Consider the following 56,360-nt stretch of genomic DNA (forward strand, 5'->3'; position numbering starts at 1 on the left):
ATGGCGGACATGATCTTTCCGGTCGTGCAGCTGACGCTGCCGTTCATCCGCGAGGCGAAGCGGCTCGTCGAGGTGTTCGTGTCGCTCGGCTACCCAATGTCGAAGGTCGGGCTGATCGTCAATCGCCACCTCAAGAACAGCGAGATCAGCGTCGCCGACCTCGAGCGCACGGTGCAGGCGAAGCTCTTCAAAACGGTGCCGAACAGCTACGACACGGTCGCGGCGTCGGTGAACCAGGGCGAGCCGATCGCGCGGCTGGCGAAGAACAGTCCGGTGACGAAGGCGCTGCGCGAGATCGCGGACTCGCTCGCGGCCGAGCCCGAGAAGGCGAGCCGCGGCTGGCTGTCGCGGCTGTTCGCGCACTGAGCCGCCCCCTCTTCGAAAGGAATCTGAAATGAGTCTTCGCCAGCGCCTCGAAGCGGTTTCGGTGTCCGCCGACATCGCGCCGCGGCCGCCCGTGGGCGGCGCCGAGCCCGTCGTGAACAAGGCGTACCAGGCGCTGAAGATGCGCATCCATCAGCTGCTGCTGTCGCGCATCGACCTCGAAGCGATGGAGAGCCTGTCGCCCGACCAGTTGCGCGACGAGCTGCGGCTGATGGTCGAGCGCCTGCTCGCCGAGGAGAACGTCGTCGTCAACACGAGCGAGCGGCGCGACCTCGTGCGCGACATCCAGTACGAGATGCTCGGGCTCGGGCCGATCGAACCGCTGCTTGCCGATCCGTCGGTCTCTGACATCCTGATCAACGGCGCACACCAGATCTACGTCGAGCGCCACGGCAAGATCGAGCTGACCGACGTGACGTTCAGCGACGACGCGCACCTGATGAAGATCATCGACAAGATCGTGTCGCGCGTCGGCCGGCGCGTCGACGAGTCGAGCCCGATGGTCGACGCGCGGCTGCCGGACGGCTCGCGCGTGAACGCGATCATCCCGCCGCTCGCGCTCGACGGGCCGGTCGTGTCGATCCGCCGCTTCGCCGCGGTGCCGCTGACGATGGAGAAGCTGATCGGCTTCAAGGCCTTGACGCCGCCGATGGGAGAGCTCCTCGCCGGACTCGTGCGCGCGGAGGTCAACATCCTGATCTCGGGCGGCACCGGCAGCGGCAAGACGACGCTGCTGAACATCCTGTCGAGCAACATCCCGCACGACGAGCGCATCGTCACGATCGAGGACGCGGCCGAGCTGCAGCTGCAGCAGCCGCACGTCGTGCGACTCGAGACGCGACCGCCGAACATCGAGGGCAAGGGTGAAGTCAGCCAGCGGGCGCTGGTGCGCAACGCGCTGCGGATGCGGCCGGACCGCATCATCCTCGGCGAGACGCGCGGCGCCGAAGCGTTCGACGTGTTGCAGGCGATGAACACCGGCCACGAGGGCTCGATGACGACGGTGCACGCGAACACGCCGCGCGACGCGATCGGCCGCATGGAGAACATGATCGGCATGTCGGACGCGAACCTGCCGCCGAAGGTCGCGCGCGCACAGATCGCGAGCGCGATCGGCGTAATCGTGCAGGCGAGCCGACTGACCGACGGCAAGCGCAAGATCGTCAGCATCCAGGAGATCACCGGGATGGAAGGCGAGATGATCACGATGCAGGAGATCTTCGCGTTCCGGCAGACCGGGATCGCCGAGGGCGGCGCGGTGCAGGGCTATTTCAGCGCGACCGGCGTGCGGCCGCACTTCGCCGACCGACTGCGCTCGTACGGCATCCGGCTGCCGGAAGAGATGTTCGACCCGGGCCGGCGTTTCGAGTGAGGTGGCGATGGACATCCTGACGCTCCTCTTCGCGCTCGCGACATTCGTCGCGGTGGTGCTGTTCCTCGAAGGCGGCTACCTGTGGTGGAAGTCGACGCACAGCGCCGAGGTCAAGCGGTTGAACCGGCGCCTCGACGAAGTCGCGAGCGGCATCCGCAGCGCGAAGCCGGCAACGCTGTACAAGGAGCAGAACGAGGCCGGATCGGCGGCCGGCGACCGGCTGCTCGCGGCGGTGCCGCAGCTCTCCGGGCTGAACCGGATGATCGTGCAGTCGCGGCTGCAGCTGACGCTCGCGCAGTTCGCCGGCTGGACGCTCGCGCTCGCGGCCCTCGGCTTCGCGCTGCCGGTGCTGCTGAACCGGCCGCTGTTTCTCGGCGTCGCGTTCGCCGCGATGCTCGGCGCGCTGCCGCTGCTGTACGTCGCACGCGCGAGAAACCGCCACATGCAGGACTTCGAGCGGCAGCTGCCCGAGGCGCTCGACCTCATGGGCCGCGCGCTGCGCGCGGGGCACGCGTTTCCGACCGCGATCAAGATGGTCGCCGAGGAGATGAAGGACCCGATCGGCGGCGAGTTCCGCATCCTGTTCGACGAGATGAACTATGGCGTGCCGCAGCAGACCGCGCTGCTGAATCTCGCATCGCGCACCGACAGCACCGACCTGTCGTACTTCGTCATCGCGGTGCTGATCCAGCGCGACTCCGGCGGCAACCTCGCCGAGCTCCTCGACAACATCAGCAAGATCGTGCGCTCGCGCCTGAAGCTATATGGCGAGATCCGCACGTTGTCGGCCGAAGGCCGGCTGTCGGCGTGGATCCTCGGCTGCCTGCCGTTCGCGACCGCGGCGCTGATCAACATCGTCAATCCGGGCTTCATGAAGGTGCTGTGGGAAGACCCGGCCGGGATCAACTTCATTTACGGCGCGCTCGGCATGATGGTCATGGGCGTGCTGTGGATGCGCAAGATCATCCGCATCCGCGTGTAGCGGCAGGAAAGGGAAGCAAGCATGGACCTCACGCAGATCGCCTTTCTCGGGCTGCTGTTCGTCGCGGTGACGGCGGGCGCGTTCTACGTCATGAGCCTCTTCTCGCGCTCGCCGACGGCCGAGCGGTTGAGCGCGATCGCGGGCGATGGCAAGGCGTCGGCCGGCGCGGGCGCCGACGCGTGGATCGAGCGCACCGTGAAGCTGACGAAGCCGTTCGCAAAACTCTCGACGCCCGAGGACAGCGAGGACACGTCGGCGCTGCGCGCGCGCTTCATGCACGCGGGCATCCGCCACGCGTCGGCGCCGCTCGCGTTCTTCGGCGTCAAGACCGCGCTCGCGCTCGGCCTGCCGCTGGCCACGTATTTCGGCGTGCTGGTGTCGTCGCCAGGGCTGCAGTTCCAGGGGACGCTCTTCGTCGTGCTTCTCGCGGCGACGCTCGGCTACTACGCGCCGAACATCGTGCTGAACCGGCTGATCTTCGTGCGCCAGCGCGAGATCTTCGAGACCTTCCCGGACGCGCTCGACCTGATGACGGTGTGCGTCGAAGCCGGTCTCGGCGTCGAAGCGGCGCTCGTGCGCGTCGCCGACGAGATGCAGCACAAGAGCGAGGCGCTCGCGGAGGAACTGCATCTGGTCACGCTCGAACTGCGCGCCGGCCTCGAACGTGCGCGCGCGCTGCGCAACCTCGCCGCTCGCACCGGCGTCGAGGAAGTCGAAGGCTTCGTCGCGATGATCATCCAGGCCGAGCGCTTCGGCACCAGCATCGCCCAATCGCTGCGCGTGCATTCGGACATGCTGCGCACGCGCCGCCGCCAGCGCGCGGAGGAAGCCGCGGCGAAGATCGCGCTGAAACTGCTGTTCCCGCTGATCTTCTTCATCTTCCCGTCGCTGATGCTGGTGCTGCTCGGGCCGGCGATGATCCAGATCTACCGCATCCTGCTGCCGACAATGGCTGGAACGAGCGGCGGTTGAGCGAGGAGAAGACAATGAGAACAACCGTACTCGCGCTCAAACCCGTGCTCGCCGCGCTCATGCTCGGCGCCTGCAGCACGAATCCGGTGCTGCCCGAGAACGCGTGGAAGATCGCGCCGGTGCAGAAAGTGCGCCACGGCGGATCGAACGCCGCCGGCCACTTCGCGCTCGGTCGCTACCGCGAAGGCCAGGGCGCATACGAACAGGCGATCACCGCGTACCGGAAAGCGCTCGACGCGGATCCGAAATATGCGCCGGCGTGGAACGCGGTCGGCACGCTGCAGGCGCAGCTTGGCCGATTCGACGACGGCCTCGCCGCACTCGAACGCGCGGTGCAGCTTCAACCGTCCGCGAGCCACCTGCACAACAACCTCGGCTATGCGTTGCTGCTGGCGGGACGCGCGGAACCCGCGGTCGGGTCGTTACGGCGGGCGGTCGAACTCGACGCGGGCAATCAACGCGCGTGGCGCAATCTCGCGGAGGCGAGCCGGCAGACCGGCGCAGTCGAAGAGGCCGCATTCGCGGACGCGCGGGCGGAAGGGCGGGCGACGACAGCCGGGTACGACGCGGGCCGGCCGTTCGGCGGCGAACGACGCGACGCGCTTGCCGGCGCCCAAGCCGCTTCCGCGCCAGCAGTCTCCGCCGCCCGGCCCGGGCAGTCCGTGACGTCTGCCGCCTCCGTGCGGCCGGAAGCCGTCATGTCACCTTCTGCCCCTGTTGTGCAGGAAGCCGCTATGTCACCGACCTCCGACAGTCGGCAGGGAACGAAAACCCCACGGCTGTTCGCTGCTTCGGCGCCCGCGTCGGGCGAGACGTCGCGCGTCGAGATCGTGAAGATTGCGGAGAACGTGTTCGAGCTGCGCAACGGACCCGCCACACGCGCTGACACCGCCGCCGCCGCAGCCGCGATCGTCACTTCGACGACACGTCCGACCTCGACCTCGACCTCGACCTCGACCGCCGCGACGGTGACACCGATCCGTTCGTCGAGGCCGGAAACCATCGCTGCGGCGCCCGCGCCGGTTGCGGCCCGCACCACGCCTACTTCGGGGGACGCCGAGCCGGCTTCGTCCGCCGCGCGTGCTTCGTGGAACGCACCTGCTTCGTCGGCCGTGCCCCCTTCCTCGGCCGTGCGTGCCTCCTCGGTCGCACCCGCTTCGTCAGCCGCACCCGCTTCGTCGGGCGCACCCGCTTCCTCGGCCGCACCTGCCTCCGCCGCAGCCTCGTCGCCCACCGCCCGGTCGTCCCGCCCCGCACGCTATGAAATCGCGAACGGCCACGGCGGCGAAGGACTCGCCCGCCGACTCGCCGGCCTCCTTGCCGCGGAAGGCTTCGCCCGCCCGCGCCTGACGAACCACGTGCCCTACAACCAGCCCGCGTCGTACGTCGCCTATCGCGACGGCTACCGCGACGAAGCCGAAGCCTTCGCCGCGCGCCTCCCGTTCCGCCCGCAAGTGCTTCCGAGCCCGTCGAAAGGACTCGCAGTCGACGTCCGGCTGCTGCTCGGCCGCGACCTGACCACGAGCTCGGCGTGCGCAGTCCTCGCGCTATGTCCAGCAGTCGCAACGAAACCGTCCGCTCCACGATTCATCCGGGTCGACGCCGTGTAGTTAAAAGTAGGTCGGTCCGAGCGCAGCAATGTCGGACGATCAAGCAGAAACCAAACGCGTACGGGCCCGAAGCTCCGCATCGGCCTCCGTCTGCGCGCACGCCTCGCTACGCCGCGGGATCCGCCTGTGAGGCAGACCGAACCGCGCGGCGCGCTCGCGTCCTTGCAAAAAAACAACCCCCGCCCGGGATCCCGGAGCGGGGGTTGCGATTGCCGCGCCCGAAGGCGCGGCGAGTTTCAGCTGCTGCCGACTCAGTGCGCCGCGGCGGTGGCGGCGCCGACGCCGGTCTGCGCACGCACGTACTGGTCCTCGAATGCCTCGATTTCCTTTTTCGCGGCAGCGCTCGTGTCGAGCTTCGACACGATGATCGCCAGCAGGAACGCGATCGGCATCGAGAACAGCGCCGGCTGCGTGTAGGGGAAGATCGCCTCCGCGTTGTGCAGCACGTCGACCCACACCGACTTCGACAGGACGACGAACATCACCGCGCTGACGAGACCGGAGTAGCCGCCCCACAGTGCGCCGCGGGTCGTCAGACCTTTCCAGTACATCGACAAAATCAGCACCGGGAAATTGGCCGAGGCGGCGACGCCGAAGGCGAGCGCGACCATGAACGCGATGTTCATCTTCTCGAACGCGATGCCGAGCAGGACCGCGACGATGCCGAGGCCGATGGTGGCGAACTTCGACACCTTCAGCTCGGTCGTCTCCGACGCCTTGCCCTTCATGATCACGCGCGAGTAGATGTCGTGCGAGATCGCGGACGCGCCGGCCAGCGCGAGGCCGGCCACGACCGCGAGGATCGTCGCGAACGCGACCGCCGACAGGAAGCCGAGCAGCAGGTTGCCGCCGACCGCGTTGGCGAGGTGCATCGCGATCATGTTGCCGCCGCCGATGACCTTGCCGCCGATCTCGCCGCCTTCGAAGAACTGCGGGTTGGTGCCGACGATCAGGATCGCGCACAGGCCCATCAGCGCAATGACGTTGAAGAAGTACGCGACGATGCCCGATGCGTAGAGCACCGACTTGCGCGCTTCCTTGGCGTCGGTGACGGTGAAGAAGCGCATCAGGATGTGCGGCAGGCCGGCGGTACCGAACATCAGGCCGAGGCCGAGCGAGATCGCGGTGACCGGGTCGGCGAGCAGGCTGCCCGGCGCGAGCAGCTTGTCGCCGAGCTTGTGCACTTCCATCGCGCGCGTCGTCAGCTCGTCGAAGCTGAAGCCGAACTGGCTGAACGCGAGCAGCATCACGGCGGTGCCGCCAATCAGCAGCATGCACGCCTTGATGATCTGCACCCAGGTCGTCGCGACCATGCCGCCGAACGTCACGTAGACCATCATCAGCGCGCCGACGACGAACAGCGCCACGACGTAGTCGAGGCCGAACAGCAGCTTGATCAGCTGGCCGGCGCCGACCATTTGCGCGACGAGGTAGAAGCAGACGACGGTCAGCGAGCTCACCGCGGCCATCGTGCGCACCTTGCCCTGGTCGAGGCGGTATGCGGTGATGTCGGCGAACGTGAACTTGCCGAGGTTGCGCAGGCGTTCGGCCATCAGGAACAGGATGATCGGCCAGCCGACGAAGAACGCGATCATGTAGATGTACGCGTCGACGCCCTGCGTGTACATCATCGCGGTGAGGCCGAGCAGCGTCGCAGCCGACATGTAGTCACCGGCGATCGCGAGGCCGTTCTGCCAGCCGGTGATGCCTCCGCCAGCGGTGTAGAAATCCGCGGTCGACTTGGTGCGGCTCGCGGCCCAGTAGGTGATGCCGAGCGTCATCAGCACGAACACGAAGAACATGCCGATCGCGTGCAGATTGAGCGATTGCTTCTCAGTCTGCGCAATCGCATCGCCGGCGACCGCGGTGGCGGCGACCGACAACGCGAGGAGGCCCATGGCCAGGCGGGGAAGGACGTTGGCTTTCATTATTTTTCGTCCTTCCACGCGGCACGCACGATTTCGTTGTTGATGTCGTCGAACTCGCCGTTGGCGCGGCGGACATAGACGAGCGTCAGCACCCAGAAGAACACGAACTGGAACAGACCGGCGGCGATGCCGAAGGTCATGTTGCTGCCTTCGGAAAGACGCATCCCGATCAGGCCCGGCGCGAACGCCACCAGCAACACGAAGCCGTAGAAAAGGACGAGCACGACGATCGACAGGATCGTTGCGAACTTCGTCCGCTTTTCCACCAACTCCGCAAAACGCGGATTGCGCCTGATATGCGCATACATTGAACTTGACACTCTCACCCCTCCTAGAAAAGCAACACTCGAGCGTCGCTCCACCTTCCTCCTGAATCTCCGCCCAGCCGTCTGACGCGGCCATTGCGGCGCGGCGGATGATATATCATCTAGCGGACTCCATACCATACGGTATGGAGGCTTTTCCCGGGCGAATAGAATAATTTGATTCGCCAAAGTTTTTTACGAAAAAACAGGTATCTACGGAACGTCTTTTTGAGAAATCCCGGTATGAACGGCGAAATCCTCTTCTCCCGCGAGGGCGCGATCGCGACCCTGCAGCTATCCAATCCGGACAAGCTCAATGCCATCGATTCGGCGATGTGGACGGCGCTGCGCGAAGCGCTCGACCGCGTCGCGGCCGACGCGTCGCTGCGCTGCCTGATCCTGCGCGGCGCCGGCGACAAGGCGTTCGCCGCCGGCGGCGACATCGAGGAATTCCTCACCGTGCGCGCAACCGTCGACGACGCGCTGCACTATCACGACGAGCTCGTCGCCACCGCGCTCGACGCGATCCGGGCGTGTCCGATACCGACCGTTGCCGCGATCCACGGCGCATGCGTCGGCGGCGGACTCGAGATCGCCGGCTGCTGCGACCTGCGCATCGCCGGCGCGTCCTCGCGCTTCGGCGCGCCAATCAACCGGCTCGGTTTTTCGATGTACCCGGGGGAGATGGCGGGTTTGCTCGCGCTCGTCGGCCCCGCGACGCTGCTCGAGATCCTGCTCGAAGGCCGCATCCTGACTGCACAGGAGGCCTTGCAGAAGGGCTTGCTGACCCGGATCGTCGACGACGAAAAGGTCATCGACGAGGCCCTCGCCAGCGCCGAGCGCATCGCCGCGGGCGCGCCGCTCGTCGCGCGCTGGCACAAGCAGTGGGTGCGCCGGCTGATGCAGGGCGAACCGCTGACGGTCGCGGAAAAGCGCGATGCGTTCGCCTTCCTCGACACCGCGGATTACCGCGAAGGACTCGACGCGTTCTTCGCCAAACGCAAGCCGCAGTTCACCGGCCGCTGAGCGGTGCCGGCGGAGTCAAATGGGACGGATGCGCCGTAGGCGTTGTCCGGCGATGAGCGCGCCGTGCGCGGGCGCCGGCCATGCGGCCGAAGGCGCCGCGCTTTTTCCGCCCTATGAATCCTGACCTACCGGTTCCCGCGAGGCGGATTAGCCGAAGGCGTTATCCGCCGGTCGGTACGTCAGGACGTGCGCGAGAGGTCGGCCATGCGGCGGAAGACTTGCGCTTTTCGGCCCTACGGTTGCTACGGCTGCGCGCTGCCGCCGCCCCACTCCGCGGGAAACAGTCGAGCGAGGTCGAGATGCCGTTCGATCGCGTCGGCGAGCCGGTCGAGGTCGGCTTCGCGGCGGGCGGCGAGGTCGACGGTCTCGACGTCGCCGGCGCCGGCCCATGCGAGCAGCGCGGACAGCGCGGCGGGCGTGTCGAAGAGGCCGTGCAGATAAGTGCCGAGGATCTGGCCGTCGTCGGACAGCGCGCCGTCGCCGCGCCCATCGGCGAACCGCAGCGCGGGCCGGTCGAGCGCCGCGCCGCGGCTCACGCCCATGTGGATCTCGTAACCTGCCGCAGCCGGGGCGCCAGGCAAAGCCAGCGTGCCGCGCGTGTTTTCGAGGCACTTTTCCGCTTCGAGCGTCGTTTCCATTTCCAGCAGGCCGAGCCCCGACGTGCTGCCGTCGCCGCCTTCGAGCCCGAGCGGGTCGTGCAGCCGCGTGCCGAGCATCTGGAAGCCGCCGCAGATGCCGACGAGCTTGCCGCCGTAGCGCAGGTGTCGCCGGATCGCCGCATCCCAGCCTTGCGCGCGCAGCCACGCGAGGTCGGCCTGCACGCTCTTCGAGCCGGGCAGCACGATCAGGTCGGCCGGCGGCAGCGCCTGGCCGGGGCCGACCCAGCGGAAATCGACCTGCGGATGCAGCCGCAGCGCGTCGAGGTCGGTGTGGTTCGAGATGCGCGGATAGACCGGTGCAACGACGACGAGCCGCGCATCGCCCTTGTCCGCGCGCGCGTCGGCAAGTCCGTCCTCGGCATCGAGGAAAAGTCCGTGCAGGTAGGGCAGCACGCCGAACACCGGTCGGCCGGTGCGCTCCTCGAGCCAGTCGAGGCCCGGCTGCAGCAGGCCGAGATCGCCGCGGAAGCGATTGATGACGAAGCCTTTCACGCGCGCGCGCTCGGATGGCGACAGCAGCTCGAGCGTGCCGACGAGGTGCGCGAAGACGCCGCCGCGGTCGATGTCGGCGACGAGGATCACGGGCACGTCCGCGGCTTCCGCGAAGCCCATGTTCGCGATGTCGCGATCGCGCAGGTTGATCTCGGCCGGGCTGCCGGCGCCTTCGACGAGCACGCATTCGTACGCGGCGAGCAGCCGGTTCCACGAGGCCATCACCGCGGCCATCGCGGTCGGCTTGTAGGCGTGGTAGTCGCGCGCCGACAGGTTCGCGGCGACCTTGCCGTGGATGACGACTTGCGCGCCGATGTCGGTCGCCGGCTTCAGCAGCACCGGGTTGAAGTCGGTGTGCGGCTCGAGGCCGGCCGCGAGCGCCTGCAGCGCCTGCGCGCGGCCGATCTCGCCGCCGTCGACGGTCACCGCGGAGTTCAGCGCCATGTTCTGCGGCTTGAACGGCGCGACGCGCACGCCGCGCCGCGCGAGCAGCCGCGCGAGCCCCGCGACGAGCGTGCTTTTCCCGGCATCCGAGGTCGTCCCCTGAACCATCAGGGCGGCAGCGTTTGGCATGACGTAAAATCCCGGCTCTTTCAAAGCGGCGGATTATCGCCGATAAGCCTCGCCGATGATTTCGCTGCTGATCAAACTTGCCGCCGGCATTCTCGCCGATCGCCTCCTCGGCGAGCCGCGGCGCTTCCACCCGCTCGTCGGTTTCGGCCGTTGGGCGGCCCGGCTCGAAGCGCCGGCGCGACGCCTGCTGCCGGCGCGTGCGGCGGGCTTGCTCGCGTGGCTGGTCGCGGTCGCGCCCTGGGTCGCGCTCGCGCTCGTCGCACGCGGGCTGCATCCGGCCGCGCAATGGGCGGTCGACATCGGCCTGCTGTATTTCGCGCTCGGCGCGCGCAGCCTCGCGGACCATGCCGAAGCGATCGCGGCACCGCTCGCCGCGGGCGACCTCGCCGCCGCGCGCGAGCATGTCGGCCGCATCGTCAGCCGCGACACCCGCGCGCTCGACGCCACCGGCGTCGCGAAGGCCGGCACCGAGTCGGTGCTCGAGAACGGCAACGACGCCGTGTTCGGCGCGCTGTTCTGGTTCTGCGTCGCCGGCGGGTCCGGAGCGCTGCTGTTCCGGCTCGCGAACACGCTCGACGCGATGTGGGGCTACCGCAACGAGCGCTTCATCCGCTTCGGCTGGGCCGCGGCGCGCCTCGACGACGCGTTGAACTGGGTGCCGGCGCGGCTGACGGCGCTGACCTATGCCGTCCTCGGCCGCACCCGCTCGGCGCTCGCGTGCTGGCGCGAGCAGGCGCCGACCTGGGACAGCCCGAACGCCGGCCCGGTGATGGCGGCGGGCGCCGGCGCGCTCGCCGTGCAGCTCGGCGGCGCGGCGATCTACCACGGCCGGGAAGAGCAGCGTCCGCCGCTCGGCTGCGGCGCGCCGGCCGACGCGCAAAGCGTGCGCCGCGCAGTGACGCTCGTGCGCCACGGGATGCTGCTGTGGCTCGGCGTCGTCGCGGCCGCGGCGCTCGCCGCTTCGCTCGCGGAGCTGGGCTGATGCCTTGTCCCGACGACACGGGCCGCCAAAATCCCGCTTCGGCCGCGCGGCCCGCGCGCGGCATTGCCTTCCCGGAGGACCACGATGCTTGAACACGGCGGACGCCTGCGCCGCGCCGCCGAGCGCTACCGCATTCCGCTCGCGGACTGGCTGGACCTGTCGACCGGCATCAATCCGCGCGGCTACCCGATCCCGGCAATTCCGTCCGAAGCCTGGCAGCGTCTGCCCGAAGACGACGACGGGCTCGAGGTCGCCGCCGCGCGCTATTACGGCAGCGACGAGCTGCTCGCGGTCGCCGGTTCGCAGGCCGCGATCCAGGCCCTGCCGGCGCTGATTGCGGGCGATCGCGTCACCGTGCTCGCGCCGACCTACGCCGAACACCCGCACGCGTGGCGCGGCCGCCCGGTGCGCGCGTGCGCGGAGGACGACATCGACCGCGCGCTCGCCGATACCGACGTCCTCGTGCTCGTGAACCCGAACAACCCATCGGGCGCGCTGTTCGGGCGGAAACTCCTGCTCGACTGGCACGCGCGGCTCGCGGCACGCGGCGGCTGGCTGGTCGTCGACGAAGCCTTCATCGACGCCGCCCCCGACGAAAGCCTCGCCGCCGACGCCGGCCGCGCGAACCTCGTCGTGCTGCGTTCGCTCGGCAAGTTCTTCGGCCTCGCCGGCGCGCGGGTCGGCTTCGTGTTCGCTCCGGCCGAGCTTCGCCGCGAACTCGGCGACCGTCTCGGACCCTGGCCGATTTGCGGGCCCGCTCGCCATGTCGCGACCGCCGCGCTCGCGGACCAGGAATGGCAACACGAGACGCGCGCACAACTCGCTCGCGACGCCGCCCGGCTCGCCGGATTGCTGCGCGAATCGGGACTCGGCGAGCCGTCGGGCCCGGCGCTGTTCCAGTGGTTGCGCCATCCCCACGCGGCCGCGCTGCAGCACCGCTTCGCGCGCAGGGGCATCCTCGTCCGCGGCTTCGACCAGCCGGCGAGCCTGCGTTTCGGCCTGCCGGGGAACGAGGCGGGATGGACTCGACTCGCGCAGGCACTCGACGAAATCGCTCGCGACCCGACCCGGATCAGCGCCGACGTCGGGGTTTGAACGCCACGTCGGGCGCGTCACCCGGAACCTCGCATCACGAACCGCGGCAAACGGAAACCGCCACGAACCGGCCGAAAGCCGGAAACGGAACAGCTTCACCACCGATGCAACTCGATCTTCACGTCAATACGATCGGCCAACATCTGAAGCATCGCTTCGGCGAGCGGGTGCATAAGCTCCCGCTGCACGGCGACTTCACCTGCCCGAACCGCGACGGCACGCTCGGCCGTGGCGGCTGCAGCTTTTGCAACGTGCGCTCGTTCAACCGCACGTCGCCCGAACCGATCGCGCTCCAACTCGCCGCGGGCCGCGCGAAGATGGACCGCGCGCGGCGCTATCTCGCGTACTTCCAGGCTTACACGAGCACCTACGCCGAGGTCGAGACGCTGCAACGGCTGTATGAGCAGGCACTCGCCGGTGCCGACGTCGTCGGGCTGTGCGTCGGCACGCGGCCGGACTGCGTGCCCGACGCGGTGCTCGACCTCCTCGCCGGCTACCGCGAGCGCGGCTTCGAAGTGTGGCTCGAACTCGGGCTGCAGAGCGCGTTCGACGACACGCTCGACCGCATCAATCGCGGACATGGCTTTGCCGCGTACGCGGACGCCGTGCAGCGCGCCCATGCCCGAAACATCCCGGTATGCACGCACCTGATCGTCGGCCTCCCCGGCGAAGCGCCGGCGGCGAGCCTCGTCACGCTCGGGCGCGTGCTCGACCTCGGCGTCGCCGGACTGAAGCTGCACCCGCTGATGATCGTCCGCGGCAGCCGGCTCGCGAGCGCGTGGCGACGCGGGGACGTGAGCCCACCGGACCTCGAAACGTATGCCGAGCTCGCGGCCGCGATGATTCGCCGCACGCCGGCCTCGGTCGTCTATCACCGCGTCTCCGCGACCGCGAACGCTCCGACGCTGCTCGCGCCGGCGTGGTGCGCGGGACGATTCGACGCAATCCACGCGATCGCGCGAAGACTCGCGACGGGCGGCGGACAGGGCTGCGAGACCGCCGAGCCTTACCTCCCACCCGCCGCACCCACGACTGCCGACGTCCCGCTGCCCACCACCGCGACGCCAGGCCCGGACGCGTTGCCCGCCCGCATCCCGCTGGCGCGCTTCGAGCCCGGCGGGATGTCCGCCCGCAGCGCCGATTCCGCCTGACCACCCGACCGAAGGTCCTCCCCGATGCCCTTGCCGAAGCTCTTTCCCTTTGCCGCCGTGCTCGCCACGGCCGTCGTCGCGACGCCGCTGCATGCCGAACTCGCCGTCGTGGACGACGCCGGCCGGAAAGTCCGCCTCGCGCGTCCCGCGCAGCGCATCGTCAGCCTCGCGCCACACGTCACCGAGCTATTGTTCGCGGCCGGCGCCGGCGCGCAGGTCGTCGGCGCGGTCGCCTACAGCGACTACCCGGAAGTAGCCCGCAAGCTGCCGCGCGTCGGCGGCTACGGCAACATCGACATGGAGGCCGTCGCCGCGCTGAAACCCGACCTCGTGATCGCGTGGAAAACCGGCAATCGCGACGCGCACCTCGACAAGCTCGCCGCGCTCGGTATTCCGGTCTATGTGAACGAGCCGCGCAGCTTCGACGACGTCGCGCGCAGCCTGGAAAGCCTGGGGGTGCTCGCCGGCACCGAGCGCGCCGCCCGCAGCGCCGCCGACGCTTTCCGCGCGCGGCGCGACGAGCTCGCGCGGCGTTACGGCGCTCGCCCGCGTGTACGGATGTTCTACCAGATCTGGGACAAGCCGCTGATGACCATCAACGACGAACACCTGATTTCGGACGCGATCCGGCTGTGCGGCGGCGAGAACGTGTTCGGTGCGTTGCCGCAGCTCGCGCCGACGATCGGCGTCGAGGGCGTGCTCGCGGCCGACCCCGAAGTGATCGTCGCCAGCGGCATGGGCGAAGCCCGCCCCGACTGGCTCGACCAGTGGAAACGCTGGCCGAAGCTCGCCGCGGTGGCCAGCGACAATCTCTACTTCATCCCGCCCGAACTCATCCAGCGCCACACACCCCGGCTTCTCGACGGCACCGCGCAACTGTGTGGCTTCCTCGACGAAGCGCGCGCGAAGCGGCGCCCCGGGTCGCGCGACGCGAAATCCGGATAAGCGGCGCGGAAGACGGAGCGCTCGCGCGCCAAGCTGCTCGCGCGAGCGGCCGGACTACCGAACGAGGTGAAACGCTCCGCTCGCGTGCGGTCCGGCGCGGGTCACTCCGGCACTTTCACCGGATGCGTGAAAACGTAATCGCGGTCCTTCACCGGCGTATGGCAGCCGAGGCATTCCTGCACGAAATTCGCGTCCTTGCCGTAAGGCTTCAGCTCCATCCCGACCCAGCGCGCGTAACCCCAGCCACCGGTCGAGGCGTATTTCTCGGCGCCCTTCGTCATGAACTCCACATGCACCAGGTCGCCCGGTATCGCGGCCGTTTCCCAGCGATCGTGCTTGACCGCCTTCCAGACGAGCTTCGCGAAAGTCGTGCCGTCGGGCCACGGATTCGTCTTGCCTTCGCGCGCCGCCTTCTGCGCGACATCGTTGCCGAGCACCGCGCGCAAGGTATCGTTGTCCGATCGGTAATGCACCGCGAGCACCGGCCAGTCACGGTAGCCTTCGGGCATCGTGATGCCGTTCGGCGCCGGCTCGGCGGCGAGCGAGTTTGCGGAAGCGGCGAGCGCGCCGGCGAGGGTCAGGACATATCTGAGCATCGGAACTCCTTGTCGCAGAGTTTGCGTGGCCGGCGTCGCGGACCGCGGGCCGTTATCGCGGTTGGGGATCTTCAGGATCCACGCGCTTGTCTCGTTTTTAAATTCAATTCGTCTCGTTTTATGTCACATCGCGCAACGAATCGCTTGCCGCGGTAGCTGCCGAGGTTATAATCGCCGCCTGCCGAGGAGCGCTGCGAGACTTCCGTCCCAGGCTCGGCCCTACAAAACCGCGCTCACCTTAACCCGTGCCGGGCACGGGGTGACAAGGTGAGCCCACCGCAGCACCCCTTCCCGGCCACACGTTCAAGGAACGCTCATGAACTCTGTGGCTGACAAATTCACCGACTACGTCATCGCCGACCTCGCACTCGCCGACTGGGGCCGCAAGGAAATCCGCATCGCCGAAACCGAGATGCCCGGCCTGATGGCGATCCGCGAGGAATTCGCGGCGGCGCAGCCGTTGCGCGGCGCGCGCATCACGGGCTCGCTGCACATGACGATCCAGACCGCGGTGCTGATCGAGACGTTGACCGCGCTCGGCGCCGAAGTGCGCTGGGCGTCGTGCAATATCTTCTCGACGCAGGACCACGCCGCGGCGGCGATCGCGGCGTCGGGCGTGCCGGTGTTCGCGGTCAAGGGCGAGTCGCTCGCCGACTACTGGGACTACACGCACCGGATCTTCGAATGGCCGGCGTCGAACGGCGCGGCCGTCTACAGCAACATGATCCTCGACGACGGCGGCGACGCGACGCTGCTGCTGCACCTCGGCGCCCGCGCCGAGAAGGACCTCGGCGTGCTGGCGAACCCCGGCTCGGAGGAGGAGCGCATCCTCTTCGCCGCGATCAAGGCGAAGCTCGCGACGGACCCGGCGTGGTACTCGGTGCGGCTCGCCGCGATCAAGGGCGTCACCGAGGAGACGACGACCGGCGTGCATCGCCTGTACCAGATGCACGAGCGTGGCGAGCTGAAGTTCCCGGCGATCAACGTCAACGATTCGGTCACGAAGTCGAAGTTCGACAACCTGTACGGCTGCCGCGAGTCGCTCGTCGACGGCATCAAGCGTGCGACCGACGTGATGGTCGCGGGCAAGGTTGCGCTCGTCTGCGGCTACGGAGACGTCGGCAAGGGCTCGGCGCAGGCGCTGCGCGCGCTGTCGGCGCAGGTGTGGGTCACCGAGATCGACCCGATCTGCGCGCTGCAGGCGGCGATGGAAGGCTACCGCGTCGTGACGATGGACTACGCCGCCGACAAGGCCGACATCTTCGTCACCTGCACCGGCAATTACCACGTGATCACGCACGATCACATGGCGGCGATGAAGGACCAGGCGATCGTCTGCAACATCGGCCACTTCGACAACGAGATCGACGTCGCGTCGATCGAGAAGTATGAGTGGGAAGAGATCAAGCCGCAGGTCGATCACGTGATCTTCCCGAACGGCAAACGCATCATCCTGCTCGCGAAGGGTCGCCTCGTGAACCTCGGCTGCGCGACCGGCCACCCGAGCTACGTGATGAGCTCGTCGTTCGCGAACCAGACAATCGCGCAGATCGAGCTCTACACGCGCACCGCGGACTACCCGGTCGGCGTGTATACGCTGCCGAAGCATCTCGACGAGAAGGTCGCGCGGCTGCAACTGAAGAAGCTCAACGCGCAACTGACCGAGCTGCGCCCGGACCAGGCCGCGTACATCGGCGTGCCGGTCGAAGGGCCGTACAAGTCGGCGCACTACCGCTACTGAGCGAGGGCGCGATGCAGAAACCCGAACTTTCCATCGAGTTCTTCCCGCCGCAGACGCCCGAAGGCGTCGACAAGCTCGCGGCGACGCGCGCGAAGCTCGCGCGGCTCAAACCGTCGTTCTTCTCGGTGACTTACGGCGCCGGCGGCTCGACGCGCGAGCGCACGTTCGCGACGGTCAAGGAGATCGCCGCCGACGGCTTCGAGGCCGCGCCGCACCTGTCGTGCATCGGCTCGACGCGCGCCGGCATCCGCGAAATCCTCGACGACTACGCCGCCGCCGGCATCCGCCGCATCGTCGCTTTGCGCGGCGACCTGCCGTCGGGCGTCGGCGACCCGGGAGAATTCCGCTTCGCCAACGAGCTCGTCGAATTCATCCGCGCCGAAACCGGCGACCGCTTCCGCATCGAGGTCGCCGCCTACCCCGAATGGCACCCGCAGGCGAAGAGCCCGAAGGACGACCTCGCGGCGTTCAAGCGCAAGGCCGACGCCGGCGCCGACTCGGCGATCACGCAGTACTTCTACAACCCCGACGCGTACCTGCATTTCGTCGACGAAGTGCGCGCGCTGGGCGTCGACATCCCGATCGTCCCCGGCATCATGCCGATCGCGAGCTTCTCGAAACTCGCGCGCTTCTCCGACGCCTGCGGTGCGGAGATCCCGCGCTGGATGCGCAGGAAATTCGAGGCCTACGGCGACGACGCGGAGTCGATCCGCGCGTTCGGCCTCGACGTCGTCACCAGCCTGTGCGAGCGCCTGCTCGCCGCCGGCGCGCCCGGACTGCATTTCTACAGCATGAACCAGGCCGGCCTGACGACGTCGATCTGCGAGCGCCTGAAGCTCGGCTGACTCGACCCGCGGCGGACACGACTCACCCGAGCCCGTGCCGCCGCATCCAGGCGCGGAAATCCGCCTGGCCGGCTGCGCTGCGCAAATGGCCCAGGTGGAGGACCATGTTCTCGACCATCGTGTGCGCGGCGATCGCGGCCATGATCTCGAGCCTCGCCTCGGCCGTCAGACCATGTTCGGCGAGCTTGCGGTCGAGTTCGCAGAAGTGATTCGCCATCAGGCTGCGCGCTTCGTTCTCGCCTAGCGCGAGGTCGCCGAAATCGAGCCGGTCCTCGGCTTCGATTTCGGCGATCAGCGATACGACGGATTCTGGCGTCATCGGGCACCTCCTTCGCGGGCAACGTCGTCGGATTGGACCGGCGGTCGCCGCCGCGAGTGCCCGAGCGGTCGTTCAGCGTCGCCGCGCCATCACCAGCACGCCGCCGATCACGAGCGCGGCGCCGGCGATCTGCCCCGGGCCGATCGACTCGTCGAGCAGCAGCCAGCCGAGGAAGATCGTCACGACCGGGCCGAGCGTGCCGGTCAGCGACACCGGTCCGGCGCCGAGGCGGCGGATCGCCTCCGACACCAGCCACACCGGCGCGACCGTCGAGAACAGCGCCATCGCGAGCCCGAGCGCGTAGACCTGCCACGGCAGCACCAGCGCCGACAGCGGCCGCAGCACGAGGAACTGCGCGATCGACAACACGCACGCGATCATCGTCGCGAATGCGGTGACGCGCGTCGCGCCGAGCCGCCCGACGACCTGGCCATTGCCCATCAGGTACAGCGCGTACGACAGCGCGCTCGCGAACACCAGCGCGCTGCCGAGGATGACCTGGCCCGCCTCGCCGGTGACGCGCAGATCGTGCCCGAGCGCGAGCCCGATGCCCGCGTAGCACAGCGCGAGCGCGGTGATGGTGCGGCGGTCGATCGGCTTGCCGAGGAAGATCGCCGACAACAGGATCACGACCGTCGGGTACAGGAACAGGATCAGCCGTTCGAGCGCGGCGGTGATGTAGCGCAGGCCGAGAAAGTCGAGGTAGCTCGCGAGGTAGTAGCCGGAAAAGCCGAGCGCCGCCATCCACAGCCAGTCGCCGCCGGTGAGCCGCGACTTCGCGCGCCGGTCCGCGACGACGCCCATCGCGACGAAGAACGGCAGCGACAGGCCCATCCGCAGCGCGAGCAGCGTCTCGGCGTCGACGCCGTAACGGTACGCGAGCTTCACGAGGATCGCCTTGAACGAGAAGCCGATCGCGCCGAGCACCGCGAACAGCAGCCCGACGCTGTTTGTCGCGTGGATCATCGAAGCGAGCGGACCGGGGAACCTCGCCCGAGGACCGGAACGCGGGGTCCGCGCGACCTCAACGTCGGCGCGCGCCGCCGAACAGCGAGCCGAGCACGCCGCGCACGATCTGCCGGCCGACCGAGCTGCCGATCGTGCGCGCGACCGTCTTTGCCGCGATGTCGACGAGGCCGTCGCGCTTGCCGCCGCGCGGTCCGGTCGAGCCGAAGAGGATGTCTCCCATGCCGCCGAGAGCGCCCCCGGCTTCGCCCGCTCCGGCACCCGGTTTCTCCGCGGCTTCCCGTGCCGCATCGGTCGACGCCGCCGCCTTCGCGCGCAGCATCTCGTAGGCCGATTCGCGATCGAGCTGTTTCTCGTAGTGGCCGAACAGCACCGACCCCTGGATCGCCTGGCGGCGCTCGTCGGGCGTCAGCGGCCCGAGCCGCGAGGCCGGCGCGATGACGAAGGCACGCTCGACAACCGTCGGGCGGCCCTTCTCGTCGAGGAAGGACACGAGCGCCTCGCCGACGCCGAGCTCGGCGATTGCGGCGGCGGCGTCGAACGCCGGGTTCGCCCGCATCGTTTCGGCGGCGGTCCTGACCGCCTTCTGGTCGCGCGGCGTGAAGGCGCGCAGCGCGTGCTGCACGCGGTTGCCGAGCTGGCCGAGCACGGTCTCGGGGACGTCGAGCGGGTTCTGCGTGACGAAATAGACGCCAACGCCCTTCGAGCGGATCAGCCGCACAACCTGCTCGACTTTCTCGAGCAGCGCCTTCGGGGCGTCGGTGAACAAGAGGTGCGCCTCGTCGAAGAAGAACACGAGCTTCGGTTTTTCGAGGTCGCCGACTTCGGGCAGTTGCTCGAAGAGCTCGGCGAGCATCCACAGCAGCACCGTCGAGTACAGCTTCGGCGAGTGATAGAGCTTGTCGGCGGCGAGCACGTTGATGACGCCGCGGCCTTCGGCATCGGTCTGCATCAGGTCGGCGAGATCGAGCATCGGCTCGCCGAAGAACTGGTCGGCGCCCTGCTCCTCGAGCGCCAGCAGGCCGCGCTGGATCGCGCCGATCGACGCGGCGGAAACGTTGCCGTACTGCGTGGTGAACGACTTCGCGTTCTCGCCGACGTGCTGCACCATCGCGCGCAGGTCCTTGAGATCGAGCAGCAGCAGGCCCGAGTCGTCGGCGACGCGGAACACAATCTGCAGCACCCCGGCCTGCGTCTCGTTGAGGTTCATCAGCCGCGCGAGGAGCAGCGGCCCCATGTCCGAGACGGTCGCGCGCACCGGGTGGCCGGACTCGCCGAACACGTCCCAGAACACGGGCGTGTTCGCGCGCGGCGTGAACTCGGTGATGCCGATCGCGGCGAGCCGCTGCATCAGCTTGTCCGACGCGACGCCGGCGGCGCCGATGCCGGCGAGGTCGCCCTTGACGTCGGCGAGGAACACCGGCACGCCGATCGCCGCGAAGGATTCGGCCATCTTCTGCAGCGTGACCGTCTTGCCGGTGCCGGTCGCGCCGGTGATCAGGCCGTGCCGGTTCGCGAGGCGCGGCAGCAGCGTGATGTCCTTATCGTGCGTGCGCGCAATCAACAGCGGCTCGGCCATCGCGAAATCCTCCGGGGGTTGGGATGCGCCGGAGTTTAGCAGGATGCCGGAAGGATCAGACGCCGCCCGATCGCGCGACGGCGATGCGGATCGGCGCCACGGCCCTCAGTGGATCTCAACCGCAGCTGCAGCTGCCGCAGCCGCCGCAACCGCCGCGCTGCTTGCGCGTGACGAGGTAGTTCGCGATCTGCTCGCGGTCGTATTCAAATTGCTCCGGCGTCTCGTAGCCGATGCCGGGGCGGTGCTCCTCGCCGTCGACGCGGATCGTCAGCGCATGCATCGCGGTCTCGGCATCATGCACGACCGAGAGGTCGTAGCGGCCGCCGCGGGGGAGCGTGTCGAGCAGGGAGCGGGTGAGGTCGTCGATCATCGTGGGTCCTTGAAATGATGAGGAAAATCGCGGCACGGAAAGACCGTACCAGGAACGCGGATTCTCCGATATCGACGAGGCTCGGGGCTTGTCCGGCGTCAACTCGAAAGCAGCTTTTGGCAGCCCGAGTGCAGCGCCGCACGCAGCCCGACTTGCGGCCGGGCTGCACCCTTCGACGGCGCTCCTCGGCGCCGTCGAAGGAAGCTGCGGATCGTCAGCCCGGGACGCGTTCGATGACGAGTGCGATCCCTTGACCGACGCCGATGCACAGGCTGACGACCGCGTAGCGCCCGTTGCGCCGTTCGAGTTCGCGCGCCGCCGACAGCGCGATGCGTGCGCCCGAAGCGCCCAGCGGGTGGCCGATCGCGATCGCGCCGCCGTTCGGATTGACGCGTGGATCGTCGAACGCGAGGTCGAGCAGCTTCAGGCAACCCAGGACCTGCGGCGCGAACGCCTCGTTGATCTCGATGACGTCGACGTCCTTCAGCGCGATGCCGGCGCGCGCGAGCGCCTTCGGGATCGCATAGGCCGGGCCGACGCCCATGATCCGCGGCTCGACGCCGGCGACCGCACCGGCGAGGATGCGCGCGGCCGGACGCGCCCCGGCCCGTTCACCCGCGGCACGGCTGCCGACGAGCAGCGCGGCCGCGCCGTCGTTGATGCCGGACGCGTTGCCCGCGGTCACGACGCCGTCGGCGAACAGCGTCTTGAGCTTCGCGAGGGATTCGTAGGTCGACTCCGGGCGCGGATGCTCGTCTTCGGCGACGACGCGCGGCGGCGTCTTGCGCCCGGTCGGCACTTCGATCGGCAGGATTTCGCCGGTGTAGAAACCGGCCTCCTTCGCCGCGGCGTACTTCGCCTGCGACGCGGCGGCGAAGCGGTCCGACGCCTCGCGCGTGATGCCGAACTCGGCGGCGACGTTGTCGCCGGTCTCGGGCATCGATTCGTTGCCGTACTGCTCGATCAGGCGGGGATTCGGGAAGCGGGCGCCGATCGTCGAGTCGAACACCTTGAACTCGCGGCTGTACGGCGACTCCGCCTTCGCGACGACGAAGGGCGCGCGGCTCATGCTCTCGACGCCGCCCGCGACGAAGAGCTCGCCCTCGCCGCAGGTCACCGCGCGCGCGGTGTCGAGCACCGCCGCGAGGCCGCTGCCGCACAGCCGGTTGACCGTCTGCCCGCCAACCGTCGGCGGCAGGCCCGCGACCAGCGCCGCGTGGCGCGCGACGTTGCGCGCGTCCTCGCCGGCCTGCGCGGAGCAGCCGAGGACGACGTCCTCGATGTCGGCAGCCGCGAACGGCGAGCGCGCGACGAGTTCGCGAATCACGGTGGCGGCGAGGTCGTCCGGGCGGACCGCGGCGAGTTGGCCGGCGTGGCGGCCGATCGGCGAGCGCAGACCGGCGTAGATGTAGGCGTCGAGCATCGTTTCTCCTTTGGTGTGGTGGGTGTCTTTATCGAATGCAAGCGTTCGCCGCGAGGCTGTCGAACGGCGTCGGCAGGACTTCGGCAGCCCTGTCCCGGGCGTAATCGAAGGGCTCGATCCGAGCGGTGAGAGGTTGCGGAGTCATTGGTTTCGTTCGTCAGTTTTCGGGGGTCAGCAGCGAGACGCCAAGGCGCGCGCGGCGGACGAGCCACGGGCTCGGCCGGTAGCGCGGGTCGCGGTAAAAGTCGTGCAGCCCGTCGAGGATCGCGAGCACGGTCTTGGCGCCGAGCGCGTCGCCCATCGCAAGCGGTCCGCGCGGGTAGCCGAGACCGAGCTTCACCGCGGCGTCAATGTCCTCGGGCGTCGCGATGCGCTGCTGCGCGATGTCGCAGCCGATGTTCACGATCATCGCGACGACGCGCTGCGCGACGAAACCGGCGCTGTCGCGGATCACCGACACCGGCTTCCCGCCGGCGGCAAACGCCGCCCACGCCACGTCGCGCGCCGCCGCCGCGGTCAGCGGGTTGGTCATCAGCGTCAAATGTCCGCCGAGGAAGAGCGGATCGAGCGCGAGCGTGCGCGCCGGGTCGAGCCCTTCGGCGAGCGCCGCGCCGGTCGCGTCGGAGCCGACCGGCAGCACGATGCAGACCGAGTTGTCGGCCGGCCGCCGGCCGCGGTCGACGATCACGCCGTGCGCATCGAGCAGCGCGACCGCGGTCGCGTGAGCCTCGGCATTGCGCGGGCTGATCCACAGCGGCGTCGTCGGTGCAGTCGGCACTTCGGGCGGCGCGATGACTTCGGCGCGGCCGTCGGAATACGTATAGAAGCCGCGCCCGCTCTTGCGGCCGAGCAGGCCGGCGGCGAGACGCTGGCGCGTGATCGGCGACGGCCGGTAGCGCGGCTCCTGGTAATACTGGTCGTAGATCGACTCCATCACCGGATGCGACACGTCGAGACCGGTGAGATCGAGCAGCTCGCACGGCCCCATGCGAAAGTCCGCCGCGCCGCGCAGGATGCGGTCGAGGGTCGCGAAATCGGTGACGCCTTCGCCGAGCACGCGCAGCGCTTCGGTGAGATAGGCGCGGCCGGCGTGATTGACGATGAAGCCCGGCGTGTCCGCGGCGCGCACCGGCGTATGGCCCATGCGGCGCGCGAGCGCGACGAGCGAGTCGCCGGCTGCGCGGTCGCCGCGCACGCCGTCGATGATTTCGACGACCTTCATCAGCGGCACCGGGCTGAAGAAATGGAAGCCGCCGACGCGCTCCGGCCGCCGGCACGCGGCGGCGATCGCGGTCACCGACAGCGACGAGGTGTTCGTCGCGAGCACGCAGTCGTCGCCGACGATGTCCTCGAGGTCGCGGAACAGCGCGCGCTTCGCGTCGAGGTTCTCGACGATCGCCTCGACGACGACATCGCAGCCGGCGAGATCGGGCAGGCTGTCGGCGACGGTAAGTCGTGCCGTCGCCGCCTGCGCGGCCGCGGCGTCGATCTTTCCCTTCGCGGCGAGCTTCGCGAGCATGTCCGCGACCGCGTCGCGCGCTTCGGCCGCCGCTCCTGCGCGACTGTCAAAAAGACGCACCGTGACGCCGCCCTGCACCGCAATCTGCGCGATGCCGCGGCCCATCAGCCCGGTGCCGACGACACCGAGCGTCAGGCCTTCCCGATTCGCGTCGAACATCTCACGCCCCCCGGAAATCGGCCGCGCGCTTGTCGAAGAAGGCCTGCATGCCCTCCTTCTGGTCGCGGCTCGCGAACAGCAGCTGGAACGCCTTGCGCTCGAGCATCAGCGCCGCGTCGAGCGACGCGTCCTGGCCGGCGAGCAGCACTTCCTTGATCTGCATGATCGCGAGCGGCGGCAGCGCGGCGATCTGCGTCGCGAGTTCGAGCGCGCGCGCCTGCACGTCGGCATCCGCGACGACTTCGCTCGCGAGCCCCATCTCGAGCGCGTCGCGGCCGCTCACCGGCTGGCCGGTCAGCACCATCTTCATCGCCTTGAACTTGCCGACCGCGCGGGTGAGCCGCTGCGTGCCGCCGGCGCCCGGCATGATGCCGACCTTGACTTCGGGCTGGCAGAACGACGCGCTCTCGCCGGCCACGATGATGTCGGCGTGCATCGCCAACTCGCAGCCGCCGCCCCACGCGTAGCCGTTGACCGCCGCGATGACCGGCTTCGGGCAGTCCGCGATCGCCTGCCAGAGAAGCTGCGTATTGCGCAGCATCATCTCGATCGCGCCGGCGTCCGCCATCGCGCGCAGGTCGGCGCCGGCGGCGAAGTACTTTTCGCCCCCGGTCAGCACGATCGCGCGCACGTCCGCGTCGCGGCCGAGCGCGACGAAGTGTTCCGCGAGCTGCTGGCGGACTTCCTGATTCAGCGCGTTGCGCGCCTCCGGCCGGTTCAGACGGACAACCGCAACCTGGGGCGCGGGGCGCTCGACGACGACTTCGCTCATCCTTCCTCTCTCCTCTCTGTTTCGCTGTGCGAACTCTTTGTTTGCATTTTTGGAACAACTCCGACGATACTGCGTTTGTCGGCAGCCGTAAACTGTCCGAATTCGCGTAGTAGCGAAACCATATTTCGGATAATCGCCCGCCGCGCGAGAACCTCCGCACCGGCAAAGACGAGGTAAGGATGGACAACGAAACCCTGGCATTCGCCGATGACGGCAAGGACCGCCAGTTCGTCAACGCGCTTGCGCGCGGGCTGGAACTCCTGCGCTGCTTCCGCCCGGGCGAGACCGAGCTCGGCAACGCGGAGCTCGCGCGCCGCACCGGGATGCCGAAGCCGACGGTGTCGCGGCTGACCTACACGCTGACGAAGCTCGGCTACCTCGCGTTCTCCGAGAGCCGCGGCACCTACCGCCTCGCCGCCGGCGTGCTCGCGCTCGGCTACGCGATGCTGTCGAACCTCGACGTGCGCCGCGTCGCGCGCCCGTACATGGAGGAGCTGTCCGAACACTCGCAGGTGTCGGTGTCGATCGGCGCGCGCGACCGGCTCAGCATGGTGTACATCGAGAGCGTGCGCAGCAGCGCGAACGTCACGCTGCGTCTGGACGTCGGCTCGCGCATCCCGCTCGCAACCTCCGCGGTCGGGCGCGCGCTGCTGTGCGGCCTGCCGCAGGGCGAGCGCGACTACCTGATGGACCACATCCGGCTGCGCGACGAGGACAACTGGCCGCGCGTGAAGGCCGGCATCGAGCAGGCGCTGCGCGACTACCAGGACCGCGGCTTCGTCGTGTCGGCCGGCGACTGGCAGAAGGACGTGAACGCGATCGGCGTTCCGCTCGCCGGCGCCGAAGGCGAGCGCGCGATGGCCTTCAACTGCGGCGGCCCGGCTTTCCTGCTCCCGCGCGACCGCCTCGAAGACGATGTCGGCCCGCGGCTCGTCGCGCTCGTGCGCCGCGTCGAAGTCGAGCTCGGCCGCGCGCTGCCGACCGCCTGACCCACAACAAACTCCAACGCCCCACTGCCCGCACTACGGGCTCACGAGGAGAGAACATGAAACCGCCCCGCGTCTTTGCCATCGACGGCGTCGTCCCGGTCGTCGATCCGACCGCCTACGTCCACCCGAGCGCCGTGCTGATCGGCGACGTCATCGTCGGCCCCGGCTGCTACGTCGGCCCGTGCGCGAGCCTGCGCGGCGACTTCGGCCGCCTGATCCTCGAAGCCGGCGTCAACGTCCAGGACACCTGCGTGATCCACAGCTTTCCCGAGCACGACACGGTCGTCGAAGAGAACGGCCACATCGGCCACGGCGCGGTGCTGCACTGCTGCACGGTCCGCCGCAACGCGCTCGTCGGCATGAACGCGGTCGTGATGGACAACGCGGTGATCGGCGAGAACTCTTTCGTCGCCGCGTGCAGCTTCGTCAAGGCCGGCATGGAAGTGCCGCCGAACTCGCTCGTCGCCGGCACGCCGGCGAAGCTCGTGCGCGCGCTCTCGGAGCAGGAGATAGCCTGGAAGGTGAAGGGCACGGGCATCTACCAGAACCTCACCGTCCGCTGCCTCGCGACGATGGTCGAAACCGACGCGCTCGCCGCGGTCGAAGCCGACCGCCAGCGCATCGTGATGCCGGAAATCGTGCCGCTGAGCGAGATGAAGCAGCGCACGTAACGGAACAGGCAGGGCCGACGGCTCGTCCTTCACCCGTGGGATGCGCGGCCGCTCGCACGCCGCGGACGCGTGCCTCCCGCCGCGCCGTCACCCCGGCGCACGATCGAGCGTCTCAGTGCACTTGCAGCCGCTGCGCATACCAGCGGGCGAATTCGTGGTTCGCCATCGGCCGCGCGAAGAAATAGCCCTGCCCCTGGTCGCAACCGTGCGCTTGCAGGTACGACAGGATTTCGTCGGTCTCGATGCCTTCGCCGACGACCTCGAGTCGCAGCGTGCGGCCGAGCGCGATGATCGCTTCGATGATCGCGCGGCTCGTCTGGTCTTCGCCGAGGCGGCGCACGAAGGACTGGTCGATCTTGAGCTTGTCGAGCGGCAGCGCGCCGAGGTAGCTGAGACTCGAATAGCCGGTGCCGAAGTCGTCGAGGGCGACCTTGATGCCCATCTCGCGCACCGCGTTGAGGATGTCGATCGCCTCCGGCACGTTCTCCATGACGCTGCTCTCGGTGACTTCGAGCTGCAGGCAACTCGGGTCGATGCCGGACGCTTCGACGATTTCCGACAGGCGCTGCGCGAAGCGGCGCAGCCGGAACTGCTGCGGCGACACGTTGATCGCGATCGGCACCGGCGGCAGCCCTTCCGCAAGCCAGGCGCGATGCTGCCGGCACGCTTCCGTCGCAACCCATTCGCCGACCGCGCCGATCAGGCCGGCGGCCTCGGCGACGGGGATGAAGAGGTCCGGTCCGATGCGCCGGTCTTCCTCCGCGGCGAGGCGCAGCAGGGCTTCGGCGCCCTTCAGCCGTCCGCTCTGCATGTCGACGACCGGCTGGTAATGCAGCACGAGACCGTCGCTGACGAGCGCGCGCTTGAGCTTCTCCTCGACCGACCACATCGGGTCGTCGCGGCGCTCCAGTTCCGGCGCGTAGACGCTGTAGGTGCCGCGGCCGCGCTCCTTCGCGTGGTACATCGCGAGGTCCGCGGTGCGCACCAGCGCATCGACTTCCATGCCGTGTTGCGGGAAGAAGCTGATGCCGATCGACGGCGAGATCTTGACGTCGTTGCTGCGGATGCGGAACGGCGCGGACACGCTCTGCACGACGTTCTCGGCGATGCTCATCGCGTCGTGCATCTGTTCGAGGTAGGGCAGCAGGATCACGAACTCGTCCCCGCCTAGCCGCCCGACGAGGTCTTCCCGGCGCACGCAGCCGACCAGCCGCTTGCCGACTTCCTGCAACAGCAAGTCGCCGGCCTCATGGCCGTACAAGTCGTTGACGGGCTTGAAGCGGTCGAGATCGATGAACAGCAGCGCACCCTGGCTGTGCTTGCGCCCGGCCGCGGCAAGGAGATGGCTCGCGTACTCGAACATCAGCCGCCGGTTCGGCAGCCCGGTCAGCGGGTCGTGCAGTGCCGCCTCGCGCACGCGCTGCTCGGCGCGCTTGTGGTCGGTGATGTCGATGTTCATGCCGACCCACTTGAGGATCCGCCCTTCGGCGTCGCGGATCGGTGCCGCGCGCACGTTCGTCCACCGGCACTCCCCGGTCGCGCGCCAGATCCGGTGTTCGCCGCTCCACGGCCGGCCGCTCGCGACCGCCTGCCGCCATTGCTCATCGACGAACGCGCGGTCGTCGGAATGGACGACGTCGAGCGCGCCGAAACCGGCCATTTCCTCGAAGCTCTGGCCCGTGTAGGCGCGCCAGGACGGCGAGTCCGCGACGATGCGCCCGCCCGGGTCCGTCTCCCACACCGCCTGCGCCGTTTCCTCGACGAGCACGCGAAAGCGCTCCTCGCTCTCGCGCAAGCGGTCGGCGGCAAGCTCGCGGTCGAGCGCGGTGACGGCCGCACGGGCGAACACTTCGAGCGCGTCGATTTCCTCGCGGCCGGGGTCGCGCGGTGCGAACCAGTACGTCGCGATCGCGCCGGCGAGCTTCGTGCCGCCGACGGGAATCATCACGATGCTGCGCCTCGCTTCGTCCGCTGCGACGCGCCCGCGCAGGCTGGGGTCGCCGGCGATGTCGGTGATCAAGAGCGCGCGTCCGTCCGACAGCGCGCGCTCCGCAAGGTCCAGGATCAGCGGGTCCGGCCGGTCGCTCCACATCACACCGCCCGCGGTGAGGCGGCCGTCGCAGTAGAACGTCTGGCCGAAATCGAGCACGACGCTGACCCCGTCTGCCTGCGCGAGCTGCCGCGCGGCGCGCAGCACTTCGTCCTGCAGCGCGCGGCAGCCCTCCGATTGGGACAGCCGCTCCAGCCCGGCCGACAGGTGCTGCAGACGCCGGTGTCCCGCGGCGAGCGCCTCCTCCGCCTCCACCTGAAGCGTGATGTCGCTCAGCAGCAGCGCGACCTGCCGCAGCTCCGACGCCGCGTAGCGAAACGCATAAACGTCGAACCACCGCCCCAGCTTTTCCGACGGCAGCCGGAAGCGCGCGGACCGTCCGGTGAGCGCGACGTCGCCGAAAATCGCGAACCACTCGGCTTCGAATTGCGGCAGCAGTTCCCGCATCCGGCACCCGCGCGCGCCCCACAGCCCGGTGCGAGTCTCGAAGGCCGGATTGGCTTCGAGGAAGCGGAAATCGACCGCGCGATCCGCGCCATCGAAGATCATCTCGACGAGACAGAATCCTTCGTCCATCGACTCGAAAAGCATCCGATAGCGCGACTCGCTCGCTTCGAGCGCTCGCCGTGCCGACACTTGCGGCGTGTCGTCGACGATCGTCACGAGCACGCCGCCGATCGCGCCGCTCTCGTCGAACACCGGGCTGTAGCAGATCGTCACGAAGGCGCCCGCCGCGTCGTCGGCGGCCTGCCCGCCCGAAATCCTCTCCGACAGGAAAACCGTCTCGCCGTCGTCCATGACCTGCCGGAACACGGGTTGCGACGCTTCCCAACGTTCGCGCAACGCGCTGCGCGCCGGCCGCCCCAGCGCCGCCGGATGTTCGGCGCCGAGAAACGGCCGGTAGGCGTCGTTGTAGACGCGGACGAGCTCCGGGCCCCACAGCAGCGTCATCGGAAAGCACGAGCCGAGCACGAGCCCGGCCGACGTCTTCAGGCTGGCCGGCCAGCCTGACATCGGCCCGAGCGGGCTCCGCGTCCAGTCGGTCTCACGCTCGAGTTCGGCCAAGCGCCGGCTGCATGTCGGCCCGGCCGCGGGAGCGGCGCAATCGCCCGTTCGAGGATTCTTCAACGCGCCCCTCCACTCAAAACGTCGCGCCCCGGCGGCGCCCGTGCCGAACCTGGGCGGCCGAACGTGCGGCCGAATGCGCGCGACCCGGGCGCATTCACGGCCGGGCCGCCGAGTCCGGACGCTCGCCCACCCGACAGGCGTCGGAACGGATCCGCGCCTGACCGCACTTCCCACCCGACCGAGCCGCGATGCCCTCGCGGGCGCGGGTTTCGCCGCCCGCCGGCTCTTGTTTCCGGCCGTCGGAGCCGCGTGAAACATACTCGCGAAAAACCTGGGAACAAATACCGGGAAGCTGCTGCACCTGCGGGTGAGTCCGACGGCGCGAGCCATCGTGTCCCGCCAGTTTCACGCGGAGGCGGCACGCCGTTTCGGCGCCGCTTCCATCCCCTTCAGAATTCCCGACGCGGCGTGCAGTCGAACCACCGAACGCGGTCCGACCGCTGCCGCGAGACCCACACAACATGTGTATCGTAGAACGCAGAACGGTGTTTCGCCTTCCCGACGCGCGGTCCGGGGTGCTCGCGGGCATCGCCGCCGGCGTGGTCTCGACCGTCGCGCAGGTCGCGCTGTGGCTGGTGTTCACCGACGCGTTTCCGGACATCCTGTTTCGCGACGCGCGGCTCGCCGCGGCGATCGTGCTCGGCCGCGACGTCCTGCCGCCGCCGGCGAGCTTCGACATGGTCGTGATGCTCGTCTCGACCGTCGTGCATTTCGCGCTGTCGATCGCTTACGCAGTGGTCCTCACGGCCGGGCTCGGGTCGCTCGGCATAGGCGCCTCGATCGTCGCGGGGGCGGCGTTCGGGGTCGCGCTCTTCGTCATCAACATGTACGGCTTCACGGCCGCCTTTCCGTGGTTCGCGGCGGCGCGCGACGCGATCACGGTCGCGGCCCACGTCGTGTTCGGCGTCACCGCAGCCGCGGTTTATCACGCGCTGTCGGCGCGCCGCCCGCCGCGCGCGGAAGAGTAGTCCGCATGGAGCGACGATCGGCCGTGCCGGCGAGGATCGCGCAAAGCTTGCCGCGCGGCGTAAAGGAGAAGGATCGCGCGCGGCGAAGCATCGGCCTCGCGCCCGGGAAAGCGCCGCGAAGCCAGGATCTCACTGCAACACAGCGGCGGCGAGGCGTTCCGCGCACCCTTCGGCGGCCAGGGGAAACATCGCTCGGACGGCCGCGGGCGATTTTGCGCCCGCGTCCCGAACCGATTCACTGCCCGCCGTCGATGCCCGCCATCGCCTGCGCGATCGCGTTCCGCTCGGTTGGCCGAACGAGGCGCGAGACCTCCTTGCCGTCGCGCATGAAGACGAGCGTCGGCCACAGCTTGACGCCGAACGAACGTCCGAGCCGGCGCCCGCTGCCATCCTCGATCTTGAGGTGACGCACGTCGGGGTGCGCCGCGAAAGCTGCCGCGATCGCCGGCTGCGCCGCCCGGCAGTGGCCGCACCACCCCGTACCGAACTCGACGACCGTCGGCCCTTCGAGCGCGTCGACCTCGTCGCGCGACGGCTCGACCGCCGCGTACTCCGTGTTCATCGCCATGATCTTCTCACCCAGAGGCTCCCGCGTATGCGGCGCAGGAGCGTTGAAAGGGGTCGCGGCGCCGCAATCCGCTTCCCATGCGACCCGGCGAAGACGCACAGGTTCGGTTCGCCCCCGGCTCCGCTCAGTCGCCACCCCCGGCATCGTACGGGACAACGTTCTCCTGTTCCTGCGGGTCGTTGCGCGCGACGATCGCGCGGGCTGGCAGCGTATCGCTGAGATTGCGCGCCTGGTGCGGCACGTCGGGCGGGATGAACAGGAAGTCGCCGGCCTCGCTGACGATCGTCTCGGTAAGCCCTTCGCCGTAGCACGTCTCGACGCGGCCTTCGAGCACGTAGATGCCGGTCTCGTACGCGCGATGCCGGTGCGGCGCCGCGCTGCCGCCGGGCGGAATCACAACCAGGTGCATCGACAGTCCGCGGCTTCCGGCGGTGTGCGCGGAGATGCCGGTGAAGTACGGCAGACGCTGACGCGTCATGACTTCGCGCTCGGGGCGAATGCCGACGACGGTTTGCGTCGCGGAATCGGGGGACAGCATGCGTGGCTCCTGGATGAACGGCGGCCGCGGACCGCTGCGGTCAACGTATATCGAACGGCTCGACTGCCGCCTTGAACCGGCAGTCCCGTGAGCCTCGAACGAGCAAATCCCACACCCCCGCACCAGCAATCCGACACGAACGCTCGCCCTGCGCCCGTCGAAGGGCAACGCGCGGTTTCGACGGGCCTGTCTCGAGCGAAGCCGAAAGCCCGCGTGCAAGCGGCACGCTCGGCGCGAAGCATATCCGCTTGCCGCGTCAATAAACCTAGTCGCCCGACTCGTCGAAGTCGAGTTGCTGCGCTCGCGACTTGTCCGCCCGGTGCAGACGCGGCACCTTCACGCCCCCTCGCCGGGTCGGGGACGGCCACTGCCACATGGACATGCAAGGCAACGGGAACTATCACGCATGAGTGAGCGTCTTTCCTGCGGGTCGACGGACGAGCCGGCCGCGCGGCTGCCGGCCGCGCGCCGAACTCGCGGACATCGATCGACCCGGCGTTCATTCGGTTTCGCCGCAGCACCCGCCTCTGTCGCCCGCCTCATCGGGGACGCCGCGGAATGGCCGCGGCAACGGGAGGATTCCCTCACAGACGGAGGCCCGCATGCGAGCGCAACCCGAAGTCGCACCGAAGTTCCTGAACCTCTTCCAGATCCGTTTTCCGATCGGCGCGATCACATCGATCGGGCACCGCGTCTCCGGCGTCGTGCTGCTGCTCCTGCTGCCGCTGCTCGCGATGGGGCTCGACGAGTCGCTCGGCAGCGCGGAGGACTTCGACGCGATGCGCGACAACCTGTCCGGCCCGCTGACGACGCTGCTGCTCGTGATCGTCGTCTGGGCGGCGGCGCACCACGTGCTCGCCGGCGTGCGCCACCTGCTGATGGACATCGGCATCGGCAGCCGGCTCGAACTGGCGCGCACGAGCGCGTGGTCCGTCATCGTCGCGGCGCTGCTGATCGCGCTCGTCGCGGCGCTCACCGGAGCGCTGTCATGAGACTCTTCCTCGGCCAGCGTGCGTGGATGCTGCAGCGGGTCACCGCGGTCGTGCTGCTGCTGTTCGTCGCGACCGGCGCGGCGATGCTCGTCGTCGGCCCGCCGATGACTTACGACCGCTGGTTCGCGCTCGTGACCAGCCCGCACGGCTCGGTGCTGATCGCGGTGCTGTTCGGCGCGCTGTGCCTGCATGGCTGGATCGGCCTGCGCGACATCGTGCTCGATTACGTCAAGCCGCTGTGGGTGCGCCTGCCGCTGCTGTCACTCGTCGCGGTGCTGCTGATCGGGATCATGATCCGGGTCGTGCTGACGCTCGCGGCCCATATGACGATCGCCGGCTGACCGGCGCGGAGGACGACATGCGCATCTCGATCTACCGCTTCAACCCGGAAACCGACGACCAGCCGAGGATGCAGGACTACGACATCGCGCTCGAGCACAGCGACAAGAAGCTGCTCGACGTGCTGATGCGGCTGAAGAATCTCGACGACACGCTGTCGTTCCGGCGCTCGTGCCGCGAGGGCGTGTGCGGCTCGGACGCGATGAACATCAACGGCCGCAACGGACTCGCGTGCCTGAAGTCGCTCTCCGAACTCAAGGAGCCGATCGTGCTGCGGCCGCTGCCGGGCTTCCCGGTGATCCGCGACCTCGTCGTCGACATGACGCAGTTCTTCGCGCACTACCACTCGATCCGCCCCTACCTGATCAACGACGAGACGCCGCCCGAGCGTGAGCGGCTGCAGTCGCCCGAAGAGCGCGAGCGCTTGAACGGCCTGTACGAATGCATCCTGTGCGCGTGCTGCAGCGCGTTCTGCCCGTCGTACTGGTGGAACCCCGACAAGTTTATCGGCCCCGCCGGCCTGCTGCAGGCCTACCGCTTCATCTCCGACACCCGCGACCGAGCGACGCGCGACCGGCTCGCCTACCTCGACGACGTCTATCGGCTGTACCGCTGCCGCACGATCATGAACTGCACCGAAGTCTGTCCGAAGCACCTCAGCCCGTCGCACGCGATCGAGCAGATCCGCCTGGCGCTCGTGCGCGACTCCGCCTAGCGCGCGGGGCGGCAGGGCGCCGAAGTGGCGGGAAAGCCGACAGGAAGCACCGACACCGTGCCGGGCGCGAACCGGCGCACCGAATCGACCCGTCAACTGGAAGAGGACGCGCTGCTCGAGCGCCTCGCCGCGCAGCCGCTATTCGCGGAGCTCGACGCGGCCGACCTGGAACGCGTCGCGCGCGGCGCCCGGCTGCGGCGCTTCGCATCGGGCGAGCCGCTGTGGTTCGCCGGCGAGCGCGCCGCCCATTTCGCGGTGATCGCGACGGGCGTCGTGCAGATCCGCCAGATGACGCTGACCGGCGATGGCATCGTCGTCGGGCTGTTCCGCGCGGGCGAAGCGATCGGCCTGTCGGCCGCACTCGAGCACGGCATCTTCCCCGCCGACGCGCTCGCGATCGGCGGGCAGGTCGAGGTGCTGTGGCTGCGCGCCGACGCGCTCGACGCGGCGCTGCTCGGCTCGGTCGCGATCGGCCTCGCGGTCAATCGCGCGCTGCTTCAGCACACCGCGGCACTGCGCGCGAAGATCGACATCGTCAGCGCGGGCACGGTGCCGCGTCGCCTCGCCGCGCTGATCTCCTACCTGATCGAACGCTTCGGCCATCCGGCCGGCGGCGACGCGATCGCGGTCGGCGTGAACCTGAACCGCGAGGAAATCGCCGAGCTCGTCAGCGCACGCGCCGAAACCGTGATCCGCATCCTCAGCCGCTGGCAGAAGGCCGGCTGGCTGACGACACGGCACGAAGGCTTCGAGATCCGGCGCGCCGACATGCTGCAGCGCATCCTCGAAACGCCGGGGCACGCGGACTAGCGCCGCGCGGCGCCGATCGCGCTGATCCCTCCGCATTCGCTTGCGACGTGCCGGTCGAAGGCTTGCGACCGCCCTTCGACAAGCTCGGGGCGAACGGCGACCGCCGCAGCGCGCTATCGCTCCAGAAACTTCAGCTTGTCCTTCACCTTCGCCCAGACACCCGCGTCCTCGGGCGCCGGCTTCACTTCGACGATCGGCTTCCACTCTTTCGCGAGGGTCTCGTTCAGCGCGATGAACTGGCGCTGGTCGTCGGGCACGTCGTCGTCGGCGTAGATCGCATCGACCGGACACTCGGCGACGCACAGCGTGCAGTCGATGCACTCCTCGGGGTCGATGACGAGGAAGTTCGGCCCCTCGCGGAACGCGTCGGTCGGGCAGACATCGACGCAATCGGTGTGCTTGCACTTGATGCAGGCTTCGGTCACTACGTAGGTCATCGTTTTCTCTCCATCGGTTTCAGGCGACCGCCGCGCGGGCGACGGTCCGGCGCAGCAGAAGATTAGGGCCGGCGGGCACGGCGCCGAATGACAAAAATCATTTCGACGCCGTGACGCCGTCCCTACGATGCAATCACGCAGTACGGCCCCGCCGCGAACGCACGGCGCGGGATGTCGAGAATGAACGCTGGAGACCGTCATGTCCGCCCATATCGCCAAATGGCAAGCCGAGCACGCGAACTACCGCAAGCTGCTCGATCTCCTGGAAACCCAGACGCAGGTGTTCGCGAATGGCGACCAGCCCGATTACGAGCTGATGGACGACGTCATCTACTACATGACGCAGTTCCCGGACCGCTATCACCATCCGCGCGAAGACGTCGCGTTCAAGATGCTGCTCGACCGCGATCCGTCGGCGCAGCCGATCGTCGACGACCTTGCCGCGCAGCACGAAGCGATCGAACGCAGCGGCGCCGCGCTCCACGCGGACCTCAGTGCCGCGGCCGTCGGCGCGATGATGTCGCGCGCGACGATCGAGACCGACGTGCGCGACTACGTGAGCTTCCTGCGGCGGCACTTCGATCAGGAGGAGCGCGAGATCTTCCCGCGGCTGGCGATCTTCCTGACGAAAGCCGACTGGTTCATGGTCGCGTCCGCGATCCACCTGAACCCCGACCCGCTGTTCGGCGAGAGCGTCCAGGCGCGCTTCCAGTCGCTGCATCGCCACATCGCGCGGCACGCCGGCTGCGGCTGCGAAACACCGAAGGAGACGGCGTGCTGCCTCGAATGACGGCTTGCCGTCATCGCCCGCGACGCGCCGTCGGCGTCGCGGCACACGCTACCCTGCGGGTCGGCACGCTGACCTGACCGCGTCAGGCGTCCGCCTTCTGCTGGCAGACGATGCGGTCGCGGCCGCCCTGCTTGGCCTCGTACAGCGCCCGGTCGGCGCGCCGGTAGACCGCCATCAGGTCGTCGTCGCTGTCGGGATCGAAGCTCGTCACGCCGATGCTGACCGTGAAGGACAGGCTGTGTCGGCCGTCCTGCACGCGGCATTCGCGAATGCTGTCGAGCAGCCGCTTGCCGAGTTCGCACGCGGCCTTGAGGTCGGTTTCCGGCATCACGATGCCGAACTCCTCGCCGCCGAGCCGGCCGATCACGTCCGCCGCGCGCACGCCGCGCTCCAGCACTTGCGCGAGCGCGCGCAGCACCGCGTCGCCGGCCGGATGCCCGTACGTGTCGTTGATGTTCTTGAAGCGATCGGCGTCGAGCACCATCAGCGTCAGCGGCCGCCGATAACGGCGCGCGATCGCGGTCAGCTGCTTCGCCTTCGACGTCCACGCGCCGCGGTTCAGCGTCCCGGTTAGCGCGTCGCGCGTCGCCAGACGATGCAGTTCGCGCTCGATCGCGCGGCGTCCGGAAATGTCTCGGACGATGCCGACATGCAGCCCTGCCAGCGCGTCCGCCGTTCGCCCGACCGTGATCTCGACGAAGAACTCGTGACCGTCCCGCGTGCGGCCGACCAGCTCGGGTGCCGCCGCGTCGCCGTCGGCCGGCCCACGCTCGGCGGCGAGCGTGCTGTAATTCGGCAGCAGCGCGTCGAGCGTCATCGTCCGCGCTTCGGCCGCGCGGTAACCGAACATGCGCTCGGCCGCCTCGTTGAACTCGACGATGCGGCCGGCGTCGTCGAACACGATCACCGCATCGGTCGCTGTGTTCATGAAGAGGCGCGCGCGAGCCTCGCTGACGCGCAACTCATCGGTGCGCGTCGCGACCCGTTGCTCGAGGGTCGCGTTCGCATCCGCGAGCGCCTGCATCGCTTGCCGGCGCCGCCGCGTCTGGCCGAACGCGAACACCGCGACCAGCACCAGCGCGAGGTTGCTGCTGACCCCGATCGCGACGTACTCCGCGACGCTATGCCGCCACGGGGCAAGGACGCTGCGCTCATCGACCGTCGCGACGACGACGATCGGAAAGCGGGCGGAACTCGCGTACGCGCCGGCGCCCGGCTCGTCGCCGAAGAATTTGCCGCTGCGGAAGTTTCCCCGCGGCGCGGCGGCGAGGAGCGACTTGAAAAGCTCGGTCTTCGGCCAGTCGCGCTCGTGGCAGTCGTTGCTCTCCGGCAGGCAGGCGAGCAGGTCGCCGGTGTGCAGGAAAAGCCGCAGCGTGTAGCCGTCGGGCAGACGCTGGTCGACGAGCAGATGCGTGAGGCTGACCGGGTCGATCGCCCCGGCGACGACGCCGAGGAAGCGCTTGTCCTCGTCTTCCACACGCCGGCTGATCGGGATGAACGGCAGTCGGGTCGCGACGCCGACGAGACGCGGACCGAGATACAGCGGGTTTTCCCGCTGTTCGAGATGCACGCGGAAATACCAGCGATCGGTGAAGTTGTGCCGGGACGCCGGCAGGGCCACGGTACTCGCAGCGAGGTCGCCGTTTTCGCGCGCGACGAGTATCCAATGCAGGCCCGGCGTGACCGCATGGCGCCGCTTCAGCAGGCGCTCGAGTTCCGGCTCCTCGCCGCGAAACCCCCGCCGCAACCCGATCGCCTCGCCTACGCCCGAGAGCGTGCGGTCATAGGTGTCGACCAGCTGATCGGCACGCGCGAGCACGATGCGGCTCGAGCGCTGCAAAAGCGACTCGGCCTGCGCAATCACCTCGCGCCTCGCCTCGGCCACGAGGTGATACAGCTGGACATCGATCAGCACGATGACCACGAGCACGGCACAGATCCAGCGCCATGCGGATCTCATTCGCACGGTCTCCGGATTTCACGCGCTCGCCCGCGCCCGACATCGGGACGTTCTTGTCCTCGCATCCAGCCTCAATCGATGATCATCGTGGAAATTCCCGCAAGCAGGCAGCGCGGCGGGCGGCCCTCGATCGATCGGGCGCCGCGGCGGCATCCCTTTCTCTTCGAGGCTCGGCCTGGACGGAAACGCATCGAGCCCGAGCGCCCGGCGATCCGTTCAAAGATAGGCCGATAGTAATACTTCCGCGAGCTTCCCGTGATTGGACTCTGGTTCGATGCGTGATCCCTTCCGCATGTCCTCGCGGAACAGGAGCACGAGAGTCGAGGCGTAAGGCGCACCGAGGGGCGGCGGCGGCTTCTGTCGTTCGAGCCGGATCTTGCGCGCATTCTCGCCGACCCGCCGACGCGAGCGGCGACCGCTCACCGCGACGGCGCGTCGGGCGACCGTTCTAGGTCGATTCGACCCCGTTGGGACCGACGCCGACCGCCCGCAATACGTGCGCCTCGCTCAGCGCCGGCGCGCACATCTCGATGAAGCGATACGCGAAACCGCGCAGGTAATGACCACGGCGGACGGCGATGCGCGTCGTGTTCTCCGGAAACAGATGCGAGGTTTCCAGCTGCCGCACGCCGGCATCGCGCCCCGGCTGGTAAGCGATGCTCGCGACGATTCCGACGCCGAGCCCGAGCTCGACGTAGGCCTTGATCACGTCCGCATCGAGGGCGGACATCACGATGTCGGGCGCGAGCCCGGCGTCGGCGAACGCCTTGTCGATGCGCGCGCGGCCGGTAAAACCTTCGTGATAGGTGATCACCGGATGCGCGGCGATCGCGTCGAGCGTCAGCGGCCGCACGTCCTCGAGCAGATGGCCCGCCGGAACCAGCACCGCGTGGTGCCACGAGTAATACGGAAACGACGCCAGCTCCGCGACGTCGGCGAGCGCCTCGGTCGCGACGCCGATGTCGGCCTCGCCGTCGAGCAGCATCTGCACGATCTCGTTCGGGCTGCCCTGGTGCAGCTTCAGATGCACTTTCGGATAGGCCTGCTTGAACGCCGCGACGACGCGCGGCAGCGCGTAGCGCGCCTGCGTGTGCGTCGTCGCCACCGTCAGCCTGCCCTCGTCGCGGTTGCTGTACTGCTGCGCCAGCTGCTTGATGTTACCCGCGTCGCGCAGCATCCGCTCGACCATCACGACGAGCTCCTTGCCCGGCTCGGTCAGCCCGAGCAGCCGCTTGCCCTTGCGCACGAAGAGCTCGACACCGAGCTCGTCCTCGAGATCCTTGATGTGCTTCGACACGCCCGACTGCGACGTGAACAGCGCGTTGCCGACTTCCGTCAGGTTGAAATTTCGCCGCACCGTTTCGCGCACGATGCGCAATTGCTGGAAGTTCATGTCGCCGTCCCTGTCGCGCGATTGCGCTCGAATACTTTGAGCCGGGAGGGCAGGAGCCGTACCGGCTGGCCTTCGGCAAGGTCGAGCTCCGCCACGCGCTCGCGCGTCGCCTCGACCTCGAAATGCTGGCCGGTCGCGCCGTTGCGGCCTTCGAGCTCGATCCGCGCGCTGACACCGAACGCGAGGATGCGGCTGACGCGCGCGGCGATGCCCCGCTCCGCCTGCGCGTCGGGGAGGATGTCGAGCTCGTGCGGCCGCGCGAACGCGACGACCTCCGCGCCGCGGCCGAGCCCGCCGGGCTCGTGCACCAGCACGTCGTCACCGACGCGCACGGTGTCCCCGCGCTCGCCGTCGACGCGGCCGTGGAACAGATTCACCGAACCGAGAAAGCCGTAGACGAACGGCGTCGCCGGATGACGATACACCTCTTCCGGCGTGCCGACCTGCTCGACCCGCCCGCGATCCATCAGCACGACCGTGTCGGCGACTTCGAGCGCCTCCTCCTGATCGTGGGTGACGAAGATCGACGTCACGTCGAGCTCGTCGTGCAGCGCGCGCAGCCACCGGCGCAGCTCCTTGCGGACCTTCGCGTCGAGCGCGCCGAACGGCTCGTCGAGCAGCAGCACGCGGGGCTCGACCGCCAGCGCGCGTGCGAGCGCGATGCGCTGTCGCTGGCCGCCGGACAGCTGCGACGGGAAGCGCTCGGCGAGCCAGTCGAGCTGCACGAGGCGCAGCAGTTCGTGCACCTTGTCGCGGATTGCCCGCTCGGACGGCCGTCTGCCGCGTGGCTTCATGCGCATGCCGAACGCGACGTTGTCGAACACGCTCATGTGGCGGAACAGCGCGTAGTGCTGGAACACGAACCCGACCTGTCGTTCGCGCACGTGCATCGCTGACGCGTCTTCACCGTCGAGCAGCACCTGCCCGCCGTCGGCTTGCTCGAGTCCGGCGATGATGCGCAGCAGCGTCGTCTTGCCGCAGCCCGACGGCCCGAGCAGCGCGACGAGCTTGCCGGTGGGAAAGTCGAGCGAGACGTCGTCGAGCGCGACGAAGCCGCCGAATGCCCTGCGGATATTCCTGACCTCGATGCTCATGATGCGCTGCCTTGTGCTTGCAAGTTTGGAGGTTGTACGAGGCGCCCGGCCGCGTCCATCGGCATGCGGACCGCCACGCCCGCCGCCCGCTGCTCGACCCATGTCTTGATGCCGAGCGTCACGAGCGCGAGCATCGCGAGCAGGGACGCAACCGCGAAGGCCGCGGCGAACTGGTATTCGTTGTAGAGGATCTCGACATGCAGCGGCATCGTGTTGGTCTCGCCGCGGATATGCCCCGACACGACGCTGACCGCGCCAAACTCGCCCATCGCGCGCGCGTTGCACAGGATGACGCCGTACAGCAGTCCCCATTTGACGTTCGGCAGCGTCACGTGCCAGAACGTCTGCCAGCCGCTCGCGCCGAGCACGATCGCCGCCTCCTCCTCGTCCTTGCCTTGCGCTTCCATCAGCGGGATCAGCTCGCGCGCGACGAACGGGAAGGTCACGAACACCGTCGCGAGCACGATGCCCGGCACGGCGAAGATGACTTTGACGTCGTGCCCCGCGAGCCACGGCCCGAGCCAGCCCTGCGCGCCGAACAGCAACACGTAAATCAGGCCCGCGACCACCGGCGACACCGAAAATGGCAAGTCGATGAGCGTGATCAGGAGATGCTTGCCGCGAAACTCGAACTTCGCGATCGCCCACGCCGCGATGACGCCGAAGACGAGGTTCAGCGGCACCGCGATCGCCGCGGCCGTCAGCGTCAAAGCAAGCGCCGACAGCGCATCCGGCGCGACCAGGGCGTTCACGTACGTGTCCCAGCCCTTGCGCAAGGCCTCGACGAACACCGCCGCGAGCGGAAGCAGCAGGAACACGCCGAAGAACGTCAGCGCAACGCCGAGGATCAGCCCTCTGACCGCCGCCGGCTCGCGCGTCGCGGCACGCGATTCGAAGCGCGCGCCACGGTCGGGTGCCGCGTTCATCCTGGTTGCCGCAGCCATCACCGGCTCCTCCCCGTGCGCTTCGCGGTCCACGCCTGCAGCCCGTTGATGACGAGCAACAGCGCGAACGACACCAGCAACATCACGACCGCGATCGCGGTGGCACCCGCGTAGTCGTATTGCTCGAGCTTCGTGATGATCATCAGCGGCGTGATCTCCGAGACCATCGGGATGTTGCCGGCGATGAAGATCACCGATCCGTACTCGCCGACCGCGCGGGCGAACGCGAGCGCGAAGCCCGTCAGCAGCGCCGGCAGCAGGATCGGCAGGATCACATGGCGGAAGGTCTGCCAGCGGTGGGCGCCGAGGCAGGCCGCGGCTTCCTCCAGCTCCGTGTCGAGATCCTCGAGGATCGGCTGCACGGTGCGCACGACGAACGGCGACCCGATGAACACCAGCGCGACGAGCACGCCGAGCGGCTTGAACGCGACCTCGATGCCGAACGCGGCGAGATACTGTCCGAGCCAGCCGTTCTTCGCGTAAAGCGCAGTCAGCGCGATCCCGGCGACCGCGGTCGGCAGCGCGAACGGCAGATCGACGAGCGCGTCGACGAAGCGCCTCGCCGGAAACGAATAGCGCACCAGCGCCCACGCGAGCATCAGCCCGAACACCGCGTTGATCGCTGCGGCAACGAGCGACAGGCCGAACGACAAGCGGTACGACGCGACGACGCGCGGCGCGGTGACGACTTCCCAAAACTCGTCGAACGTCAGCGATGCGCTCTTGATGAACACCGCCGCGAGCGGAATCAGCACCAGCAGCGACAGGTAGGCAAGCGTGTAGCCGAGCGTCAGATGGAAACCCGGCAGCACGCGCAAGGTCCGCGCCGCCGCCATCACTGCGCTCCGACTGCCATTGCGGCCGCGAGTCTGCCCGGGACGGACGGGCGATCCGAGTCCGTGGGGCCGGGCCCGGTCAGGACGATGAAGTACGCAACAGGCATCGAATTCTCCGCTCGCGAAAGATGGACCGGAGTGTAAGGGAGCGTCCGTGACGCGAATAAATAATAAAAAGCGGCTTCCATATTCGATTTTTTGCTAACGGCGGGCGCAAGCGCCGCAAGCATTGCACGTCCGGGGACGACGGGGCCGTCATGCGCACGCCGCCTCCCGGGACGAAGGAATTCGGAATCGGGGATGCGCGGCGAGCCGTTCGAAAGATCCGGCCGCCTCTCGCCCCGCCACCTCTCGCCCGGCCGCCTCTCGCCCCGCCACCTCTCGCCCGGCCACCTCTCGCCCGGCCACCTCTCGCCCGGCGACCCGATCGCGGCGTTCCGCCGTCCGCGGCATATCGTTCGCAGAATTTCCTGGTTGGGTCGCGACCGTCGCCGCCGTACAGTCGGCGTCCAGGCCCGTCGCTTCAGCGTGTTTCGACCCTGAGGCGACGATATGAGCGGCGACTGCCGTCGCATCCCCTCGACTGCCGGACACGCCGATGACGCTCCCGACACTTTCCGCCCCCGTCCGCACACGGGACTTCCTCGATCGCCTGCCCTTGCAGCGGCAGGCGGGCAAACCCTTGCGCCGGTCGCCCGACGGCGGCGTCATCGGCGACTGGTTCGGCTGCGAGCTGTCGAGCGTCTTCCAGCCGATCGTCGACCCGGCCCGCGGCGAGACCGTCGGCCATGAAGCCTTCCTGCGGATCGCCGGCCGCGGCCGGCTGGAGCTTTCGCCGTGGCAACTGTTCTCGGCGAACGCCGACGACGACCGTCTCGTGGCGCTCGACCGGCTCGCGCGCAGCGTGCACGCGCTGAACTTCCTTGCCGGCGGCGACGACGGGCTGCTGTTCCTGAACGTGCATGGCCGGCTTCTCGCGGCGATCGCAGAGGACCACGGCGCCGCTTTCCGCCGGGTGGTCGACGCGCTCGGCTTGCCCCCCGACCGCGTCGTCATCGAAACGCCGCTCGCCGCCGGCAGCCAGCCCGACCTGCTGTCGTTCGTGCTCCGCAACTACCGGCACAACGGTTTCCGCGTCGCAGTCAACGTCGCCGCCCCCGGGTGCTGGCGGCGCCTGGCGCCAGGCGTTCCTGCCCACTTCATCAAGATCGACGCGGCAAACATCGACCTCGGCAGCGGCGGGATGGCGTCGATCGAGCCCTTGCTGGACACCACCGGCGCTGCACAAGTCGTCGTCACCCGCGTCGAAGCGGCGCCGGAACGCCTGCCGGACGGCGTGCTCGCCCAGGGATTCGCCTTCGGAATTCCCGCCCGCCGCGCAAGGCGGGTGCCGGGCTCGAACACCGTCGAATAGCCGCGCCCCCGCTGGGTGGCCGCAAGCGGCGCGATCCACCCGAACGAACCCGCAGCCGGCGCTGAAAAACGGCTTCTAGCCGCGGTGCACCGAAAGGCCGGCAAAGGACTGCGCAACCGGCATCAGTTCGATGGTGTTGATGTTGACGTGGGACGGGCGGGTCGCGACCCAGTGAACCGTCTCAGCGACATCCTCGGCTGCGAGCGGTTGCACGTCCCGATACACCTGCGCGGCCCGGTCGTCGTCGCCGTGGAAGCGCACGTTGGAGAACTCCGTTCCGCCGCACAGCCCCGGTTCGACGTCGGTGACGCGAACCGGCGTCCCCGCCAGGTCGGCGCGCAGGTTCAGGCTGAACTGACGCACGAAGGCCTTGGTCGCCCCGTACACGTTCGCGCCGGGATACGGCCAGCGCCCGGCCGTCGAGCCGAGATTGACGATGTGGCCACGTCCGCGATCGACCATCCCCGGCAGAAACGCGCGGGTAAGCTGCACCAGTCCGCGGCAGTTCGTGTCGATCATCGTCTCCCAGTCATCCAGCGATGCCCGGTGCGCGGGGTCGATCCCGAGCGCGAGGCCGGCGTTGTTTACGAGCACATCCACTTCCTTGAACTCGGCCGGCAGCAACGCCGGCAGGGCTTCGACGCGGGCGCGGTCGCGCACGTCGAGTTCGAGCGGAAACAGCAGATCGCCGAGCTCATCTGCGAGCGCGTGAAGCCGCGCGGTTCGCCGCGCCGCGGCGACGACGCGATGTCCGTGACGTGCGAACGCACGGGCGATGGCAGCGCCAAAGCCCGCGGAGGCGCCGGTGACGAAAATGATCATGGGAAGTCTCGGGGTGAAATGAGGGACATGAGCGTCGACGACGGCCGACGAAGAAACCCGGCGCCCGGAGGCGCCGGAGGTCCGACGAAAAGCTGCACGCGATATCAGGCGGCCACCGGCGTGTGCCCGCCGACGACCGACACGCGTTCGCCCCACCGCTCGAAGGGGTAGTAGTCCCAGACGGCCTGATGCTGCACGGCCCAGTTGTCCCAGAAGACGAGCGCATCGGGCGTCCATCTGACGCGCACCTGGAAAGACAGATTGCGCTCGATATGGCGGTAGAGCAGTTGCAGCAGCGCATCGCTTTCGGACCGCGTCACTTGGACGATATGCGACGTGAAAGCGCTGTTGATGAAGAGGAACTTGCGCCCCGTGACGGGGTGGCGGACGACGACCGGATGTTCCGAGGAAGCGAACTTGCCGCCGGGATCCGGTTCATCGCCGTAGCCGTTGGTCCAGCCCTCCTGACCGGAATGCACGGCCGTCAGCCCGTCGAGCAGCTGCTTCAACGGATCGGAAAGCGACTCGTAAGCGAGATACATGTTGGCGAATGCGGTGTCGCCGCCCCCGTTTTCCGGCAATCGCGTCACGTGCAGCAGCGAGCCGGAGATCGGCGCAGCCTCGCAGGAAACGTCGTTGTGCCAGGCTTCACCGGCAGTGAATCGGCTCCCCGCGGTGGTTTTCCACGACAGCACTTCCGGGTCGGCTTCCGCAGCTTGCCGGACTGCACGGAAGTGGCGGTGCAACTCACCGAAATGGTGCGCGAAACGCTTGTGATCCGCGGTCGTGATCGCCTGATCGCGGAACACGAGCACGAGGTATTCCGCGCTGGCCCGCCGGATTTCGTCGAGTTGCCGGGAGGTCAATTCGTGGCGGAGGTCGACGCCCTCGACCTCTGCACCGAGCGCCGGCGAAATCGACGTGACCTTGATGGTTTCGTAAGCGGCCCGTTCGCGCGTATTCCACCGCTCGAACGCCAGCTTGTCGTTGTAGTCGCGATAAAAGCTCATCGGTTTCTCCCCTTGTGAAATGCGCGATCCTTTTCGGATTCGCAAACTGCGTTGCAATCGCCTCAGCCCTGCATGCCCCAGCGGCGGACGGTGCGGGACTCGATGGTTCGGAACACCAGGTTCTCGACCGCAAGGCCGATCAGGATCACGGTCAGCAACCCGGCGAAGACCGACGGAATCTCCAGCTGATTCTTCTTTTCGTAGATGAACCAGCCGAGACCGCCGGACCCCGAGCTGACGCCGAAGACGAGTTCGGCGGCGATCAGCGTGCGCCACGCGAAAGCCCAGCCGTTCTTCAGCCCGGAGAGCACCGACGGAAACGCCGCGGGGACGAGGATCCGGATTACGTACCCCGGCCCGGACAGGCCGTAATTACGCCCGACCATTCGCAAGGTCGGCGACACCGCCTTGAAGCCCGAATGCATCGACAGCGAGACCGGCCACACCACCGAATGCACGAGCACGAAGACGAGGCTGCCGTCGCCGAGCCCGAACCACAGCAGCGCGAGCGGCAGCAATGCGATCGCCGGCAGCGGACTGAACATCGCCGTCAGCGTCTCCAGCAGGTCGCCGCCGAGGCGCGATCCGGCCGCGAACCCGCTCAGCAGCGCCGCGAGCACGATGCCGGCCGCGTAGCCGACGAGCAGGATCTTCAGCGAGAATGCCGCCCGCATTACGAGCACGCCGGAGGTGAGCCCGTCCCACCACGCTTGCAGCGTCGCCGAAAAACCCGGAAACAGCAGCGGGTTGCCGACGTTCGCGGCATACACCTGCCACACCGCCGCGACCGCCGCGAGCAGCAGCAGCTTTCGCAGCGCCGGAATGTTGTAGAGCTTTTCGCCGAGACCGAGCGGTCGTTCGACCTGTTCGGGGCAAGACAAGGACTGGCGCAAAGCCAGCGGGACTACGGCTTCCTTAACCGACATTCAAGGCCTCCTCGCGCTCGACGGAAGGTTCGAAAAGCTGACGATGGATGCGCTCGGACAGCCGCTCGCCCGCGCCGTCAATCCGGTCGCCGCCATCGCTCGCAACGAGATCCCGTACCCGTCCGGGATGCGCGGACAGCAGCAGGATCCTGTTGCCGAGCTTGACCGCCTCGGGAATCGAGTGCGTGACGAACAGGACCGTGAAGCGCGCGTCGTCCCACAGACGCAACAGCTCGTCCTGCATCTGCTGTCGCGTCAGCGCATCGAGCGCGGCGAAGGGCTCGTCCATCAGCAGGATCGCCGGCTCCATCGCCATGCCGCGCGCAATCGCGACGCGCTGCTTCATGCCGCCCGAAAGCGTGTGTGGATAGCTGTCGGCGAACTGGGCGAGCCCCACTTTCGCGATGTAATGCAGCGCCCGCTCCTCGGCAGCCTTGCCCGCGAGCGTGCCGCTCGTCGTCAGCGCGAAGCTCACGTTCTCCTTCACCGTCTTCCACGGCAGGAGCTGATCGAACTCCTGGAACACCATGACCCGGTCCGAGCCCGGCTCGTCTATGCGACGACCATTGAGCCGGATCTCGCCCTCGACCGGCGCGACGTAGCCCGCCACGGCCTTGAGCAAGGTCGACTTGCCGCAACCCGACGGACCGAGGAGAACAAAACGCTCGCCTGCGCGCACTTGAAAACTCACTCGCTGCGTCGCGACGACGAGGCGTTCGTCGGTCTTGTATTGCAGCGTCACATTGCGGACTTCAAGCAGGTGGTCGCTCATCATCAGCTTCCCGCAAGGTGATGGATGTCGGCAAAGAACAGGTCTTTCCAGCTCGTGGGCTTTTGCTTGATGCTGCCGATCCGGAACATGAAATCGGCGTAGCGCGTGATGTTCTTCGGCGTTCGCGTGAATTCGACCTGGGGATCATCGAGAATCGCCAGAATGTCTTCCACCGTGTCCTTGTCCTTCGAATACCGGAGATAGAATTCCGCCGCGGCTTTCTTGTCGCTATTAATGAAGGCAATCGCCTCCTCCAGGGCAGCCAGAAACGCTTTGTACGTCTTAGGATTCTCGTCGCGGAATTTCGCGGTCGTGTAGACGACGTTCAACGTCGTCGATCCGCCGAGCACGTCGTAAGAATTGAGCACCGTGCGGATGTCGCGATTTTCCAATTGCTGATACTGGAACGGCGGCGTCGTGAAATGCGCGGAAATCTCGCCCCTGCCCGAAAGCAGCGCGGCCTGCGCATCCGGATGCGCGAGCGTGACCGTATTCGCATCGAGCTTGTTGTGATTGCCTTCGCCATAAAGCTTCTCGGCCGCCATTTGCAGCGTCACCGCCTGAATCGACACCTTCACGGCCGGCAGCGCGATCCTGTCCTTCTCCGTGAAATCCTTGATCGAATGCACATCCGGATTGCGCGTATTGAGCAACATCGGCATCGAACCCGTCGCCGAAACGAGCCGGACTTCGGACGGCGTGCCCCTCGTCTTCGCCCACAAGGTCGTCGCCGGCGCAACCCCGGCCGCAGCGAAATCGAGGCTGCCGGACAACAGCGCATCGTTCATCACATTGCCGCCCGCGAACTTGCTCCAGCACACCCTGATATCACCGAGCCCTTCCGCGGCGGCGTGCTTTTCGATCAAGCGTTTGTGCTCGACCACCATCAAAGGCAGATAGCTGATGCCGTATTGCTGCGCAAGTCGCAATTCGGCTTTTTCGGCATGAACAACCGAACCGGCGCTCAACAGCGCAAGGGCCGCAATAAATCGGGAAAAACTTTTGAGGGACATGCTCGGGCTCCTGGTCTATTCGCAGATCGTCAATTCATACTCGATAATCAAATCTCGAAGGAAATGCTAACGAGGCCGGCTTCAATTCCCAACCACGTATTCCTGATTTCCTTATAAGAAATCTGGAAACTTCAATGCGCTTGAGTTTTATCGGCGAATTGACCCGGCGGCCGCGAGCGACATAGACGGCGCGCCTTGCCGTCGTTTACGCGAATTCCTCTGACCGCTCGGCGCGCCGGCCGGAATTCCGCAAAGGAGATTTTTTTGCTCGAAGAGATGCGTACCGAATGAATCCCTTCAGGGATGAACAGCGACCGCGTGAAACGAAAAGGGGCAAGCGCAGCGACCGGCCCCCGAATGTCGCGCACCCGCCGGCGTACGCTTAATGGCGGAGCATCGGCCGCATCACAGCGCAAGGTCCGTAAAAAAACCGCCCGAAGGCGGTCACGTGGGCGAACAGGATTAGCGCCTTTGTGCGATGAGCATGACGCGAAAGCGCAGCAGGTCGCGCGCGCTACGCACCGCCCCGGTTCCGGTATTCGAGGATGGACCGCGTGTGGTGCCGGAGCCGGGCGAGAGCGCCTTGGCGGCCCTTGTGTCGCCCGCGCTCCGTGCCGATCACGCCGAGCGGCAGATCCTCGTGCGCCCGGCGCATGCTCAGCAGCAGTTCGAGCCCTTCCGGCCACGGGCCGAAGCCCGAGTCGGGGTTGATGTGACCCGCGCGCCCCGCGTTGATCAGGCGGCTGCCCCATCGGTCGGCCCAGTACGCGGCGACGGTAAATTTCGCCCACGGGTCGTCGGTGCTCGCGACGACGGCGCACGGAAAGCCGAGGGCTCTCTCGGGAAGACAGCCCGCGACATCCTTGCCGGCCGGCGCCTCGCCGCCGGCTAGTCCGAACGGCCCGAACCGCGCCGGATCCGCCGGCGCGACGAGCAGCGCGCCCGCGACTTTCTCTGGCCGGTCGGCTGCCGCGACCACGCTCGCGAGGCAGCCGAAACTGTGCGCGACGAGCCAGACCGCACCGCCCGCCGCATCGATCTCGCGCCTGACTTCCGCCGCCCAACGCGCGAGGACGGGCGCCTCCCAGTCGATGCCGGCCACGCGTCGGGCGTCCGGCAGCTGGCGCTCGACCCAGCTCTGCCAGTGGTCCGGCCCGCTGCCGTGAAAACCGGGAACGATCAGGGTCGTGTAACGCATCGCGCACCTCACCGGCGTCTCGCCGCCCTACTTCGTGAAGATCTGATCGAACACCCCGCCATCCGCGAAATGAGTCTTCTGCGCCTTTTGCCAGCCGCCCAGGTCGTCGATCGTGAAGGTCTTCACTTTCGGGAAACGCGCGACGTCCTTCGGATCTGCGAGCTCGGGCTTCACCGGCCGGTAGTAATGCGCCGCCGCGATTCTTTGCCCGACCGGGGAATACAGATAGTCGAGATAGGCCTTCGCGACCTCGGTCGTACCGCGCTTCTTCGCGACCCCGTCGACCAACGTCACCGGGGGCTCCGCAAGAATCGACACGGACGGCACGACGATTTCGAACTTGTCGGCGCCGAGCTCGTTAACCGACAGGAGGGCTTCGTTCTCCCACGCCAGCAGCACGTCGCCGAGCCCGCGCTGCACGAAAGTGTTCGTCGCGCCGCGCGCGCCCGAATCGAGCACCGGAACATGCTTGAAGATCTCAGCGATGAACGCGCGCGCCTTCGCTTCGTCGCCGCCCGGCTTCTTCAACGCGTAGCCATACGCGGCGAGGTAATTCCAGCGCGCACCGCCCGACGTCTTCGGATTCGGCGTGATGATCTGGACGCCAGGCTTGACGAGGTCATCCCAATCCTTGATTCCCTTCGGATTGCCCTTGCGCACCAGGAACACGATCGTCGAGGTATACGGCGAGCTGTTGTGCGGCAGACGCTTCTGCCAGTCGGCCGGAATCTTCCCGGTCTTCTCGCCGATCGCATCGATATCGTAAGCGAGCGCCAACGTCACCACATCGGCCTCCAACCCGTCGATCACCGCCCGCGCCTGCTTCCCTGCCCCGCCATGCGACTGTTTGACCGTGACCTCCTCCCCGGTCGTCGCCTTCCAGTGTTTCGCGAACTCACGGTTGAAGGACTGATATAGCTCGCGCGTCGGGTCGTACGATACGTTGAGCAAGGTCGTTTCGGCGTGCGCGGCGGCTACGCCCCCCACGATAAGCGCCGCGGCGAGAAGCGCGCGGCGAAGGCTCTTGAATTCCATCGAAAATCTCCCTGAATTTCTGTAAATGAACAGCGGACAGGGAGGAATCTACCGACCGGGATCGGGAGCCGGAACGAAGAAAAACTGGATTGCTTATTCGCGGCGGCGGAGGCGCCGAATGCGAGGCGGCGTCGAAAGAAAGCGCATTACGCGAGCAATCGAATTCACGGCTTCAGGCCGAGTCGTGCGCGCAGCCCATTCACGGCGTCGACTTCGCCGCGGACCCGGAAAAAGGCGCCCTCGTCGTCTGCCCGCTCTTCCAACACCTCGCAGCTCACGTAGATTTCGCCGCGCAGCTGCTGTGCGGACCAGGGAAGAAACAGCTCGGCCTCGACGAGATCCTTCTGGAAAAACTTGACGATCGTCCGGTGCAGACGCGCGACCTCGTCCGGACGGCGGGCGCTCATCACGATGCAGTCGGGGTACTGAGCGCGCAACGCTGCTGCGCGCTCGGCTTGCGCCGCTGCATCGCCGACGTGGTCGATCTTGTTGAAGACGCGCAGCCGCGGCACCGCATCCGCCCCGATTTCCTCCAGCACCTGGTCGGTGACCTGCAGCTGGCGCTCGAAGCCGGGATCGCTCGCGTCGATGACGTGAAGCAGCAGGGACGCATCGAGCGCCTCGTCGAGCGTCGATTTGAACGAGGCGACGAGTCCGTGCGGCAGGTTCTTGATGAAACCGACGGTGTCGCTCACCAGCACCCGCGGCACGCTTTGCGGATGAAGGGTGCGCACGGTCGTGTCGAGGGTGGCGAAGAGCTTGTTGGCAACCAGCACCTCGCTGCCGGTGAGCGCGCGCATCAGCGTCGACTTGCCCGCATTCGTGTAGCCGACGAGCGCCACGCAGGCGAGCCCCTGGCGCCCCTGCCGGCGCGCGCGCTGCGTCTTGCGCTCGGCATCCATCGCGATGATTTCCAGCTGCAGTTCGGCGATCCGATCGCGGATCTTGCGGCGGTCCATCTCGGTGTGCGACTCGCCGGCACCCCGGCCGCCGACGCCGCTGCGCTGCCGCCCCTGCGGACCGGCAAGCTTCGCCGCCTCGCGCAGGCGCGGCGCCATGTAGCCGAGGCGGGCAATCTCCACCTGCGCGCGGGCGGCGCGCGAGCGGGCGTTGCGATGGAAGATCTCGAGGATGACCATGGTCCGGTCCATCACCTCGCGGCCGACGGCCTTTTCGAGGTTGCGCGCCTGCGACGGTGAGATCTCGTGGTCGACCAGGACGACATCGATCCCGCGCGGATGGGAGGCGGCGGAGCGCGCCCCGCCTTCCGCCATCGCGGGCGCGGAGTCGCTGTCGATGAAGCAGCGGATCTCATCGAGCTTGCCGACCCCCACATAAGCGGCCGTATCGAAGCCCGCGCGCTTCTGGACAAAGGTGTGAGCGACCAGATAGCCGAGGGTTTTTGCCAGCTCGCGCAACTCGGTGAGCGATGCCTCGAATTCGACGTCGCTCACGCTCGGCAGCTGCACGGCCACGACGGCCGCATACCTGGGCTTTTCGTTAACTTCTCTATCCATTCCGGACTGTTTCTCTTCAGTGTGCCAACGAGGCACGAATCATTCGGTGGGGACGAAACCACGGGACGAGCGCTCGGCCGGTGGGCACGGGACACGGGCGGCCAGATCGAACGCGTTTGCAGCTCGTGACCGGATCGGTGAGCCGGTCGACCCCGCGTTCCACCACGATCGCGCGCGCCTCGAACCTCGTTGCCGGTAGGGCCCATCGCCCTCGTCAAGCGGCCGCTTCGATCTGCTCGGACAGTGCCAGCCAGTTTTCCTCGTGCGCGGCGAGTTCCGCTTCGATGCCGCTCAGTTGCTTGCCGAGCTCGCCGATTTCGTGCGGCGGCAAGGGCGTCGCGAGGCGCGCTTCGAGGCCATGCTTTCGGGTCTGCAGGTCGAGCATCGTCTGTTCGAGCCTGCCGAGATCGCGCTTGAGCGCCTTCAGATTGCCCGGGATTTTCTTGTCGACGACCGGCGGTGGCGGGGCCTGCGTCGCGACTTCGGGGTCGGGTGCTTTCAGCGATTTCTTCAGGCTTTCGCGGGCGCGCTTGGCTTCGTCGAGGAGGTAGCGCTGGTAGTCGTCGAGATCGCCGTCAAAAGGCTCGACGCCGCCGCGCGAGACCAGCCAGAACTCGTCGCAGACCGAACGCAGCAGCGCACGATCGTGACTGACCAGCATCAGCGTGCCCTCGAACTCGTTGAGCGCCACTGCGAGCGCCTCGCGCGTCGCGAGGTCGAGGTGGTTGGTCGGCTCGTCGAGCAGCAACAGGTTCGGCCGCTGGAAGACGAGCATGCACAGCACGAGGCGCGCCTTCTCGCCGCCGCTCATCGTGCCGACCGCCTGCTTGACCATGTCGCCGCTGAAATTGAAGGTGCCGAGAAAGGTGCGCAGATCCTGCTCGCGCCCGCTCTGCCCCGGCGGCAGATTGTCCCGGGCCAGGCGAACCATGTGCTCGAGCGGATTGTCCTGCGGGCGCAGCACGTCGAGCTCCTGCTGCGCGAAGTAGCCGATTTTGAGCCCCTTGCCTTCGAGCATGGTGCCGGCGAGCGGCGCGAGGTCGCGCGCGACCGTCTTGACCAGCGTCGACTTGCCTTGCCCGTTTGCCCCGAGGATGCCGATGCGCTGCCCGGCCATCACCGACTTGCTGACGTCGCGCACGATCATGGTGGCCGGCGTTCCCGGTGGCGACCCTTCGAGCGGCGGGTAGCCGAAACTCGCCCCGTCGATGGTCAGCATCGGATTGGGCAGGCTCGCCGGCTCCTTGAATTCGAAGGTGAAGTCGGCACTCGCCAGCACCGGCGCGAGCTTCTCCATGCGGTCGAGCGCCTTGACGCGGCTCTGCGCCTGCTTGGCCTTGCTCGCCTTGGCCTTGAAGCGGGCGATGAATTTCTGCAGGTGGGCGATCTTGTCCTGCTGCTTGGCGAAGGCGGCCTGCTGCAGCTCCATCTGCTCGGCGCGCATGTCCTCGAACTTGCTGTAGTTGCCGCCGTAGCGCACGAGCTTGGCGTTGTCGATGTGCAGCGTCACGGTCGTAATCGCATCGAGGAACTCGCGGTCGTGGCTGATCACGACCATTGTCCCGGTATAGCGCTGCAGCCAGGCTTCGAGCCAGACCAGCGCGTCCAGATCGAGGTGGTTGGTCGGCTCGTCGAGCAGCAGCAGGTCCGACGGGCACATCAGCGCGCGCGCAAGTTGCAGACGCATGCGCCAGCCGCCCGAGAAGCTGTTCACGGGATTGCACAGCTCGGTCGTCCTGAAGCCGAGACCGAGGATCAGCGCCTGGGCGCGCGCCTGCGCATCATGCGCACCGGCGTCGTGCAGCGCCATGTAGGCGTACGCCATGCGCTCGCCGTCACCGCTCGCTTCGGCCGCATGCACCTCCTTCTGCGCGTCGAGCAGGGCGGTGTCGCCCTCGATGACGAAGTCGGTCGCCGACAGGTCGGTCTCCGGCATGTCCTGCGCCACCTGCGCCATCCGCCACTGCGAAGGGATGCTGAAATCCCCGGCGTCTTCTTCCAGCGTGCCGTTGAGCAAGGCGAACAGCGTGGATTTGCCGGCGCCGTTACGGCCGACCAGACCGACTTTCTCGCCGGGATTGAGGGTGACCGAAGCGTTGTCGAGCAGCACCTTGGCGCTGCGACGCAAGGTGACGTTCTTGAGGGTGATCATGCGGGAGAGGCTCCAACGGTTACTCCCGCGACGGCATGCAGCAGGAAGACCCGCGCATTATGGCGCACTGCGGTGCCGGCTCGAACGATGCCGCAAAGTTCGGGAAGTAACGGACCGATGGCGTGGGAAGACGCTCACCTTTGAGGGAGACCGCGGTGGTTCGCGCTATGGGAGGCTCCTCCAAGCGGCTGCGGACGTCGGCCTCGCACGTAGCAGCTGCCGAAGCGCGCGGGGAGCCACCCGGTCTCTCTTGTGCTTGATCCGGTTATGACTCGTAACCCTGACTGAATGAAGCCGCCGCATTGGCCCGCCCCACGTGCAGTTTTCTGTAGCTGTCGATGAGGCGCTGATGCCTGTCGAGTCCCTCCAGTTTCATGCTCGTCGGCGTCAAGCCGAAAAACCGCACGCTGCCGTCCACTGACCCCATCACCGCGTCCATCCGCGCGTCGCCGAACATCCTGCGGAAATTAACCACGTAATCGTCCAGCTCCAGAGCGTCGTCCAGCAGTACCTCCAGCACCACATTCAAGGCCTGATAAAACAACCCACGCTCGACCGTGTTCTCGTTGTACTGCAGGAAGGTTCCGACCAATTCATGCGCCGCTTCAAATTGCTGCAAGGCGAGATGTATCAGCAGCTTCAACTCCAGAATCGTCAGCTGACCCCAGGGCGTGTTCTCGTCGAATTCGATGCCGATCAACGTGATGATGTCGGTGTAGCCATCCAGCTCGCTGTCCTCCAAACGTTGAAGCAGAGCTTTCAGGCTGGCATCGTCCAGGCGATGCAAATTCAATATGTCGGTACGAAACAGCAGCGCTTTGTTGGTGTTATCCCAGATCAAATCCTCAACCGGATAAATTTCAGAATAACCCGGCACCAGAATGCGGCAGGCCGTCGCGCCGAGCTGGTCATACACCGCCATGTACACTTCCTTGCCCATCTCCTCGAGAATGCCGAACAAGACTGCGGCCTCCTCGGAATTGGAGTTCTCCCCCTGACCCGAAAAATCCCACTCGACAAAATCGAAATCGGCTTTTGCGCTGAAAAAACGCCAGGACACCACGCCGCTCGAATCGATAAAGTGCTCAACAAAGTTATTCGGCTCAGTTACGGCGTTGCTTTCAAAGGTAGGCCGAGGCAAATCGTTCAAGCCCTCAAAACTGCGCCCCTGCAGCAACTCGGTAAGACTGCGTTCGAGCGCCACCTCGAAGCTCGGGTGCGCCCCGAACGAGGCAAACACACCGCCCGTACGCGGGTTCATCAAGGTGACGCACATCACTGGAAAATTCCCCCCCAGCGACGCATCCTTCACCAGCACCGGAAAGCCCTGTTCTTCCAGGCCCTGGATCCCGGCCAGAATGCCGGGGTATTTCGCCAGCACCTCGTGCGGCACATCGGGCAGGGCGATTTCGCCTTCGAGAATTTCGCGCTTTACCGCACGCTCCAGGATTTCCGACAGGCATTGCACCTGCGCTTCGACCAGCGTGTTACCGGCGCTCATGCCGTTGCTGAGGAAGAGGTTATCGATCAGGTTGGACGGGAAATACACCACCTTGCCGTCCGAGTGCCGCACATACGGCAGCGAACAGATACCGCGCTCCACATTGCCGGCATTGGTGTCGACCAGATGCGAGCCGCGCAACTCGCCATTAGGGTTGTAAATTTGCAGGCAGTATTCGTCGAGTATTTCCACCGGCAACGCATCGTTAGGGCCGGGTTGGAACCAACGCTCATTCGGGTAATGCACAAACGCGGCGTTGGCGATGTCATCCCCCCAAAACTGATCGTTGTAGAAATGATTGCAATTCAAACGTTCGATGAATTCCCCCAACGCCGACGCCAACGCGCTTTCTTTGGTAGATCCCTTGCCATTGGTAAAGCACATCGGCGAGTGCGCGTCGCGGATATGCAGTGACCACACATTGGGAACCAGGTTGCGCCACGAAGCGATTTCAATCTTGATGCCCAGATTCGCCAACACCCCCGACATGTTGGCGATGGTTTGCTCCAGCGGCAGATCCTTGCCAGCAATATAGGTGCTTGCGTCAGAACCCGGATTTAGCGCCAGCAAGGCCTGAGCATCCGAATCCAGATTCTCAACTTCCTCAATCACAAATTCAGGCCCGGTTTGCACCACCCTCTTCACTGTGCAACGCTCGACGGAACGCAGAATGCCCTGACGGTCTGCGGCAGAGATGCCCTCCGGCAACTCGACCTGGATCTTGAAGATCTGCTTGTAGCGGTTCTCCGGATCGACAATATTGTTCTGCGACAGACGGATGTTTTCGGTAGAAATATTGCGAGTATCGCAGTACAACTTCACGAAATAAGCCGCACACAACGCCGACGAAGCCAGAAAGTAATCGAACGGGCCCGGCGCCGAACCATCGCCCTTATAGCGGATAGGCTGATCGGCCACCACCGTGAAGTCATCGAATTTTGCTTCAAGACGAAGCTTGTCGAGAAAGTTGACTTTAATTTCCATGTGCGAATTCCAAACTAACGTTCAAAGTG

General features: G+C 67.5%; 51 protein-coding genes and 1 riboswitch (1 of these 52 only partly in view). Of the genes, 21 read left to right on the forward strand and 30 right to left on the reverse strand.

Annotation, left to right across the window (positions count from 1 at the left end; genetic code table 11):
• The 5 genes in view from ROZ37_RS08245 to ROZ37_RS08265 are tightly spaced (at most 28 nt apart) and all read left to right on the forward strand, a layout consistent with a single transcriptional unit that may run on beyond the window.
• A protein-coding gene (locus tag ROZ37_RS08245) for an AAA family ATPase (RefSeq protein ID WP_312658814.1) crosses the window boundary here: on the forward strand, positions 1-366 show its 3' end. Its footprint begins 786 nt before the window's first position; only the last 366 of its 1,152 coding nucleotides appear in the window; the start codon falls outside the window, past its left edge; the stop codon is at positions 364-366.
• Between the two features lie 28 nt (positions 367-394).
• The gene (locus ROZ37_RS08250; protein ID WP_312658815.1) at positions 395-1,756 is read left to right on the forward strand and encodes a CpaF family protein; all 1,362 of its coding nucleotides are present in this window, start codon (positions 395-397) and stop codon (positions 1,754-1,756) included.
• Positions 1,757-1,763: 7 nt separating this feature from the next.
• On the forward strand, positions 1,764-2,738 hold the full coding sequence (locus ROZ37_RS08255; RefSeq protein WP_312658816.1) for a type II secretion system F family protein: 975 nt from the start codon (positions 1,764-1,766) through the stop codon (positions 2,736-2,738).
• A gap of 21 nt (positions 2,739-2,759) precedes the next feature.
• Positions 2,760-3,710, forward strand: coding sequence for a type II secretion system F family protein (locus ROZ37_RS08260; RefSeq protein ID WP_312658817.1), 951 nt, complete (start codon positions 2,760-2,762; stop codon positions 3,708-3,710).
• 14 nt (positions 3,711-3,724) lie between these two features.
• Entirely contained in the window at positions 3,725-5,320 is a 1,596-nt protein-coding gene (locus ROZ37_RS08265; protein ID WP_312658818.1) for a LytR C-terminal domain-containing protein, read from the forward strand.
• Between the two features lie 251 nt (positions 5,321-5,571).
• On the opposite strand, the gene ROZ37_RS08270 is transcribed toward ROZ37_RS08265, so the two are convergent.
• Both ROZ37_RS08270 and ROZ37_RS08275 read right to left on the reverse strand, forming a co-directional pair.
• The gene (locus ROZ37_RS08270) at positions 5,572-7,248 is read right to left on the reverse strand and encodes a cation acetate symporter (RefSeq protein WP_312658819.1); all 1,677 of its coding nucleotides are present in this window, start codon (positions 7,246-7,248) and stop codon (positions 5,572-5,574) included.
• The gene (locus ROZ37_RS08275; RefSeq protein WP_409449943.1) at positions 7,248-7,568 is read right to left on the reverse strand and encodes a DUF485 domain-containing protein; all 321 of its coding nucleotides are present in this window, start codon (positions 7,566-7,568) and stop codon (positions 7,248-7,250) included. Before ROZ37_RS08275 ends, ROZ37_RS08270 begins: the two co-directional genes overlap by 1 nt.
• Before the next feature lie 228 nt (positions 7,569-7,796).
• On the opposite strand from ROZ37_RS08275, the gene ROZ37_RS08280 reads away from it, so the two are divergent.
• The gene (locus ROZ37_RS08280; protein ID WP_312658820.1) at positions 7,797-8,579 is read left to right on the forward strand and encodes an enoyl-CoA hydratase-related protein; all 783 of its coding nucleotides are present in this window, start codon (positions 7,797-7,799) and stop codon (positions 8,577-8,579) included.
• 242 nt (positions 8,580-8,821) lie between these two features.
• On the opposite strand, the gene ROZ37_RS08285 is transcribed toward ROZ37_RS08280, so the two are convergent.
• Positions 8,822-10,303, reverse strand: a complete 1,482-nt coding sequence (locus tag ROZ37_RS08285; protein ID WP_312658821.1) for a cobyric acid synthase — start codon at positions 10,301-10,303, stop codon at positions 8,822-8,824.
• Between the two features lie 55 nt (positions 10,304-10,358).
• On the opposite strand from ROZ37_RS08285, the gene cbiB reads away from it, so the two are divergent.
• From cbiB to ROZ37_RS08305, 4 genes are all read left to right on the forward strand, one after another.
• Complete coding sequence (cbiB, locus tag ROZ37_RS08290; RefSeq protein WP_312658822.1) at positions 10,359-11,285, forward strand: adenosylcobinamide-phosphate synthase CbiB; 927 nt, start codon at positions 10,359-10,361, stop codon at positions 11,283-11,285.
• A gap of 84 nt (positions 11,286-11,369) precedes the next feature.
• Positions 11,370-12,380, forward strand: a complete 1,011-nt coding sequence (cobD, locus tag ROZ37_RS08295; protein WP_312658823.1) for a threonine-phosphate decarboxylase CobD — start codon at positions 11,370-11,372, stop codon at positions 12,378-12,380.
• Between the two features lie 104 nt (positions 12,381-12,484).
• Complete coding sequence (locus tag ROZ37_RS08300) at positions 12,485-13,531, forward strand: TIGR01212 family radical SAM protein (protein WP_312658824.1); 1,047 nt, start codon at positions 12,485-12,487, stop codon at positions 13,529-13,531.
• 24 nt (positions 13,532-13,555) lie between these two features.
• On the forward strand, positions 13,556-14,476 hold the full coding sequence (locus ROZ37_RS08305) for a cobalamin-binding protein (protein WP_312658825.1): 921 nt from the start codon (positions 13,556-13,558) through the stop codon (positions 14,474-14,476).
• 101 nt (positions 14,477-14,577) lie between these two features.
• Here ROZ37_RS08305 and ROZ37_RS08310 read toward each other — a convergent pair whose 3' ends face one another.
• Positions 14,578-15,072: a cytochrome P460 family protein gene (locus tag ROZ37_RS08310; RefSeq protein WP_312658826.1), complete on the reverse strand. Its 495-nt coding sequence runs from the start codon at positions 15,070-15,072 to the stop codon at positions 14,578-14,580.
• Positions 15,073-15,249: 177 nt separating this feature from the next.
• A riboswitch (S-adenosyl-L-homocysteine riboswitch) is annotated at positions 15,250-15,314 on the forward strand.
• Between the two features lie 74 nt (positions 15,315-15,388).
• On the opposite strand from ROZ37_RS08310, the gene ahcY reads away from it, so the two are divergent.
• Together ahcY and metF are read left to right on the forward strand one after the other, a co-directional pair.
• Positions 15,389-16,813 carry an adenosylhomocysteinase gene (gene ahcY, locus ROZ37_RS08315; protein WP_312658827.1) on the forward strand — a complete coding sequence of 475 codons (1,425 nt, stop codon included), beginning with the start codon at positions 15,389-15,391 and terminating at the stop codon, positions 16,811-16,813.
• Positions 16,814-16,824: 11 nt separating this feature from the next.
• Positions 16,825-17,658, forward strand: coding sequence for a methylenetetrahydrofolate reductase [NAD(P)H] (gene metF, locus ROZ37_RS08320; RefSeq protein WP_312658828.1), 834 nt, complete (start codon positions 16,825-16,827; stop codon positions 17,656-17,658).
• A 22-nt stretch (positions 17,659-17,680) separates the two neighbouring features.
• Here the strand turns inward: metF and ROZ37_RS08325 are convergent, their stop codons facing one another.
• The 7 genes from ROZ37_RS08325 to ROZ37_RS08355 form a co-directional block, all read right to left on the reverse strand.
• Complete coding sequence (locus ROZ37_RS08325) at positions 17,681-17,977, reverse strand: hypothetical protein (protein ID WP_312658829.1); 297 nt, start codon at positions 17,975-17,977, stop codon at positions 17,681-17,683.
• A 72-nt stretch (positions 17,978-18,049) separates the two neighbouring features.
• Positions 18,050-18,943 (reverse strand): DMT family transporter, encoded by an 894-nt coding sequence (locus ROZ37_RS08330; RefSeq protein ID WP_312658830.1) that lies wholly within the window; start codon positions 18,941-18,943, stop codon positions 18,050-18,052.
• A 58-nt stretch (positions 18,944-19,001) separates the two neighbouring features.
• Positions 19,002-20,522, reverse strand: coding sequence for a helicase HerA-like domain-containing protein (locus ROZ37_RS08335; protein ID WP_312658832.1), 1,521 nt, complete (start codon positions 20,520-20,522; stop codon positions 19,002-19,004).
• Positions 20,523-20,637: 115 nt separating this feature from the next.
• A complete protein-coding gene (locus ROZ37_RS08340; protein ID WP_312658833.1) occupies positions 20,638-20,892 on the reverse strand; it encodes a hypothetical protein in 255 nt (84 codons plus the stop codon).
• 214 nt (positions 20,893-21,106) lie between these two features.
• Positions 21,107-22,315, reverse strand: a complete 1,209-nt coding sequence (locus ROZ37_RS08345) for a 3-oxoadipyl-CoA thiolase (protein WP_312658834.1) — start codon at positions 22,313-22,315, stop codon at positions 21,107-21,109.
• Between the two features lie 157 nt (positions 22,316-22,472).
• Positions 22,473-23,993 (reverse strand): 3-hydroxyacyl-CoA dehydrogenase, encoded by a 1,521-nt coding sequence (locus tag ROZ37_RS08350; RefSeq protein WP_312658835.1) that lies wholly within the window; start codon positions 23,991-23,993, stop codon positions 22,473-22,475.
• A 1-nt stretch (position 23,994) separates the two neighbouring features.
• Positions 23,995-24,765 (reverse strand): enoyl-CoA hydratase, encoded by a 771-nt coding sequence (locus ROZ37_RS08355; protein ID WP_312658836.1) that lies wholly within the window; start codon positions 24,763-24,765, stop codon positions 23,995-23,997.
• Positions 24,766-24,944: 179 nt separating this feature from the next.
• On the opposite strand from ROZ37_RS08355, the gene ROZ37_RS08360 reads away from it, so the two are divergent.
• Positions 24,945-25,754, forward strand: coding sequence for an IclR family transcriptional regulator (locus ROZ37_RS08360; protein WP_312658838.1), 810 nt, complete (start codon positions 24,945-24,947; stop codon positions 25,752-25,754).
• A gap of 56 nt (positions 25,755-25,810) precedes the next feature.
• On the forward strand, positions 25,811-26,425 hold the full coding sequence (locus tag ROZ37_RS08365; protein WP_312658840.1) for a phenylacetic acid degradation protein PaaY: 615 nt from the start codon (positions 25,811-25,813) through the stop codon (positions 26,423-26,425).
• Positions 26,426-26,537: 112 nt separating this feature from the next.
• Here ROZ37_RS08365 and ROZ37_RS08370 read toward each other — a convergent pair whose 3' ends face one another.
• A complete protein-coding gene (locus tag ROZ37_RS08370; RefSeq protein WP_312658841.1) occupies positions 26,538-29,489 on the reverse strand; it encodes an EAL domain-containing protein in 2,952 nt (983 codons plus the stop codon).
• A 575-nt stretch (positions 29,490-30,064) separates the two neighbouring features.
• Between ROZ37_RS08370 and ROZ37_RS08375 the strand changes: the two genes are divergently transcribed.
• Positions 30,065-30,571 carry a sodium:proline symporter gene (locus tag ROZ37_RS08375; protein ID WP_312658842.1) on the forward strand — a complete coding sequence of 169 codons (507 nt, stop codon included), beginning with the start codon at positions 30,065-30,067 and terminating at the stop codon, positions 30,569-30,571.
• Between the two features lie 235 nt (positions 30,572-30,806).
• On the opposite strand, the gene ROZ37_RS08380 is transcribed toward ROZ37_RS08375, so the two are convergent.
• A complete protein-coding gene (locus tag ROZ37_RS08380) occupies positions 30,807-31,139 on the reverse strand; it encodes a thioredoxin family protein (protein WP_312658843.1) in 333 nt (110 codons plus the stop codon).
• 124 nt (positions 31,140-31,263) lie between these two features.
• The gene (locus ROZ37_RS08385; RefSeq protein WP_312658845.1) at positions 31,264-31,677 is read right to left on the reverse strand and encodes a cupin domain-containing protein; all 414 of its coding nucleotides are present in this window, start codon (positions 31,675-31,677) and stop codon (positions 31,264-31,266) included.
• 602 nt (positions 31,678-32,279) lie between these two features.
• Here ROZ37_RS08385 and sdhC point away from each other — a divergent pair.
• Genes sdhC through ROZ37_RS08405 form a run of 4 tightly spaced genes read left to right on the forward strand, consistent with a single transcriptional unit; the run spans position 32,280 to position 34,533 of the window.
• A complete protein-coding gene (gene sdhC / locus ROZ37_RS08390) occupies positions 32,280-32,669 on the forward strand; it encodes a succinate dehydrogenase, cytochrome b556 subunit (RefSeq protein ID WP_312658847.1) in 390 nt (129 codons plus the stop codon).
• Positions 32,666-33,010, forward strand: coding sequence for a succinate dehydrogenase, hydrophobic membrane anchor protein (gene sdhD, locus ROZ37_RS08395; RefSeq protein WP_312658848.1), 345 nt, complete (start codon positions 32,666-32,668; stop codon positions 33,008-33,010). Before sdhC ends, sdhD begins: the two co-directional genes overlap by 4 nt.
• 17 nt (positions 33,011-33,027) lie before the next feature.
• Positions 33,028-33,723 (forward strand): succinate dehydrogenase iron-sulfur subunit, encoded by a 696-nt coding sequence (locus ROZ37_RS08400; protein ID WP_312658849.1) that lies wholly within the window; start codon positions 33,028-33,030, stop codon positions 33,721-33,723.
• Between the two features lie 57 nt (positions 33,724-33,780).
• A complete protein-coding gene (locus tag ROZ37_RS08405) occupies positions 33,781-34,533 on the forward strand; it encodes a Crp/Fnr family transcriptional regulator (RefSeq protein WP_312658850.1) in 753 nt (250 codons plus the stop codon).
• Positions 34,534-34,646: 113 nt separating this feature from the next.
• Here the strand turns inward: ROZ37_RS08405 and fdxA are convergent, their stop codons facing one another.
• The gene (gene fdxA, locus ROZ37_RS08410; protein WP_312658851.1) at positions 34,647-34,970 is read right to left on the reverse strand and encodes a ferredoxin FdxA; all 324 of its coding nucleotides are present in this window, start codon (positions 34,968-34,970) and stop codon (positions 34,647-34,649) included.
• Positions 34,971-35,169: 199 nt separating this feature from the next.
• Between fdxA and ROZ37_RS08415 the strand changes: the two genes are divergently transcribed.
• Entirely contained in the window at positions 35,170-35,760 is a 591-nt protein-coding gene (locus ROZ37_RS08415) for a hemerythrin domain-containing protein (RefSeq protein ID WP_312658852.1), read from the forward strand.
• 82 nt (positions 35,761-35,842) lie between these two features.
• Here ROZ37_RS08415 and ROZ37_RS08420 read toward each other — a convergent pair whose 3' ends face one another.
• From ROZ37_RS08420 to cysT, 5 genes are all read right to left on the reverse strand, one after another.
• Positions 35,843-37,720: a diguanylate cyclase gene (locus ROZ37_RS08420; RefSeq protein WP_312658853.1), complete on the reverse strand. Its 1,878-nt coding sequence runs from the start codon at positions 37,718-37,720 to the stop codon at positions 35,843-35,845.
• 448 nt (positions 37,721-38,168) lie between these two features.
• On the reverse strand, positions 38,169-39,113 hold the full coding sequence (locus ROZ37_RS08425; protein WP_312658854.1) for a CysB family HTH-type transcriptional regulator: 945 nt from the start codon (positions 39,111-39,113) through the stop codon (positions 38,169-38,171).
• Positions 39,110-40,207 (reverse strand): sulfate ABC transporter ATP-binding protein, encoded by a 1,098-nt coding sequence (locus tag ROZ37_RS08430; protein ID WP_312658856.1) that lies wholly within the window; start codon positions 40,205-40,207, stop codon positions 39,110-39,112. Before ROZ37_RS08430 ends, ROZ37_RS08425 begins: the two co-directional genes overlap by 4 nt.
• Complete coding sequence (cysW, locus tag ROZ37_RS08435; protein ID WP_312658857.1) at positions 40,204-41,151, reverse strand: sulfate ABC transporter permease subunit CysW; 948 nt, start codon at positions 41,149-41,151, stop codon at positions 40,204-40,206. Before cysW ends, ROZ37_RS08430 begins: the two co-directional genes overlap by 4 nt.
• Complete coding sequence (cysT, locus tag ROZ37_RS08440; RefSeq protein ID WP_312658858.1) at positions 41,151-41,987, reverse strand: sulfate ABC transporter permease subunit CysT; 837 nt, start codon at positions 41,985-41,987, stop codon at positions 41,151-41,153. The genes cysW and cysT overlap by 1 nt, the downstream gene beginning before the upstream one ends.
• A gap of 598 nt (positions 41,988-42,585) precedes the next feature.
• On the opposite strand from cysT, the gene ROZ37_RS08445 reads away from it, so the two are divergent.
• Positions 42,586-43,401, forward strand: a complete 816-nt coding sequence (locus ROZ37_RS08445; protein WP_312658859.1) for an EAL domain-containing protein — start codon at positions 42,586-42,588, stop codon at positions 43,399-43,401.
• Positions 43,402-43,476: 75 nt separating this feature from the next.
• On the opposite strand, the gene ydfG is transcribed toward ROZ37_RS08445, so the two are convergent.
• From ydfG to ROZ37_RS08495, 10 genes are all read right to left on the reverse strand, one after another.
• Positions 43,477-44,223 (reverse strand): bifunctional NADP-dependent 3-hydroxy acid dehydrogenase/3-hydroxypropionate dehydrogenase YdfG, encoded by a 747-nt coding sequence (gene ydfG, locus ROZ37_RS08450; protein ID WP_312658860.1) that lies wholly within the window; start codon positions 44,221-44,223, stop codon positions 43,477-43,479.
• 104 nt (positions 44,224-44,327) lie between these two features.
• The gene (locus ROZ37_RS08455; RefSeq protein WP_312658861.1) at positions 44,328-45,233 is read right to left on the reverse strand and encodes a TauD/TfdA family dioxygenase; all 906 of its coding nucleotides are present in this window, start codon (positions 45,231-45,233) and stop codon (positions 44,328-44,330) included.
• 62 nt (positions 45,234-45,295) lie between these two features.
• Complete coding sequence (locus tag ROZ37_RS08460; RefSeq protein WP_312658862.1) at positions 45,296-46,159, reverse strand: ABC transporter permease subunit; 864 nt, start codon at positions 46,157-46,159, stop codon at positions 45,296-45,298.
• Positions 46,149-46,934, reverse strand: coding sequence for an ABC transporter ATP-binding protein (locus ROZ37_RS08465; RefSeq protein WP_312658863.1), 786 nt, complete (start codon positions 46,932-46,934; stop codon positions 46,149-46,151). Before ROZ37_RS08465 ends, ROZ37_RS08460 begins: the two co-directional genes overlap by 11 nt.
• Positions 46,934-47,944 carry an ABC transporter substrate-binding protein gene (locus ROZ37_RS08470; protein ID WP_312658864.1) on the reverse strand — a complete coding sequence of 337 codons (1,011 nt, stop codon included), beginning with the start codon at positions 47,942-47,944 and terminating at the stop codon, positions 46,934-46,936. Before ROZ37_RS08470 ends, ROZ37_RS08465 begins: the two co-directional genes overlap by 1 nt.
• A gap of 514 nt (positions 47,945-48,458) precedes the next feature.
• Entirely contained in the window at positions 48,459-49,142 is a 684-nt protein-coding gene (locus ROZ37_RS08475; RefSeq protein WP_312658865.1) for an alpha/beta hydrolase, read from the reverse strand.
• Between the two features lie 27 nt (positions 49,143-49,169).
• Positions 49,170-50,177 carry a sulfate ABC transporter substrate-binding protein gene (locus tag ROZ37_RS08480; RefSeq protein ID WP_312658866.1) on the reverse strand — a complete coding sequence of 336 codons (1,008 nt, stop codon included), beginning with the start codon at positions 50,175-50,177 and terminating at the stop codon, positions 49,170-49,172.
• Between the two features lie 164 nt (positions 50,178-50,341).
• The gene (hflX, locus tag ROZ37_RS08485; protein WP_312658867.1) at positions 50,342-51,694 is read right to left on the reverse strand and encodes a GTPase HflX; all 1,353 of its coding nucleotides are present in this window, start codon (positions 51,692-51,694) and stop codon (positions 50,342-50,344) included.
• A gap of 214 nt (positions 51,695-51,908) precedes the next feature.
• Complete coding sequence (locus ROZ37_RS08490; RefSeq protein ID WP_312658868.1) at positions 51,909-53,846, reverse strand: ATP-binding cassette domain-containing protein; 1,938 nt, start codon at positions 53,844-53,846, stop codon at positions 51,909-51,911.
• A gap of 265 nt (positions 53,847-54,111) precedes the next feature.
• Positions 54,112-56,331: an OsmC domain/YcaO domain-containing protein gene (locus ROZ37_RS08495; protein WP_312658869.1), complete on the reverse strand. Its 2,220-nt coding sequence runs from the start codon at positions 56,329-56,331 to the stop codon at positions 54,112-54,114.
• Between the last annotated feature and the right edge of the window lie 29 nt (positions 56,332-56,360).

Source organism: Aromatoleum sp. (assembly GCF_032027225.1).
In the GTDB taxonomy this organism is placed as follows: domain Bacteria; phylum Pseudomonadota; class Gammaproteobacteria; order Burkholderiales; family Rhodocyclaceae; genus Aromatoleum.

Coding starts and splice junctions, on each gene's coding strand:
- ROZ37_RS08250 (WP_312658815.1), top strand. CDS start 395: ATGAGTCTTCGCCAGCGCCTCGAAGCGGTTTCGGTGTCCGCCGACATC.
- ROZ37_RS08460 (WP_312658862.1), bottom strand. CDS start 46,159: ATGTCGGTTAAGGAAGCCGTAGTCCCGCTGGCTTTGCGCCAGTCCTTG.
- sdhC (WP_312658847.1), top strand. CDS start 32,280: ATGCGAGCGCAACCCGAAGTCGCACCGAAGTTCCTGAACCTCTTCCAG.
- ROZ37_RS08340 (WP_312658833.1), bottom strand. CDS start 20,892: ATGATCGACGACCTCACCCGCTCCCTGCTCGACACGCTCCCCCGCGGC.
- hflX (WP_312658867.1), bottom strand. CDS start 51,694: ATGGATAGAGAAGTTAACGAAAAGCCCAGGTATGCGGCCGTCGTGGCC.
- ROZ37_RS08255 (WP_312658816.1), top strand. CDS start 1,764: ATGGACATCCTGACGCTCCTCTTCGCGCTCGCGACATTCGTCGCGGTG.
- metF (WP_312658828.1), top strand. CDS start 16,825: ATGCAGAAACCCGAACTTTCCATCGAGTTCTTCCCGCCGCAGACGCCC.
- ROZ37_RS08265 (WP_312658818.1), top strand. CDS start 3,725: ATGAGAACAACCGTACTCGCGCTCAAACCCGTGCTCGCCGCGCTCATG.
- ROZ37_RS08330 (WP_312658830.1), bottom strand. CDS start 18,943: ATGATCCACGCGACAAACAGCGTCGGGCTGCTGTTCGCGGTGCTCGGC.
- ROZ37_RS08310 (WP_312658826.1), bottom strand. CDS start 15,072: ATGCTCAGATATGTCCTGACCCTCGCCGGCGCGCTCGCCGCTTCCGCA.
- cysT (WP_312658858.1), bottom strand. CDS start 41,987: ATGGCGGCGGCGCGGACCTTGCGCGTGCTGCCGGGTTTCCATCTGACG.
- ROZ37_RS08455 (WP_312658861.1), bottom strand. CDS start 45,233: ATGAGCTTTTATCGCGACTACAACGACAAGCTGGCGTTCGAGCGGTGG.
- ROZ37_RS08300 (WP_312658824.1), top strand. CDS start 12,485: ATGCAACTCGATCTTCACGTCAATACGATCGGCCAACATCTGAAGCAT.
- fdxA (WP_312658851.1), bottom strand. CDS start 34,970: ATGACCTACGTAGTGACCGAAGCCTGCATCAAGTGCAAGCACACCGAT.
- ROZ37_RS08480 (WP_312658866.1), bottom strand. CDS start 50,177: ATGGAATTCAAGAGCCTTCGCCGCGCGCTTCTCGCCGCGGCGCTTATC.
- ROZ37_RS08380 (WP_312658843.1), bottom strand. CDS start 31,139: ATGGCGATGAACACGGAGTACGCGGCGGTCGAGCCGTCGCGCGACGAG.
- ROZ37_RS08490 (WP_312658868.1), bottom strand. CDS start 53,846: ATGATCACCCTCAAGAACGTCACCTTGCGTCGCAGCGCCAAGGTGCTG.
- ROZ37_RS08285 (WP_312658821.1), bottom strand. CDS start 10,303: ATGCCAAACGCTGCCGCCCTGATGGTTCAGGGGACGACCTCGGATGCC.
- ROZ37_RS08445 (WP_312658859.1), top strand. CDS start 42,586: ATGACGCTCCCGACACTTTCCGCCCCCGTCCGCACACGGGACTTCCTC.
- ROZ37_RS08325 (WP_312658829.1), bottom strand. CDS start 17,977: ATGACGCCAGAATCCGTCGTATCGCTGATCGCCGAAATCGAAGCCGAG.
- cbiB (WP_312658822.1), top strand. CDS start 10,359: ATGATTTCGCTGCTGATCAAACTTGCCGCCGGCATTCTCGCCGATCGC.
- ROZ37_RS08385 (WP_312658845.1), bottom strand. CDS start 31,677: ATGCTGTCCCCCGATTCCGCGACGCAAACCGTCGTCGGCATTCGCCCC.
- ROZ37_RS08355 (WP_312658836.1), bottom strand. CDS start 24,765: ATGAGCGAAGTCGTCGTCGAGCGCCCCGCGCCCCAGGTTGCGGTTGTC.
- ROZ37_RS08360 (WP_312658838.1), top strand. CDS start 24,945: ATGGACAACGAAACCCTGGCATTCGCCGATGACGGCAAGGACCGCCAG.
- ROZ37_RS08415 (WP_312658852.1), top strand. CDS start 35,170: ATGTCCGCCCATATCGCCAAATGGCAAGCCGAGCACGCGAACTACCGC.
- ROZ37_RS08335 (WP_312658832.1), bottom strand. CDS start 20,522: ATGGCCGAGCCGCTGTTGATTGCGCGCACGCACGATAAGGACATCACG.
- cobD (WP_312658823.1), top strand. CDS start 11,370: ATGCTTGAACACGGCGGACGCCTGCGCCGCGCCGCCGAGCGCTACCGC.
- ROZ37_RS08425 (WP_312658854.1), bottom strand. CDS start 39,113: ATGAACTTCCAGCAATTGCGCATCGTGCGCGAAACGGTGCGGCGAAAT.
- ROZ37_RS08370 (WP_312658841.1), bottom strand. CDS start 29,489: ATGTCAGGCTGGCCGGCCAGCCTGAAGACGTCGGCCGGGCTCGTGCTC.
- ROZ37_RS08280 (WP_312658820.1), top strand. CDS start 7,797: ATGAACGGCGAAATCCTCTTCTCCCGCGAGGGCGCGATCGCGACCCTG.
- ROZ37_RS08270 (WP_312658819.1), bottom strand. CDS start 7,248: ATGAAAGCCAACGTCCTTCCCCGCCTGGCCATGGGCCTCCTCGCGTTG.
- ahcY (WP_312658827.1), top strand. CDS start 15,389: ATGAACTCTGTGGCTGACAAATTCACCGACTACGTCATCGCCGACCTC.
- ydfG (WP_312658860.1), bottom strand. CDS start 44,223: ATGATCATTTTCGTCACCGGCGCCTCCGCGGGCTTTGGCGCTGCCATC.
- cysW (WP_312658857.1), bottom strand. CDS start 41,151: ATGGCTGCGGCAACCAGGATGAACGCGGCACCCGACCGTGGCGCGCGC.
- ROZ37_RS08305 (WP_312658825.1), top strand. CDS start 13,556: ATGCCCTTGCCGAAGCTCTTTCCCTTTGCCGCCGTGCTCGCCACGGCC.
- ROZ37_RS08350 (WP_312658835.1), bottom strand. CDS start 23,993: ATGTTCGACGCGAATCGGGAAGGCCTGACGCTCGGTGTCGTCGGCACC.
- ROZ37_RS08420 (WP_312658853.1), bottom strand. CDS start 37,720: ATGAGATCCGCATGGCGCTGGATCTGTGCCGTGCTCGTGGTCATCGTG.
- ROZ37_RS08495 (WP_312658869.1), bottom strand. CDS start 56,331: ATGGAAATTAAAGTCAACTTTCTCGACAAGCTTCGTCTTGAAGCAAAA.
- ROZ37_RS08345 (WP_312658834.1), bottom strand. CDS start 22,315: ATGCTCGACGCCTACATCTACGCCGGTCTGCGCTCGCCGATCGGCCGC.
- ROZ37_RS08475 (WP_312658865.1), bottom strand. CDS start 49,142: ATGCGTTACACGACCCTGATCGTTCCCGGTTTTCACGGCAGCGGGCCG.
- ROZ37_RS08430 (WP_312658856.1), bottom strand. CDS start 40,207: ATGAGCATCGAGGTCAGGAATATCCGCAGGGCATTCGGCGGCTTCGTC.
- sdhD (WP_312658848.1), top strand. CDS start 32,666: ATGAGACTCTTCCTCGGCCAGCGTGCGTGGATGCTGCAGCGGGTCACC.
- ROZ37_RS08365 (WP_312658840.1), top strand. CDS start 25,811: ATGAAACCGCCCCGCGTCTTTGCCATCGACGGCGTCGTCCCGGTCGTC.
- ROZ37_RS08260 (WP_312658817.1), top strand. CDS start 2,760: ATGGACCTCACGCAGATCGCCTTTCTCGGGCTGCTGTTCGTCGCGGTG.
- ROZ37_RS08470 (WP_312658864.1), bottom strand. CDS start 47,944: ATGTCCCTCAAAAGTTTTTCCCGATTTATTGCGGCCCTTGCGCTGTTG.
- ROZ37_RS08400 (WP_312658849.1), top strand. CDS start 33,028: ATGCGCATCTCGATCTACCGCTTCAACCCGGAAACCGACGACCAGCCG.
- ROZ37_RS08375 (WP_312658842.1), top strand. CDS start 30,065: ATGTGTATCGTAGAACGCAGAACGGTGTTTCGCCTTCCCGACGCGCGG.
- ROZ37_RS08465 (WP_312658863.1), bottom strand. CDS start 46,934: ATGATGAGCGACCACCTGCTTGAAGTCCGCAATGTGACGCTGCAATAC.